This is a genomic window from Comamonas sp. (genome assembly GCF_009360615.1).
In the GTDB taxonomy this organism is placed as follows: Bacteria; Pseudomonadota; Gammaproteobacteria; order Burkholderiales; family Burkholderiaceae_C; genus Comamonas.
Genome location: NZ_SPEY01000028.1, coordinates 113410 through 171080, shown reverse-complemented (window position 1 = coordinate 171080; position 57671 = coordinate 113410). Strand labels below are relative to the sequence as shown.

47 protein-coding genes (1 of these 47 running past the window's edge) are annotated in these 57671 nt (G+C 63.6%); 27 read left to right on the top strand and 20 right to left on the bottom strand.

Features of this window, described 5'->3' with window-relative positions; translation table 11 throughout:
- Together E2583_RS10710 and E2583_RS10705 are read right to left on the bottom strand one after the other, a co-directional pair.
- A protein-coding gene (locus E2583_RS10710; RefSeq protein WP_291595607.1) for a helix-turn-helix domain-containing protein crosses the window boundary here: on the bottom strand, positions 1-556 show its 5' portion. The gene continues 425 nt to the left of window position 1, outside the view; only the first 556 of its 981 coding nucleotides appear in the window; it begins with the start codon at positions 554-556; its stop codon lies beyond the left edge, outside the window.
- Between the two features lie 146 nt (positions 557-702).
- A complete protein-coding gene (locus E2583_RS10705; protein WP_291595605.1) occupies positions 703-1815 on the bottom strand; it encodes an MBL fold metallo-hydrolase in 1113 nt (370 codons plus the stop codon).
- A 150-nt stretch (positions 1816-1965) separates the two neighbouring features.
- On the opposite strand from E2583_RS10705, the gene E2583_RS10700 reads away from it, so the two are divergent.
- On the top strand, positions 1966-2295 hold the full coding sequence (locus E2583_RS10700; protein ID WP_291595603.1) for a hypothetical protein: 330 nt from the start codon (positions 1966-1968) through the stop codon (positions 2293-2295).
- A 68-nt stretch (positions 2296-2363) separates the two neighbouring features.
- On the opposite strand, the gene E2583_RS10695 is transcribed toward E2583_RS10700, so the two are convergent.
- The 5 genes from E2583_RS10695 to E2583_RS10675 all read right to left on the bottom strand — a co-directional run bounded on the left by E2583_RS10695 (position 2364) and on the right by E2583_RS10675 (position 8273).
- A complete protein-coding gene (locus E2583_RS10695) occupies positions 2364-3992 on the bottom strand; it encodes a DHA2 family efflux MFS transporter permease subunit (protein WP_291595601.1) in 1629 nt (542 codons plus the stop codon).
- A 15-nt stretch (positions 3993-4007) separates the two neighbouring features.
- Complete coding sequence (locus E2583_RS10690) at positions 4008-5312, bottom strand: HlyD family efflux transporter periplasmic adaptor subunit (RefSeq protein ID WP_291595600.1); 1305 nt, start codon at positions 5310-5312, stop codon at positions 4008-4010.
- 151 nt (positions 5313-5463) lie between these two features.
- A complete protein-coding gene (locus E2583_RS10685; protein ID WP_291595599.1) occupies positions 5464-6948 on the bottom strand; it encodes an efflux transporter outer membrane subunit in 1485 nt (494 codons plus the stop codon).
- Positions 6949-7008: 60 nt separating this feature from the next.
- Positions 7009-7584, bottom strand: a complete 576-nt coding sequence (locus tag E2583_RS10680) for a MarR family winged helix-turn-helix transcriptional regulator (RefSeq protein ID WP_291595597.1) — start codon at positions 7582-7584, stop codon at positions 7009-7011.
- A gap of 218 nt (positions 7585-7802) precedes the next feature.
- Entirely contained in the window at positions 7803-8273 is a 471-nt protein-coding gene (locus tag E2583_RS10675; RefSeq protein WP_291595595.1) for a CopD family protein, read from the bottom strand.
- Positions 8274-8437: 164 nt separating this feature from the next.
- Between E2583_RS10675 and E2583_RS10670 the strand changes: the two genes are divergently transcribed.
- Entirely contained in the window at positions 8438-8686 is a 249-nt protein-coding gene (locus E2583_RS10670) for a hypothetical protein (protein WP_291595594.1), read from the top strand.
- Between the two features lie 97 nt (positions 8687-8783).
- On the opposite strand, the gene katG is transcribed toward E2583_RS10670, so the two are convergent.
- On the bottom strand, positions 8784-10985 hold the full coding sequence (gene katG / locus E2583_RS10665; RefSeq protein WP_291595592.1) for a catalase/peroxidase HPI: 2202 nt from the start codon (positions 10983-10985) through the stop codon (positions 8784-8786).
- A 343-nt stretch (positions 10986-11328) separates the two neighbouring features.
- Positions 11329-11871, bottom strand: coding sequence for a PAS and helix-turn-helix domain-containing protein (locus E2583_RS10660; RefSeq protein WP_291595590.1), 543 nt, complete (start codon positions 11869-11871; stop codon positions 11329-11331).
- A 74-nt stretch (positions 11872-11945) separates the two neighbouring features.
- On the opposite strand from E2583_RS10660, the gene E2583_RS10655 reads away from it, so the two are divergent.
- The 6 genes from E2583_RS10655 (at position 11946) to dnaE (ending at position 20928) form a co-directional block, all read left to right on the top strand.
- Positions 11946-12647: a CoA transferase subunit A gene (locus E2583_RS10655; protein WP_291595588.1), complete on the top strand. Its 702-nt coding sequence runs from the start codon at positions 11946-11948 to the stop codon at positions 12645-12647.
- Between the two features lie 9 nt (positions 12648-12656).
- On the top strand, positions 12657-13295 hold the full coding sequence (locus E2583_RS10650) for a 3-oxoacid CoA-transferase subunit B (RefSeq protein WP_291595586.1): 639 nt from the start codon (positions 12657-12659) through the stop codon (positions 13293-13295).
- Between the two features lie 195 nt (positions 13296-13490).
- On the top strand, positions 13491-14843 hold the full coding sequence (locus E2583_RS10645) for an HD domain-containing phosphohydrolase (protein WP_291595584.1): 1353 nt from the start codon (positions 13491-13493) through the stop codon (positions 14841-14843).
- A 314-nt stretch (positions 14844-15157) separates the two neighbouring features.
- Entirely contained in the window at positions 15158-16030 is an 873-nt protein-coding gene (gene imuA / locus E2583_RS10640) for a translesion DNA synthesis-associated protein ImuA (protein ID WP_291595582.1), read from the top strand.
- Position 16031: 1 nt separating this feature from the next.
- Positions 16032-17525 (top strand): DNA polymerase Y family protein, encoded by a 1494-nt coding sequence (locus tag E2583_RS10635; protein ID WP_291595580.1) that lies wholly within the window; start codon positions 16032-16034, stop codon positions 17523-17525.
- A complete protein-coding gene (dnaE, locus tag E2583_RS10630) occupies positions 17518-20928 on the top strand; it encodes a DNA polymerase III subunit alpha (RefSeq protein ID WP_291595579.1) in 3411 nt (1136 codons plus the stop codon). Before E2583_RS10635 ends, dnaE begins: the two co-directional genes overlap by 8 nt.
- Positions 20929-20964: 36 nt before the next feature.
- On the opposite strand, the gene E2583_RS10625 is transcribed toward dnaE, so the two are convergent.
- A complete protein-coding gene (locus E2583_RS10625; protein ID WP_291595577.1) occupies positions 20965-21135 on the bottom strand; it encodes a hypothetical protein in 171 nt (56 codons plus the stop codon).
- Between the two features lie 231 nt (positions 21136-21366).
- Between E2583_RS10625 and E2583_RS10620 the strand changes: the two genes are divergently transcribed.
- Positions 21367-22917, top strand: coding sequence for a methyl-accepting chemotaxis protein (locus E2583_RS10620; protein ID WP_291595575.1), 1551 nt, complete (start codon positions 21367-21369; stop codon positions 22915-22917).
- 286 nt (positions 22918-23203) lie between these two features.
- Here the strand turns inward: E2583_RS10620 and E2583_RS10615 are convergent, their stop codons facing one another.
- On the bottom strand, positions 23204-25417 hold the full coding sequence (locus E2583_RS10615) for an AsmA family protein (RefSeq protein WP_291595573.1): 2214 nt from the start codon (positions 25415-25417) through the stop codon (positions 23204-23206).
- A gap of 272 nt (positions 25418-25689) precedes the next feature.
- Entirely contained in the window at positions 25690-26640 is a 951-nt protein-coding gene (locus E2583_RS10610; RefSeq protein WP_291595571.1) for a LysR family transcriptional regulator, read from the bottom strand.
- Positions 26641-26753: 113 nt separating this feature from the next.
- On the opposite strand from E2583_RS10610, the gene E2583_RS10605 reads away from it, so the two are divergent.
- The 7 genes from E2583_RS10605 to E2583_RS10575 all read left to right on the top strand — a co-directional run bounded on the left by E2583_RS10605 (position 26754) and on the right by E2583_RS10575 (position 35520).
- Positions 26754-27869 carry an aryl-sulfate sulfotransferase gene (locus E2583_RS10605; protein WP_291595569.1) on the top strand — a complete coding sequence of 372 codons (1116 nt, stop codon included), beginning with the start codon at positions 26754-26756 and terminating at the stop codon, positions 27867-27869.
- Positions 27870-27898: 29 nt separating this feature from the next.
- Positions 27899-28891 (top strand): tripartite tricarboxylate transporter substrate binding protein, encoded by a 993-nt coding sequence (locus E2583_RS10600; protein WP_291595566.1) that lies wholly within the window; start codon positions 27899-27901, stop codon positions 28889-28891.
- A 201-nt stretch (positions 28892-29092) separates the two neighbouring features.
- Complete coding sequence (locus E2583_RS10595) at positions 29093-30010, top strand: pseudouridine synthase (RefSeq protein WP_291595564.1); 918 nt, start codon at positions 29093-29095, stop codon at positions 30008-30010.
- A gap of 90 nt (positions 30011-30100) precedes the next feature.
- Positions 30101-30649, top strand: a complete 549-nt coding sequence (locus tag E2583_RS10590) for a TetR/AcrR family transcriptional regulator (RefSeq protein WP_291595563.1) — start codon at positions 30101-30103, stop codon at positions 30647-30649.
- A gap of 5 nt (positions 30650-30654) precedes the next feature.
- Positions 30655-32835, top strand: coding sequence for an MFS transporter (locus E2583_RS10585; RefSeq protein WP_291595561.1), 2181 nt, complete (start codon positions 30655-30657; stop codon positions 32833-32835).
- 16 nt (positions 32836-32851) lie between these two features.
- Complete coding sequence (locus tag E2583_RS10580; protein ID WP_291595559.1) at positions 32852-34075, top strand: HlyD family secretion protein; 1224 nt, start codon at positions 32852-32854, stop codon at positions 34073-34075.
- Positions 34072-35520 carry an efflux transporter outer membrane subunit gene (locus tag E2583_RS10575; RefSeq protein WP_291595557.1) on the top strand — a complete coding sequence of 483 codons (1449 nt, stop codon included), beginning with the start codon at positions 34072-34074 and terminating at the stop codon, positions 35518-35520. The genes E2583_RS10580 and E2583_RS10575 overlap by 4 nt, the downstream gene beginning before the upstream one ends.
- Positions 35521-35567: 47 nt before the next feature.
- Here E2583_RS10575 and E2583_RS10570 read toward each other — a convergent pair whose 3' ends face one another.
- Both E2583_RS10570 and E2583_RS10565 read right to left on the bottom strand, forming a co-directional pair.
- Positions 35568-36236 (bottom strand): ribosomal protein L7/L12, encoded by a 669-nt coding sequence (locus tag E2583_RS10570; protein WP_291595555.1) that lies wholly within the window; start codon positions 36234-36236, stop codon positions 35568-35570.
- A 452-nt stretch (positions 36237-36688) separates the two neighbouring features.
- Positions 36689-37471 (bottom strand): type 1 glutamine amidotransferase, encoded by a 783-nt coding sequence (locus E2583_RS10565; RefSeq protein ID WP_291595552.1) that lies wholly within the window; start codon positions 37469-37471, stop codon positions 36689-36691.
- 218 nt (positions 37472-37689) lie between these two features.
- Between E2583_RS10565 and E2583_RS10560 the strand changes: the two genes are divergently transcribed.
- A complete protein-coding gene (locus E2583_RS10560) occupies positions 37690-39603 on the top strand; it encodes a potassium transporter Kup (RefSeq protein ID WP_291595550.1) in 1914 nt (637 codons plus the stop codon).
- A 51-nt stretch (positions 39604-39654) separates the two neighbouring features.
- Here the strand turns inward: E2583_RS10560 and E2583_RS10555 are convergent, their stop codons facing one another.
- Positions 39655-39984 carry a carboxymuconolactone decarboxylase family protein gene (locus E2583_RS10555; protein ID WP_291595547.1) on the bottom strand — a complete coding sequence of 110 codons (330 nt, stop codon included), beginning with the start codon at positions 39982-39984 and terminating at the stop codon, positions 39655-39657.
- A gap of 213 nt (positions 39985-40197) precedes the next feature.
- Between E2583_RS10555 and E2583_RS10550 the strand changes: the two genes are divergently transcribed.
- The 5 genes from E2583_RS10550 (at position 40198) to E2583_RS10530 (ending at position 46795) form a co-directional block, all read left to right on the top strand.
- Positions 40198-41871, top strand: a complete 1674-nt coding sequence (locus E2583_RS10550; protein WP_291595625.1) for a VRR-NUC domain-containing protein — start codon at positions 40198-40200, stop codon at positions 41869-41871.
- On the top strand, positions 41868-44291 hold the full coding sequence (locus tag E2583_RS10545; protein WP_291595545.1) for a helicase C-terminal domain-containing protein: 2424 nt from the start codon (positions 41868-41870) through the stop codon (positions 44289-44291). The genes E2583_RS10550 and E2583_RS10545 overlap by 4 nt, the downstream gene beginning before the upstream one ends.
- A 91-nt stretch (positions 44292-44382) precedes the next feature.
- Positions 44383-45510 carry a suppressor of fused domain protein gene (locus E2583_RS10540; RefSeq protein WP_291595543.1) on the top strand — a complete coding sequence of 376 codons (1128 nt, stop codon included), beginning with the start codon at positions 44383-44385 and terminating at the stop codon, positions 45508-45510.
- A gap of 290 nt (positions 45511-45800) precedes the next feature.
- Complete coding sequence (locus E2583_RS10535; RefSeq protein ID WP_291595541.1) at positions 45801-46334, top strand: GNAT family N-acetyltransferase; 534 nt, start codon at positions 45801-45803, stop codon at positions 46332-46334.
- A 179-nt stretch (positions 46335-46513) separates the two neighbouring features.
- Positions 46514-46795 carry a DUF1232 domain-containing protein gene (locus tag E2583_RS10530; RefSeq protein WP_291595540.1) on the top strand — a complete coding sequence of 94 codons (282 nt, stop codon included), beginning with the start codon at positions 46514-46516 and terminating at the stop codon, positions 46793-46795.
- Between the two features lie 62 nt (positions 46796-46857).
- Here the strand turns inward: E2583_RS10530 and E2583_RS10525 are convergent, their stop codons facing one another.
- Entirely contained in the window at positions 46858-47775 is a 918-nt protein-coding gene (locus E2583_RS10525; protein ID WP_291595538.1) for a crotonase/enoyl-CoA hydratase family protein, read from the bottom strand.
- A gap of 138 nt (positions 47776-47913) precedes the next feature.
- Here E2583_RS10525 and E2583_RS10520 point away from each other — a divergent pair, with 138 nt between their 5' ends.
- The gene (locus tag E2583_RS10520; protein WP_291595536.1) at positions 47914-48549 is read left to right on the top strand and encodes a TetR/AcrR family transcriptional regulator; all 636 of its coding nucleotides are present in this window, start codon (positions 47914-47916) and stop codon (positions 48547-48549) included.
- 34 nt (positions 48550-48583) lie between these two features.
- Complete coding sequence (locus E2583_RS10515; RefSeq protein ID WP_291595534.1) at positions 48584-50233, top strand: AMP-binding protein; 1650 nt, start codon at positions 48584-48586, stop codon at positions 50231-50233.
- A gap of 420 nt (positions 50234-50653) precedes the next feature.
- Here the strand turns inward: E2583_RS10515 and E2583_RS10510 are convergent, their stop codons facing one another.
- Positions 50654-51727 carry a linear amide C-N hydrolase gene (locus E2583_RS10510; RefSeq protein ID WP_291595531.1) on the bottom strand — a complete coding sequence of 358 codons (1074 nt, stop codon included), beginning with the start codon at positions 51725-51727 and terminating at the stop codon, positions 50654-50656.
- Positions 51728-51891: 164 nt separating this feature from the next.
- On the opposite strand from E2583_RS10510, the gene E2583_RS10505 reads away from it, so the two are divergent.
- Positions 51892-52302 carry a hypothetical protein gene (locus E2583_RS10505; RefSeq protein ID WP_291595530.1) on the top strand — a complete coding sequence of 137 codons (411 nt, stop codon included), beginning with the start codon at positions 51892-51894 and terminating at the stop codon, positions 52300-52302.
- A 79-nt stretch (positions 52303-52381) separates the two neighbouring features.
- Here the strand turns inward: E2583_RS10505 and E2583_RS10500 are convergent, their stop codons facing one another.
- Positions 52382-54013, bottom strand: coding sequence for an ATP-binding cassette domain-containing protein (locus E2583_RS10500; protein WP_291595529.1), 1632 nt, complete (start codon positions 54011-54013; stop codon positions 52382-52384).
- Positions 54014-54181: 168 nt separating this feature from the next.
- The gene (locus tag E2583_RS10495) at positions 54182-55084 is read right to left on the bottom strand and encodes a LysR family transcriptional regulator (RefSeq protein WP_291595528.1); all 903 of its coding nucleotides are present in this window, start codon (positions 55082-55084) and stop codon (positions 54182-54184) included.
- Positions 55085-55509: 425 nt separating this feature from the next.
- Here E2583_RS10495 and E2583_RS10490 point away from each other — a divergent pair, with 425 nt between their 5' ends.
- Positions 55510-55905, top strand: a complete 396-nt coding sequence (locus E2583_RS10490) for a VOC family protein (RefSeq protein WP_291595527.1) — start codon at positions 55510-55512, stop codon at positions 55903-55905.
- Between the two features lie 141 nt (positions 55906-56046).
- Positions 56047-56691: a DUF2625 domain-containing protein gene (locus E2583_RS10485; protein ID WP_291595525.1), complete on the top strand. Its 645-nt coding sequence runs from the start codon at positions 56047-56049 to the stop codon at positions 56689-56691.
- A 63-nt stretch (positions 56692-56754) separates the two neighbouring features.
- Here the strand turns inward: E2583_RS10485 and E2583_RS10480 are convergent, their stop codons facing one another.
- Positions 56755-57297, bottom strand: a complete 543-nt coding sequence (locus E2583_RS10480; protein WP_291595624.1) for a DUF1697 domain-containing protein — start codon at positions 57295-57297, stop codon at positions 56755-56757.
- Positions 57298-57671 lie beyond the last annotated feature (374 nt).

The window sequence follows — 57671 nt, the reverse complement described above, 5'->3', positions numbered from 1 at the left end:
GGTCCACCCCTCCGGGATGGGCCATGGCATTGCCTACCAGCTTCTGGAACGCGTGATTGAGCACGCGTCCGCTGCCAGCGCCTCCCGGAATGCAGACCGGGCCTTGCAGCTGCGTGCGGCTGCAGCTTCGGTAGAACCAGTCGGCCGGCATATCCACGAGGAATTGGTGCATCTGGTGGGTGAAGCCGAACAGATAGGCATGCCGGGTGTCATAGATCACCAGATCACCCGGGGCAAGGTGGATGCAGCGGTGCTCCTGATAGAAAAAAGCCCCGCTGCTGAGCACCAGTGAGACGAAAACCGACTCCTTGGGATGCTGGCGCACCAGCTGAGGCGTGCGCTCGATGACATGGGCATTGCCCTCGATATCGGCCAGAGCCAACTGGCCGAATGCCATATTGCTCTGTTGCGCATTCAGACCTTCGTCGGCGTAGGAGGAGCAGCGCAATCCGACCAGAAAAGAAGCGTTGTATGCCTCCCATTGGTCCAGGCGCTGGCTGGCGGGAAAGGCATCCGTAGCGATCCGGTTCACCGCACATGGCGCAAGCGAGGGCATGGGGGTCTCCTTGGCAGGTTCTTATAGTGTGTGCCGACCAAGTGGAGCCAGTAGATGTCGGCAATGCCGAGCAGACTCTAACATGCGCATGTTTGCGCCTCGCTCCGTGAAGTTACGGGGATGCGGGGGATGCCTGCCCGGGCGCATCAAGCTTGAGGGCGGGAGTCCAGTCGCGTGACTTCGCCGGCTGGAGATGGAGAGTGCGAGTCCGCTTTCATGTCGGCGCAGGCGCGCCACCAGGCCGAGCCCGCATGCGGAGCGCCCAGGTCCAGGCGCTCGCCCATCATGGGCGTGGCGATCGCGATGCCGTGCCGCCTGCCCAGGCTCAGGATCTGCTCGAAGGGGTCCCACCAGGCATGCATGGCCAGGTTGAAAGTGCCGTTGTGGATGGGCAGCAGCCATTGGCCGCCAAGATCCCGGTGGGCCTGCACGGTCTGAGCCGGATGCATGTGGACATAGGGCCAGTGGGCGTCGTAGGCGCCGGTTTCCATCAGCGTGACATCGAAGGGGCCGAAGCGCCTGCCGATTTCGGCAAAACCGTCGAAATAGCCGCCATCGCCGCTGAAGAAGACGCGCAGCGGCCTGTCGGCCTGGCGGTCTTCGATGGTCCAGGACGCCCAGAGCGTACGGTTGCCGTCGCGCAGGCTGCGCCCCGAGAAATGCTGGGCGGGCGTGGCCGTGAAACGCAGGCCGTCGACCTCGCTGTCCTGCCACCAGTCGTGCTGCACGATCTTGTCGGCCGGAACACCCCAGGCCGCCAGTCTGTCTCCCACTCCCAAAGGGCATAGAAAAATGCCCACCTTGGGCGCAAGCACGCGGATGGTGGCGCGGTCCAGGTGATCGTAGTGATCATGCGATAGCAGCACGCCGCGCAAGGCAGGCAACTCGTCCAGGGCGATCGGCGGGGCATGAAAGCGCTTGGGGCCGGCAAACGACAGTGGGGAGGCACGCTCGGAAAACACGGGGTCCGTCAGCCACCAGCCGCCTCGCAGCTTCATCAGCAAGGTCGAATGGCCCAGGCGATAGAGGCTGCGTTCAGGCGCAAGGTCCAGCTCGGTCGTGCTCAGCGGCAGAACGGGCAACGCCTTGCCAGGCTCGGAATCGGCCGGCTTGTTGAAGAAGAACTTCCATAGCGTCCCGGCATCGGGCTTGGGGCTGTTGGCCGGACGTGGATGCGTGTTGCGAAAGCGCCCGCCCGAGTATTGAGGCGAGTCCTCGTAGTCGGCGATGGGGGTGGTGAGGCTTGGTTTGCTAAACAAGATCGGGCGCCTGAGTGGGACATTGGCTGCAGTTTGGGACGGTTTGCAACGCTGCAAGAGCCGATGTGCAAGAGGCCGTATCGCGGGAGCGGCCATTGCCGTGATCGGATGGGGCGAATGCGACACTCGCTGTCCGAGGAGCAAATACATATGAATCCCATGGTTCGCAATCTGGAGAGCATGCTGGCAGCCGGCAAGGACGGTGCGCTGCTGCGCTATACCCTGGGCAAGGCCTATGCCGACGAGGAGCAGCTGGCCGTGGCGCGCGAGCATCTGCGCAAGGCCACGGCGCTGGATGCCGAATACTCCGTCGCCTGGAAGCAGCTGGGCAGGGTGGAGCTGGCGCTGGGCGATGCACAGGCAGCGCGCGCCGCCTGGCAGCAAGGGCTGAGCTGTGCCCAGACCAAGGGCGATGCCCAGGTCGTCAAGGAGCTGCAGGTTTTTTTGCGGCGCCTGGACAAGCAGTCTGCCGGCACCTAGAAGCGATCAAGAAAATAGCTGAAAACGCCCGAGGGTAGAGCGTTCTCGGCCCATTTTTCGGATGTCAATCAGTGTGCGCCGGCGGCCGCGTCGGAGGCTCCCGCAGCAGAGGCCGGGCGCTTGGTGAACCAGATCAGCACGATCAGGCTCAGGAACAGAAAGGACGATGCCAGAAAGATATCGTCGGCGGCCCGTGTGAAGGCCTGCTGATCGATCAGCCGGTTGATCTGGGCATAGGCCTGCTCGGCACTCATGCCTGCGGCCTGCAGGTTTCTGATCGTGCTGGCAAACGTGCCCTGGCCCTGCACCAGCAGCTCGGTCAGATGCGCATGGTGCATGGATGCCCGGCTTTCCCAGAGCGTGGTGGCAATCGAGGTTCCCATGGCGCCGGCCGTGATCCGCACGAAGTTGGACAGGCCTGCGGCGGCAGGAATGCGGTCCGGCGTCAGTCCGCTCAGCGTGATGGTGGTCAGCGGAATGAAGAAGAAGGCCATGGCGCCGCCCTGGATCAGCGTGGGAATCAGGATGTGGGCGAAGTCGGTCTCCACGGTGAACTTCGAGCGCATCCACAGCACCATGGCAAACACGATGAAGGCGATCGTGGCCATCTTGCGCGGATCCCAGACACCGACCTTGCGGCCCACCATGGGCGTGAGCAGGATGGCCAGCAGGCCCACCGGCGCCAGGGCCAGGCCGGCCGAGGTGGAGGTGTAGCCCATCCATTGCTGCAGCCACAGCGGCAGCAGCACCACATTGCCGAAGAACAGACCATAGGCGATGGACAGCGCGATCGAGCCAGCCGCGAAGTTGCGCCGCTTGAACAGGCGCAGATCGACGACGGGATGGGCGTCGGTCAGCTCCCAGACCACGAAGACGGCAAAGGCCACGACAGCGATCACCGCAAAGGCGATGATTTCATTGGAGGCAAACCAGTCCAGCTCCTTGCCCTTGTCCAGCATCAGCTGCAGCGCCGCCACCCAGAGCACGAGCAGGGACAGGCCCACGGTGTCGATGGGCAGCTTGCGCGTGGGCGTTTCGCGGTCGCGGTAGATGCTCCAGGTCATGAGGGCCGAGAGCAGGCCCACGGGCACGTTGATGTAGAAGATCCAGGGCCAGGAAATATTGTCCGTGATCCAGCCGCCCAGCAGCGGCCCCACCACGGGCGCAACCAGCGTGGTCACGCCCCACAGCGAGAGCGCGACGCCGGCCTTGGCGGGCGGGTAGCTGGACAGCAGCAGAGTCTGCGACAGCGGAATCATGGGGCCGGCCACGGCGCCCTGCAGCACGCGAAAGAGCACGAGCATCTCCAGCGACGAGGCAAATCCGCAGAGCCAGGAGGTCAGCACGAACAGCAGCACGCTCATGGTGAACAGTCGCACGGCGCCGAAGCGCTGGGTGAGCCAGCCCGTCAGCGGCACGGAGATGGCATTGGCCACCCCGAAGCTGGTGATGACCCAGGTGCCCTGGCTGGGGCTGACGCCCACATCGCCCGAGATGGCCGGAATGGCCACGTTGGCGATGGAGGAGTCCAGCACGTTCATGAAGGTGGCCAGCGAGAGCGCCAGCGTGCCCAGGGCGAGCTGGGCGCCCTTGAGTGGGGCGATGGCAGGCGGCATGGGGCGGGCCGCCGGGGGTGGTGGCGAATCGCCTGCCGCAGGTCCGCCCGGCGCAGGGTTGGCAGAGGTCGTGGAAGTCATGGCTGATTCCGCGTCTTATTGCGCAGGCTGGGCTGTGGGCTGGGCGGGTGCGGCCGGGGCGGGCAGATCGGCCAGCTGGGTCAGCGCCGGCAGCTTGTCGCCCGCGATGATGTGCTGGATGCGCTGCTCGGCCTGGGCCAGGCTGCCGTCATAGACGGTGGTCTGGGCCACGGGCTCGGTGCGCGGCGTGCTGGCCAGGGCCTGGCCGTCCTTGTCGCGGATGTCGACCTTCACGTCCATGGACAGACCCACACGCAGCGGGTGCTGCCTGAGCGCTTCGGGCTCCAGGCTGATGCGCACGGGAACGCGCTGCACCACCTTGATCCAGTTGCCGGTGGCGTTCTGCGCGGGCAGCAGCGCAAACGCCGCACCCGTGCCCGCGCCCAGGCCCACGACCTTGCCTTCATAGCGGGTCTTGTCGCCGTAGACATCGGCAGTCAGCTCCACCTTCTGGCCCATGCGAAGATCGGCCAGCTGGCTTTCCTTGAAGTTGGCGTCCACCCAGAGCTTGTGCAGATCGACCACGGTCAGCAGCGGCGAGCCGGCCGCCACGCGCTGGCCCAGTTGAACACCGCGCTTGGCCACGAAACCGTCCACAGGCGCGATCAGTCGCGTGCGCTGCAGGGCCAGATAGGCCTCGCGCACCTTGGCGGCAGCGGCCATGACGGCCGGGAAGTCCTCGGCCGTCGTGCCCTTGGTCTGGGCTTCGGCAGCCGTCAGCTGGGCCTTGGCAGCGCGCACGGCGGCTTCGGCGGCCGTCACGGCATTGCTGGCAGCCGTGGCCAGGGCCTTGGCATGGTCATACTCTTCCTTGCCCACGGCACCGGTGGCCGTGAGCGGGCTGCGGCGCGCCACATCGTCGTTGGCCTTGGCGGCATCGGCCTTGAGGCGCAGCAGATCGGCTTCGCGCTGGGCCACCTGGGCGGCCAGCGGGGCGTTGTTGGCATACAGGGTGCGGGTCTGGCGCGCGGTCTGTGCCAGTTGCGACTCGGCCTGGGCCAGTTGCACCAGATAGTCGGCAGGGTCCAGTTGCACCAGCAGCTGGCCTGCCCGGACATAGTCGGTATCGTCGGCGCCGATGCTGATCACGGTGCCGCCGACCTGGGGCGTGATCTGCACCACATTGCCGGCCACATAGGCGTTGTCCGTGGTCTGGTAGTTGCGGGCCACCATCCAGTGCCAGCCGCCCCAGGCGATGGCGGCCACGGCGACAGCGGCCGCCACGATGGTCAGTCCCTTGCGGCGGCCTGCCGGGTTGGCGCTGGGCGTCGCTGCCGCAGGAGCTTGAGGAGCGTTCTGAGTAGGCTTGGTGTCGGTCATGATGTTGGCGCTTTGTTATCGGTGAAGCGGTTTTGCGCTATTGAAAAAGAGGAGCTACTAGCGCCTGTCAATAAAAGAATTGAGAGTGTTTTTGCCTTGAATTTGATGGCAGTAAAGCGGTAGCAGCTATTGATTTTGTTGAACCCGATGTTTATTGCAGGGCAACAGCCGGGGTGTCGTCGCTCCAGCCGCCGCCCAGGGCTGCGGCCAGGGCCACGCGGGTGTCGAGCTCGCGGGCCCGCAGGTCCACGGCCAGGCGGCGCTGGTTGATGAGCTGGGTTTCGGTGTTGAGCACGGTGATCTGACTGCCCAGGCCGGCCTGGTAGCGCTGCACGGCAAAGTCATAGGCACGCTCGGCCTTGGAGAGCGACTCGGCCTGCAACTGCTGCTGGCGCTGCAGCGATTGCACGGAGGCAATGGCGTCGCCTGCCTGCTTGACGGCATCGAGCACGGCGCCGTTGTACTGGGCGATGGCGGTGTCGAGGTCGGCCTGCTTGCCGCGCAGTTGAGCCCGCAGGCGCTTGCCGTCGAAGATGGGCAGGCGCAGCGCGGGCGTGATCCCCATCTGGCGCGAGCTGCCCTGCAGCAGATTGTCCAGGCCCAGCGCGTTCAGGCCCACAAAGGCGGTCAGGTTCACATCGGGGTAGAAGTCGGCCCTGGCCGATGCAATGCCTTGCGTGGCCGCTTCCACGCGCCAGCGCGCGGCCACCACGTCAGGGCGGCGGCCCAGCAGATCCGCGCCCAGCGCCTGGGGCACGGGCTGGATGCGCAGTACCGACAGCCTGGGCGAGAGCGCATCTTGCGCATCGGGTGCCTGGGCGCAGAGCACGGCAATCGTGCGGCGTGCCAGCGTGATCTGCTCGCCGAGCATCTCGATCTGGGTTTGGGCGTCGGGCATGCCGGCCTGGGCCTGGGTCAGCTCCACCTGGCTGTCGAGGCCCGCCCGGGTGCGCTGCTCACTCAGGCTCAGCAATGCCTGGCGCTGGCCCAGCGTGCGCTGTGCCACTTCTTTCTGGGCAATCAGCCGGGCCAGGGCGATATAGCTGCGCGCCACCTGTGCGGCCAGCTGGCTGGCGGCGGCGGCGCTGTCGGCCTTGGCGGCGCGCGCCTGGCCCAGTGCGGCCTGCAGTTCTGCGGCATGCTTGCCGAAGAAGTCGGGCGACCAGGACAGTCCGGCCTGCAGATTGCCGCTGTTGTAAATGTTGCCCGCAATCGGGGCGGGAATCATGCCGTTGGCCGTGTAGCGCTGGCGTGTGACGTCGGCGCTCAGCGTCCCGCGCACATCGCTGGCCGTGCTGCTGGCCGTGGCCAGGGCTGCGGCTTTTTCAAAGCGGGCGTTGCTGGCGGCCAGGCTGGGGCTGCCGGCCAGGGCCTGATCGATGAGCTGATTGAGCTGGGCATCGCCCAGACCGGTCCACCATTGGGGGGAGGCGAATGCCGAGGCATCCGCAGCGCTGAGGCTGGCCGCGTCGTTCAGGCCGACATCGGCCGAGCCCAGTCGCGCCAGCGGCTGGTGTGCCGGCCCTTGCGAGGCACAGCCTGCCAGTGTCAGCGCAGCGGCCAGTGCTGCGGTTGCCAGCAGCGGGCGGCCAGGGGCGCTATCAACGACAAGTTTGCGTGAAGGTCTAGAGGTCATGGAAAGTGCCAGTGGTTTTTATTGAAATAGGGCGTTGGGAAAAGCACGCAGCAGGCCAGCCTAGTCTTTCCGGGAGCTGCCGGCCTCGTTCGTTTGGGTGGGCAGCTTGGCGGGCTCCTGGGTCAGGGCTTCGCGCAGGGCATCGCCGTTGACCAGCATGCGCTGCAGCATGGACAGCATCAGCGTGCATTCGCTGTGGCTGAACCCGCGCAAATGGCCGTTGAGCACCTTGGTCAGCACCTTGGGCACCTGGGCGGCGACGCTGCGTCCCTCTTCGGTGAGCACCAGATGCACCACGCGCCGGTCGGTGGTGGAGCGTTCGCGGCGCAGCAGTCCCTTGGCCTCGATGCGGTCCAGCGCACGCGTCACCGAGGCCGGGTCCATGCCCAGGTCCTTGGCCAGCGTGCTGCTATTGGTGTCGGAGCAGATCAACAGCTTGTAAAGCGGCAGCCACTGCACATAGGTCAGTCCTTGCTCGGCCAACTGGGCGTCGGCCAGCTGAAGGATGGAGCTGAGCACGCGCCGCATGAGAAAACCGATGCTTTTGTCCGGTGCGTAGACCCCTGCCTGGTAGAAGAAGCTGGATGCGTCCTGCGGGTCGATGATGGGATCGGTCTGGTTTTGCAATGGCTCCACCAATATTTGCTTGATCAATGATTGAGTTGGCAATTATTGTGCAATCGCGAAAAAATGTCAGCAAGCTCAGAGAGGCGCGATATCAGGCTTTGAAGCGCTTGTGCTGCCTGCTATGAAAATAAAAGCAGTTTGCGCTTTGTTGTTATGGGCGCGGACCTGGCCTCGCTTCCAAAAAAAAGCCCGGTCATGGAGACCGGGCGCACGCGGGGAGAGGTGGTTCAGAGCGGTACGCGCAGAACGACCACAATCACCAGGCCCAAGGCCAGGTTGAGGGAAACCCACTTGCGGATGCTCTCCAGCGCCTTGCCACCTGCGGGCCAGTCCTTGGCTTGCACGGCCGCATTCAGGCGCTTGAACAATGCGAACCGGATATGGCCGAACACCGCCATCATCGCCAGGCCCAGAATGCTCATCACCATCCAGTTGACCGGCATGTTGAACTGGCTGCCTGCCTGGGCGGCCATGGCGTGAATGCTGCCTATCATCCCGATGCCGGTGGCCAGCACGACGACCACCAGCACCACGACCCAGGCGAAGAAGCGCTGCAGCACCCCATGCATCAACGTCACGCGCTCGGGCGACTGCAGTCCCTGGACGGCAGGGCGAAGAAAGAAATGTGCGAAAAACATGCCGCCCACCCAGATGATGACGGCAAGAAGGTGAAGAAGCTTGAACAGAATGAAAAGCATGGCTTGTGGGGCTTGATGGGGAGATATCGCAAGCCTACCGGAGATCGTCCTACGGGTGGAACACACAGGCCGAAATAGCAGGGCTTTCGTCGCGCCCAAGCCTGATTAGACTGGGCAGAAACCCGCAACAGCCAACAATCGCCAACAACCGCGAAGGAAGCCTTATGTCAGAACAAGCCACGGTCATCGCCTTCAAGCAGTCTTCCGGACGGGTCGCCTTGCGTACCGTCAACGGCCGCTATGTGCTGGCCGAGCAGACCGATTCCAGCGTGCTGCGCAAAGGACTGAGCCTGAACGGCAACATGAGCGAGTTCGGCCCCGAGGTCTGGCGCGATGACAGCGGGCAGAAGCAATACGAAGTCTTTGTGCTCGGCTGGGACCTGTCGCGGGAAGCGGTCGAGCTGGAGATGTGAGTGCTGCTGTAAAAAAGCTGCCTGCGCTTCATGGAGAGGCGCTGACAGCTCTTTGATGGGGGGCATGGGGCCGGGGGGCCGACCCCGGCGCGCCCCATTACGGCTTCAGGTCGAAGCGGTCCAGCTCCATGACCTTGACCCAGGCTGCGACAAAGTCCTGGTAGAACTTCTGCTCGTTGCCCTTCTCGGCATAGACCTCGGCCACCGCGCGCAGAACGGCGTTGGAGCCGAAGACCAGATCCACGCGGGTCCCGGTCCATTTCCTGGCGCCGCTCTTGCGGTCCACTCCTTCGTAGTTGCCATCCTCCAGAGGCTGCCACTGTGTGCCCATGTCCAGCAGGTTGACGAAGAAGTCGTTCGTCAGCTTGCCTGGAGTCTGGGTCAGCACGCCGTGGTTGCCTTCGGTGTTGATGTTGATGGCACGCAGGCCACCGATCAGCACGGTCATCTCGGGGGCCGTGAGCGTCAGCAACTGGGCCTTGTCGATCAGCAGGGCTTCGGCGGGGGCCGGGAAACGTCCTTGCAGGTGGTTGCGGAAGCCGTCGGCCTTGGGCTCCAGCGGCGCGAAGGATTCGGCATCGGTCTGCTCGTCGCTGGCGTCGCCGCGGCCAGGGGTGAAGGGCACGCTGATCTTCACGCCAGCATCTGCGGCCGCTTTTTCCACACCTGCGCTGCCGGCCAGCACGATCAGGTCGGCCAGCGAGATACGCTTGTCGCCCTCGGCCGCCTTGTTGAACTCGCGCTGGATTTCCTCGAGCTTGCCCAGTACCTTGGCCAGTTGCGCAGGGTTGTTGGCAGCCCAGTCCTTTTGCGGAGCCAGGCGGATGCGGGCTCCGTTGGCGCCGCCGCGCTTGTCGGAGCCCCGGAAGGTGGAGGCCGAGGCCCAGGCCGTGGCCACCAGTTCCTGCACCGACAGGCCCGATGCCAGCAGCCTGGCCTTGAGGGCGGCCACATCGGCCTCGTTGACCAGTGCATGCTTGACGGCGGGGATGGGGTCTTGCCAGATCAGCTCTTCCTTGGGTACTTCGGGGCCCAGGTAGCGTGCACGAGGGCCCATGTCGCGGTGGGTCAGCTTGAACCAGGCGCGGGCAAAGGCTTCGGCGAAAGCCTGCGGGTTTTCGAGGAAGCGGCGTGAGATCTTCTCGTAGGCCGGGTCCATGCGCAGCGACAGGTCGGTGGTCAGCATGGTGGGTTTTTTGTGGGGGCCTCCATGCGCGTCGGGAATGACATCCCCGGCATCCTTGGCGACCCACTGAATCGCGCCGGCAGGGCTTTTTTCCTGCACCCACTCGTACTTGAACAGGTTCTCGAAGAAGAAGTTGCTCCACTGTGCCGGTGTCTGGGTCCAGGTCACTTCCAGGCCCGAGGTGATGGCATCGCCGGCTTTGCCGGACTTGAAGCTGGAGGCCCAGCCCAGGCCCTGGGCTTCCAGGCCGGCGGCTTCGGGCTCGGCTCCCACATGGCTGGCGGGGCCGGCACCATGGGTCTTGCCGAAGGTGTGGCCGCCGGCGATCAGTGCCACGGTTTCCTCGTCATCCATCGCCATGCGGGCGAAGGTGTCGCGGATGTCACGCGCGGCCGAGAGCGGGTCGCCATTGCCGTCCGGACCTTCAGGGTTGACATAGATGAGGCCCATCTGCACGGCGGCCAGCGGGTTTTCGAGGTCGCGCTCGCCGCTGTAGCGGCTGTGGGGATTGTCGGTGGGGGCCAGCCATTCCTTTTCTGCTCCCCAGTACACGTCCTGATCGGGTTCCCAGGTGTCGACACGGCCGCCGCCGAAGCCGAAGGTACGGAATCCCATGGTTTCCAGTGCGACGTTGCCGCACAGAATCATCAGGTCGCCCCAGGAGATCTGGCTGCCGTACTTTTGCTTGATCGGCCACAGCAGGCGACGCGACTTGTCGATGTTGACGTTGTCGGGCCAGCTGTTGAGAGGCGCAAAGCGCTGCTGGGCGCGGCCCGCGCCGCCGCGACCATCCTGGATGCGATAGGTGCCGGCCGCGTGCCAGGCCATGCGGATGAACTGGGGGCCATAGTGGCCGAAGTCGGCAGGCCACCAGTCCTGCGAGTCGGTCATCAGGGCGCGCAGGTCGCGCTTGAGGGCTTCATAGTCCAGTTTCTGGAAGGCCTGGGCGTAGTTGAAGTCTTCGCCCAGAGGGTTGCTTTTGGCGGAGTGCTGGCTCAGCAAGTCCACGCGCAACTGATTGGGCCACCAGTCCTTGTTGCTGGTGGCATTGCCTGCCGCAGCGGTTTCGCTGTTCTGTCCTTGGTGGAAGGGGCACTTGGATTCAGTAGTCATGGGGCTCTCCGTTTCAACGATCCGACAGGTCGGTGGGTTCAGGAAACAGATATCAATCAATGATCAATATCAATTAATTAAACTCAATAGCTATTGGCGATTGGTTGAAGTGAATTATCAGTGCGCGGCCTGCCTGTAGCGCATGTTGTGCTATTGAATTTACTAAGCGGCGTCATAGGAAGAAATGAGTGTCGAGTCCTGGGACGACGGGAAGTCGGGTTCGAAGACTTCGCCCAACGACCGGAACTGCGACTTTTTGAGCGTATGCGAGCCTGCCGGTTTGTACAAGCCGGGGCCTGCAAATCAGGTTCTCGGCCTACCTGATCGCGTCTGGGCCGGCGGCTCAGCCGGCTACCAGCTTGTGCACCAGATCGGCAGCGGTGGAGGCACCGTATTTGCGCATCAGCCGTGCGCGGTAGATCTCCACCGTGCGATGGCTGATGGCGAGTGCCTTGCCGATTTCCTTGCTGGTCATGCCTTCGAGGAGACGCGCAGCGACTTCTCGTTCACGGCCCGTGAGTTCGGCCTTGACGGGCCGGTGGGCCGAGAGGTCCTCAAAGCTCCAGATGCCCGATGCATGGGGATCGCTGCGGTCCAGGGTGCGACCGCTGACATGGCACCAGAACACCTCGCCATTGGCGCGCTTCATGATGCGGTTGTCCGAATAGATGCCCTTGGTGTTCAGGATGGGGGCGATGCGTGCACCCAGGCGCTCGTATTCGTCGACGCTGGGGTACAGCACCTGAAACGTCTGTCCGATGAGCACTTCGCGCGAGGCATGGAACATTTCACACAATTGCCGATTACAGTCGATCATGATGCGGTGGCGCGAGATGACGAGACCTACGGGGGCGGCGTCGAACGCCAGCCGGTAATCCACAACCATGGTGCTGCTCTTTACGAAAAACTACTTACTCAAGTACGTAGTATCGTAGCGCATCCCATTTCAAGGAGACATGTGTGAAAAAGCTCTATCCATCCGCAGAAGCGGCGCTGCAGGGCGTGGTGGCCGACGGGCAATTGCTGGCTGTGGGCGGCTTCGGCCTGTGCGGCATCCCCGAAGCCCTGATCGATGCGCTTTGCGCCAGCGGGGTCAAGAACCTCACGGTGGCGTCCAACAACGCCGGCGTGGACGGCTTCGGTCTGGGCAAGCTGCTGGACACGCGCCAGGTCAAGAAGATGATCTCCAGCTATGTGGGCGAGAACAAGGAGTTCGAGCGCCAGTACCTGGCCGGCGAGCTGGAGCTGGAATTCACGCCGCAGGGCACGCTGGCCGAGAAGATGCGCGCCGGCGGCGCGGGCATTCCTGCCTTCTTCACCAAGACCGGCGTGGGCACGCTGGTGGCCGAGGGCAAGGAGCTGCGGGAGTTCGATGGAGAGACCTATGTGATGGAGCGTGCCATCGTGGCCGATGTGTCCCTGGTCAAGGCCTGGCGCGCCGACAAGAGCGGCAATCTGCAGTTCCGTCTGACGGCGCGCAATTTCAACCCCGCAGCAGCCACCTGCGGCAAGGTCTGTGTGGTGGAGGTCGAGGAACTGGTGGAAGTGGGCGAGATCGCTCCCGACGACATCCATCTGCCCGGCATCTATGTGCACCGCATCGTGCACAACGCCCACCCCGAAAAGCGCATCGAAAAGCGCACCATCACCGAGAAGAAATAAGGAGCTGTCATGCCTTGGACCCAAGACCAGATGGCCGCACGCGCGGCCCAAGAACTCGAAGACGGTTTCTATGTCAACCTCGGCATCGGCATTCCTACGCTGGTGGCCAACCACACGGGCGACAAGGAAGTGTGGCTGCAGTCCGAGAACGGCATGCTGGGCATCGGCCCTTTCCCGACCGAAGACCAGGTCGACGCCGACCTGATCAATGCCGGCAAGCAGACCGTGACCACGCTTCCCGGCTCGGCCATCTTCGGCTCCGACCAGTCGTTTGCCATGATTCGCGGGGGCAAGATCAATCTGTCCATTCTGGGCGCCATGCAGGTGTCCGAAAAAGGCGATCTGGCCAACTGGATGATTCCGGGCAAGATGGTCAAGGGCATGGGCGGAGCCATGGACCTCGTGGCGGGCGTCAAGCGCGTCATCGTGCTCATGGAACATGTGGCCAGGAAAAAGGACGGCACGACCGACCTGAAGATTCTGCCCCGCTGCACGCTGCCGCTGACGGGGCTCGGCGTGGTGGACCGCATCATCACCGACCTGGGCGTGATGGATGTGACGCCCGAAGGTCTGAAACTGGTGGAGCTGGCCGAGGGCGTGAGCTTTGACGAGATCCAGTCCAAGACGGGTGTGACGCTGCTGAAATAAGCGGCGCTGAGCCCCCGGCAAGAACCGCTGCGGCGGTTCTTTTTTTATGCCTTTTCTGCGGAATCAGCAGAATTAATAGCTGCCGTGGCTGATGGGACAAGCTATGTAAGCTGTTTTCGCTTTAATTGTGGCCCACAAATTATTTCAATCTGCAACAATCGAGTCTGATTGAGCAGACAGAAAAAGAGCGCTTTGATGAGTGAGAACGCTGGTGCGCAAGGGCACGAGACCGATGTACATTTTTTGCGCGCAGTCACCGATATGGCCGAGCATACGGAGGTCATGACAGGCGATGCAATCTATACCGACAAGGGCATGAAACTGGTGGACAAAGGCACACGTGTTGACAGTCGTCTCTATGATCGCCTGGTCATGCACAAGCTGCGTGACCCGATCGATGCCAACCTGGTCACGGGCGATCTGGTTGACGTGGCATCCTTGGTGGCACTGGCGCGCCAGCAATGCGAACAGGTCGACCTGCTGCATCGCATGGTGGCGTCCATCGGGGATATCGAGCGCCTGCTGGCCCCGCTCAGGAGCTTGCTGCTGCCTCAGGCCATTGCCTTCAAGCTCACCGTCATGCGCGAGCAGCGCTCCGACCTCTATCAGCACAGCCTGCAGATGACGCTGGTGTCGATCTTTCTGGCGCTCAAGAACGGCTGGACCGAGCGCGAATGCGTGCCGTTGGCCACGGCCGCGCTGTTGCACGATGTGGGCATGCTCTATATGGATCCGGTATGGACCGATCCGGACCACCGCCTGAGCGGCGAGGAGCGCAAGCACCTGGTCGCGCATTCCGTCACGGCCATGCTGGTGGTGCGCAGCACAGAACTGTATTCGCGCGCCGTGGAAATCGCCGTGCTCGAGCACCACGAGCGCATGGATGGTTCCGGCTATCCGCGCGGCATCAAGGGCAACGCCATTTCGCCCATGGGCCAGGTGCTGCTGCTGGCCGAGGTGGTCTCGGCCTTCTTCGAGAAATTCACCGACATGCCGGGACAGCGCCTGTCGCTCATGCTGCGCATGAACCACAAGAGCTATCCAGCCGATCTGGTGCACCAGATTCTGCCGCTGCTCTACGACGAAATCAGTCCCGGCAAGCCGCTGGCACCGCTGCAGGCCGAGTTCTCGCACAGCATCGCCGCCCTGGAGGCAGCCTTGCGCAAATGGAATGAGCTCAGGCAGGATTTTCCCGAGCAATGGCAGCAGATGCCCGATGCGCAGGCGGCAGTGGCCGTGGAGGCGAATCTTGCACAACTGCAGAAGCAACTGGCCGAAGCAGGCTCCCATCCCAGCCAGCAACTGGATGTGTTGAGATTCTTCAAGGATGACGCTCTGGGCATGAGCGAACTGGCGCTGGTCAACCGCGAGGCCCTTTGGCAGTTGCAGGCCACGATGAACGACTGCCTGCGTCGCTGGCCCACGCTGGGGCAGGGAGGCTCAAGGCTGGAAGTTGCCGTGGCCGAATGGTGTGAGGCCTGCGCCCAATTGATGCCGCAGGCAGGCCGCAATTCGACCTTGAATGGCGACAGCGCACCGCTGAATTGAGGGCATTGGCCAGGGGGCATTCGGGCTTGCCGTACCTGGGCTTGATGCCGGGTGCGCTTGATTCCGAAGCGCTGCCGGGAAATTTCTGGAAGGTCGCAGGTGCGTGCCTTCCTGTGCCTGGTTGCCGCACTTTGAGCAGAACGTTTGAGGGCGTGCAGCACGCGATCTGCACAGGCTGACCACATCTGCTGCTGGGCTTAGGGCTTTGTTTTGCGTGGAAATTCTGGTGGCTGTATATTTGTACAGTACTTAAGAATATTCCTATGCACTCCCCGTCCTCGACATCCTTGGCCCGCCCTGGCTCACCGCCAGGCATGAACGAGTCTGCCCGGCAGCAGGCTGGTGCAGCGAAGAGCATGCAGGCGGGTCTGCCTGCAGGGGGCAGTCCGGGCTTGTCCGAGATCCGGATTCCCGGTGTCTGGCGCGGCACGGACTGGCGGCTGGAGGCCTCCCCGAAGGTCTGGCCCAGTGGCCATGCAGCGCTGGACTGTGAGCTGCCCGGTGGCGGCTGGCCCGGCAACGCCTTGATTCAGCTGCAGCAACCTGCGCACTGTCATGCGGAGTGGGCCTTGCTGTTGCCCGCGCTGGCCGCCCGTGTCCGGCAGCACGCGGCTTCACTCGGGGATTCGCGGATGGGGCAACTGGTGCTGGTGGCTCCACCCTATCTGCCTTTTGCCCCGGCCTTGCAGGCCGCCGGTATCGACGCGAAGCGGCTGTGCGCGGTGCAGCCGGGGCGCAGTGCCCAGGATCTGGCCTGGGCCTGCGAACAGGCTCTGCATTGCCGTGATGTGCTGGCGGTGCTGGCCTGGTTGCCCGAACTTCCCGCGTCCACGCTGCGCCGCTTGCAGCTGGCAGCCGCTTCGCAGGGCCGGCCTCTGTGGCTGTGGCAGGCGTTGCAGGGCGAGTCGCACAGTTCCCCTGCAGCATTGCGGCTGAGACTGGAGAGAGTCGCGGCAGACTCTGCTGCCCAGCAGGCGCCGGGTTTGCGGATACAGATACTGAAGCGCCGTGGACCTGTGCTGGAGCGCCCCATACAGCTCGCGCTTTCGCAGTGGGCCTGGCAGCCCGTGCTGCAGGCGCAGGCCCAAAGACATGCGCGCCAGAGCGAGGAGGCTGCCATGCTCATGCAGGGGCGCATGACAGCCGCCGCGTCTGCAACGGCCTCGCCTCGGATGACGGAGGCATGAGATGGGCAGTCCAGAGCACTGGATGGCCTGGCCTCTGGCCTGCCTGAGCGAGTCCAGCCCGGTGCCCGAGAGTGCCTGCTGGTGGGCGCTGGAGTTTTCGCCGCGCGTGGCCTTGCTCGAAGACGCCTTGCTCATGGAGACCAGCATGGTGCATCGCCTTTGGGGCGGGCCCGAGGTCTTGCAGGCGCGGCTGGCCAGGGCTTTTGCCCAGGCCTGTCAGGTCGCTGTGTCGGGACGGACGGAGTCCGGTGCCGACGATGCGTCATTGCCGCCGCTGCACGGGCAGGGCAGCACGGCCTGGAAGGCGCTGGCACGATTGCGGCTGCATCAGGGCCGGCACTGCAGATTCGTTGCAGCTCCCTTGTCCATGGCCGCGCCATCGCTGCCTGCGGATGCGCTGCCGCTATGGACGCTGAGTGCGCTGGAACAGCACAGCGCCGTACTGTTGCGCCTGGGCTGCCGCTGCTGGGGCGATGTGCGCGCGCTGCCGCGCGCGGGGCTGGCGCGCCGTGTCGGGGCCGAGGCCCTGCGTGCGCTCGACGAAGCCTATGGTCTGCTGCCCCAGGCGCTTGACTGGCTGCAACTGCCGCAGCAATTCGTGCAGCGCCATGACCTGGGCTACCCGGCCCATCATGCCGATGCCGTGCTCCAGGCAGCGCAGCCGCTGTTGCGTGCGCTGCAGTCCTGGCTTCAGGCACGTCACCATGCCGTGCTGGCACTGCAATTGCGCTGCCACCATGATCTGCGACGTATCGACGGCCAGGAGCTGCCGGTCTGGGAGTCGCTGGTCATCCGCACGGCCCAGCCCACGCAGGGCATGGCGCATTTGCAGCGCCTGTTGCGCGAGCACCTGGGTCAGCGGCGCTGGCGTGCCCCGGTGGACATGCTGGAGTTGCAGGCGCTGGAGACGGTTCCCTGGGCGGCCGAGCCGCTGAGCTGCCTGCCTGCCGTCCAGGGCCAGAACCCGTCGGACAGTCTGGCCTGGCACGAATGGGTGGAGCGTCTGAGCGCCCGCTGGGGCGAAGCGGCCGTGCAGATGGTGCAGCCGCTGGCCGATCACCGCCCCGAGCTGATGCAGTGCTGGCAAGCTGCGGCGAAGCTGCTGCAGAGCCAGAAGCCAGGCGGCACCAGGGCCGAGGCGGGAGCCGGCTTCAGGCCGCGCCGTCAGCCCGGCTGTGCAGACCCCTGGCAAGCCCTGTGGCCACCCTGGCTGCTGTCCAAGCCCCAGGCCTTGCCCGTGCAGGACAATCGTCCCCAATGGCATGGGCCGCTACAGCTCAAGGCCGGTCCCTACAGGCTGGAATCCGGCTGGTGGGATGCGGCTGGCGATGCCCAGGCCGGCGCACCGGCCGGTCTGGCCGTGCGTGATTATTTCGTGGCCTATAACGCCGTGGTCGGACATGTCTGGATTTACCGTGAGCGCGCCCGCAGCGAACCCCAGGTGCGCATGACAACCAGCCCGGCCATCTGGTTTGCGCAAGGCGTGTATGGCTGAGCCACTCATGGCCGAGCTGCCCGCTCCCGCTCCGCAACTGGCCGGGCCGCCGCCTGCCGCCATACCGACCACTCCCGTGGCCCAGGGCATGGGCAGGGGGCCGCTGGCCTATGCCGAGCTGCACTGTCTATCGCATTTCAGTTTCTTGCGTGGTGCCTCATCGCCTGCCGAACTGGTGCACCGCGCCAAAAGCCTGGGCTATGCGGCGTTGGCGCTGACCGACGAATGCTCGGTAGCCGGTGCCGTGCGCGCCTTTGAAGCGGCTCGCGAATGCAGGCTGCACCTGATCCATGGTAGCGAATTCACCTGGGGATCACTCAAGCTTGTGGTATTGGTGCGTGACCTGCAGGGGTGGGGCAATCTTTGTGAATTCATCACCGCCGCACGCAGCCGTGCGGCAAAGGGCGGCTATCTGGTCGATGGCTCCAGCCCTTGGCAGCTGCTGAATCAAGGCTGCGAATGTCTGCTGGTGCCGCAGCGGGGAAGGCTGGATGCATCGGATTTGATCGCTGTAATGGCCTGCCTGAAAAGCGTTTCAGGATATCTTGATGCCGAAAACCTCTGGCTGGGGGTGGAGCTGCACCTGGCGCCCGACGACAGCCTGTGGCTGCAGACCCTGCAGCAGGCGGGGGCGGCGCTGGGTCTGCGCCTGCTGGCTTGCGGCGATGTCCACCTGCATGCGCGCTCGCGCAAGCCGCTGCAGGATGTGGTCACGGCGATCCGCATGGGGCGCACCGTGGCCGAATGCGGCTTTGCGCTGCAGCCCAATGCCGAGCGGCATCTGCGCTCGCGTCTGCGGCTGGCTTCGCTCTATCCCAGGGCCATGCTGGAGGCGACGCTGGAGCTGGCCGGGCGTTGCAGCTTCAGCCTGGACGAGATTCGCTACCACTATCCGAAGGAGAGCGTGCTGCCCGGCATGACGGCCACGCAGACCCTGGCCTGGCTGACCTGGGAGGGCGCGGCGGGGCGCTATCCCCAGGGCATTCCCGAGAAAGTGCGCGATCAGCTGCACAAAGAGCTGGCGCTGATCGAGGACAAGAAGTACGAGATGTACTTTCTCACCGTGCATGACATCGTGCGCTATGCCCGCAGCGTCGGCATTCTCTGCCAGGGGCGCGGCTCGGCGGCCAATTCTGCGGTCTGCTACTGCCTGGGCATCACCGCGGTAAACCCGCATGGTGGCAATCTGCTGTTCGAGCGCTTTATCAGCAAGGAGCGCAGCGAGCCGCCCGATATCGATGTGGACTTCGAGCACGCGCGGCGCGAACAGGTTATTCAGTACATCTACGGCAAGTACGGGCGCGAGCGCGCGGCGCTCACGGCCGTGGTCAGCTGCTGGCGCAGCCGCAGCGCGCTGCGCGATGTGGGCAAGGCGCTGGGCCTGCCCGCCGATCTGATCGATGCCCTGGCCAAGGGGCAGTACTGGTTCAGCGAGCATGCCCAGGCACAAGCACGGACGCATGCCGAAACGGCGGACTCGGCAGAGGAGGACCAGGCGCCCGAAGCTTTGCCCGAAGACTGGGTGCAGCGCAAGCTCCAGGAAGCCGAGGTGCTGGCACGCGAGATGAATTGCGCAGTGGGCGCGCATCGGCTGCGCCTGTGGATAGAGCTGGCCTGGCAGCTCAAGGACAGCCCGCGCCATCTCAGTCAGCATGTGGGCGGCTTCGTGCTGACCGAGGGCAAGCTCACGCGCCTGGTGCCCGTCGAGCCTGCCACGATGGCCAAGCGCTCCGTCATTCAGTGGGACAAGGACGATCTCGACATCGTGGGCCTGCTCAAGGTCGATGTGCTGGCCCTGGGCATGCTCACCATGTTGCGCAATGCCTTGAACGAGCGTACTCGCTGGCGGGGCGAAGCATGGGAGCTGCACCAGATTCCGCAGGAGGATGCCGCGACCTACGAGATGATCTGCCAGGCCGATACCGTGGGTACTTTCCAGATCGAAAGCCGTGCCCAGATGAGCATGCTGCCGCGCCTGCAGCCGCGCACCTTCTATGATCTGGTGGTCGAGGTTGCCATCGTGCGCCCTGGTCCGATCCAGGGCGGCATGGTCCACCCCTATCTGCTGGCACGCGAGCGAGCGCGCCGCAAGCTGCCACTCACGCTGGAAAACCCGGATCTCGAGAGATCGCTCAGGCGTACCTTGGGCGTTCCCATTTTCCAGGAACAGGTGATGCAGATCGCCATCGATGCTGCGGGGTTTTCGCCGGGCAGGGCGGACGAGCTGCGCCGCTCCATGGCCGCCTGGAAGCGCAAGGGCGGGGTGCATCGTTTCCGAGACGAGCTTGTCGGCGGCATGCTGGCCAAGGGCTACCGCCTCGCATTCGCCAATGCCATCTTTGCCCAGATGCTGGGCTTTGGCGAATATGGCTTCCCCGAAAGCCATGCCTACAGCTTTGCGTTGCTGGCCTATGCGAGCGCGTGGCTCAAGCGCCATGAGCCGGCCATTTTTCTGCAGGCATTGCTCAATGCCCAGCCCATGGGTTTTTATTCGCCGTCCCAGCTGGTGCAGGATGCGCGCCGCCATGGCGTGCGCGTGCTGCCCGTCGATGTCTGCCATAGCCACTGGCATTGCACACTCGAAGCCCCTCTGCAGGCCATTCGCGGCGTGGCCCAGCCCCAGCCGGCCGTGCGCCTGGGGCTGAACCGGGTTGCCAGGCTGGGCAAGGCCGCAGCGCTGCGGATCGAAGGTGAAGCTGCGCAGGCTCCTTGGAAGGACGTGAGCGATCTGGCCATCCGGGCCCGGCTGGACAAGGCGGATATGGAAGCCCTGGCCGCAGCAGATGCGCTGCGCAGCCTGGCCGGTCACCGCCGTCAGCAGATGTGGGATGCGGCTGCACAGGTCAGCCTGCCGCCCATTTTTGCGCAGGCCGCCATTCATGAGCCGAAGCTTGAGCTGCCCCAGGCCGCCGAGGGCGAGGAAATCATGTTCGACTATGCCGCCACCGGCCTGAGCCTGCGCCGCCACCCGCTGGCCTTGCTGCGTCCCAGGCTGGCGCGCCATGGGCTGAAGACCGCAGCCGAACTGCGCCAGATGCTGCCAGGCCAGAAGGTGCGCGCCTGCGGCATCGTGACCGTACGCCAGCGACCGCCTACCGCCAACGGCACGCTGTTCATCACGCTGGAAGACGAAACCGGCGTCATCAACCTGGTGGTCTGGAGCCAGACCTTTGCGCGCTGGCGCTCTGCGTTGCTGGCCTCGCGTCTGCTGGCCGTGGAGGGGATCTGGCAGCGCAGCACGGCTGCGCAACTGGAGGCGTCGGAATCCGCAGGGGATATGCCACTGGCCCAGACCGGGCAGGAACCTGCGGTTCGCCACCTGGTCGTGATGAAGGCCAGGAATGTGACCCGCTGGCTGGGGCGGTTTGCCGAGGTCGGACTGAACAGCAGGGATTTTCATTGAGCCCGCAGAGGCCGGTACGCGCGGGCCGCTGCGAATTCAGTGCGCGGCCCGCAGCCTGGCATGTTGCAGCGCATGTTCAATGAGCTTTTCCACGGCCCGGCTGCCGCGCATGACCGAATGCACCAGCGCAATGCCCACATGAAATCCGGGCGGGTTGTCCAGCTGGGAAAGGCATTTCACGCCGCGTGGCTGAACAAGAATGGCCAAGGGCGCATTTCGCGCCCTTGAGTCATTTTGGCGCGATGTGAAGGCAATGCCTGCGGCATTGAAGCGTCCGGTCGCCCTGGCCGCAACCCATACCCTTGATAATACTCATTACATTGTGTTGCGATTTGCGCTAGCAAAGTAAGCCACAAGCGGCTTTGCGGGTTGGCCCCATTTCATGTTCGGAGTGGCCGCTCTGCCGTCCAACTGTTTTTTATGAAATGGATGAACGTGATGAGATTGACCAAGCTGAACATTGGTGCCCGATTGGGCCTGGGGTTCGCAGTGGTGTTGGCATTTGCCGTGGTGATCACGGTGATCGGCATCTGGCAGCTGCACTCGGTGGGCAAGGCCACGCAGCAAATGATGCAGGAGCCGCTGACCAAGGAGCGCCTGATCAGCGACTGGAACAGCAACGTCAGCGTGGCTGTGGCCCGCACCACCGCCATCGCCAAGAGCAGCGACGCAAGTCTGGTGCAGTTTCTGGCCGCGGACGCGGCTGCCACGACCCAGAGCACGGCCAATGTGCTCAAGCAGATCGAGCCCCTGATCTCCGATCCTGCGGAGCGCGAGATCCTGGACAGGATCATGCAGGTGCGCAAGACCTATCTCGCCAGCCGCGACAAGGTCAGCCAGCTCAAGGCCCAGGGCATGGCCGAAGAGGCGGAGTCCACGCTGATCAGCAGCTATGTACCAGCCGCCCAGGGCTATCTGAAGCTTCTCGGAGAGCTGCTGAGCCTGCAGCGGGCCAACCTCGACGCCAAGGCGGCTGAGGTCGTGCAGATCGAGAGCAACAGCAAGACCTACTTCCTGGTTCTGGCCTTGCTGGCCCTGGCCATCGGCACTGTCAGCGCCTGGCGCCTGACGCGAGGCATCACCGCTCCGCTCAAGCATGCGGTGGGAGTGGCACGCCGTGTGGCCGATGGCGATCTGACAGCGCAGATCCAGGTGAGCAGCAACGATGAAACCGGGCAACTCATGCAGGCCTTGCACGATATGAACGCCAGCCTGGATAGGCTGGTGGGGCAGGTGCGTCAGGGCACGGACAGCATTGCCACGGCATCCGGCCAGATTGCGGCGGGCAACCACGATCTGTCTGCGCGCACGGAGGAGCAGGCCAGTTCCCTGCAGCAGACGGCTGCATCCATGGAGCAGCTGACTTCCACCGTCAAGCAAAATGCCGATAACGCGAGCCAGGCGAATCAGCTGGCACTATCAGCCTCCGATGTGGCTGTCAAGGGAGGCATGGTGGTGTCTCAGGTGGTGGAGACCATGGGCGCCATCAGCCACGCATCGCGCAAGATTTCCGACATCATCGGCGTGATCGACAGCATTGCCTTCCAGACCAATATTCTTGCGCTGAACGCCGCCGTGGAAGCGGCCCGTGCCGGCGAACAAGGCCGTGGTTTTGCGGTGGTGGCATCTGAAGTGCGCTCTCTGGCCGGGCGCAGCGCGGAAGCCGCCAAGGAAATCAAGCAGCTGATCCAGGCGTCGGTCACCAAGGTGGAAGAGGGCAGCGTGCAGGTCAGCCAGGCGGGCCAGACCATGGATGAAATCGTCAGCAGCGTGCAGCGCGTGACGGACATCATGGGCGAGATCACAGCGGCAAGCCAGGAACAGACCAGCGGCATCGAGCAGATCAACCGTGCCGTGGCCGAGATGGATCTGGTGACCCAGCAGAATGCAGCCCTGGTGGAAGAGTCCACGGCAGCCGCCCAATCCATGCAGCAGCAGACCAGCGATCTGTCTCGGATGGTCAGCGTCTTCCGACTCAGGAGCGCCTGATTCCGCAAACCGGGAAGGTCCTGCGGCGACGCGGCCTGCGGCTGGAATGCCGTGCAGCGGTGGTTCTGCCGTGAGGGTCTTCGCGGCGTGGAATGGGGGCGAAGCCATCGCGCCATATTGCATCACCGTGACTGCCGGTGCCCCTTCATGCAGGCAGTTCACCAGGCTCTCGGGGGGAGAGCTCGCGTGGCCGGGCCTCCACAAGCGAGACTGAGGACTCTACGGTGAGTGGCCTGGTGGCAGGGACATGGCGCACCGGTGGCCATGCACTGGCTGCCTGCCCGCCTCAGCGGTTGCGAACCTGGGTCAGCAATTGCTTGCAATTCACATCGTCGTCTGCCGCAGGCACGGTCAGGGGCACCAGTGCCAGTGCTGCCGGCGCAAGAACTGCAGCCGCTACCGCAGCCCCTGCGCGGGCGGCCAATGGGCCGGGCTCCAGCCCTACATCGGGCCTGGCAAAGCTGCCTCGCACATAGAGCGGCGTGCGCAGAGAGAAGAACTTCCATTTCAGCGATTCGGGGACAATGCGCAGATCGAGCTGCTCCTGTGCCAGATTGATCTGGCCGGTGGCCTCCACGACGGCCTCGGTGGTGGCCAGCTTCGCGGCGCGTGGCCGGGCGATGCCTTGCTGAAGATGGAGGTCGGCCACGGCGCAGCGCAGTTGCACTTCCCTGTCGCTGCCAAACAGCTTGGCGATGACGATGGAGCCAACGTTCAGCCCGGCCAGGTCCAGGAGTTGCGAGCTGAAAGTGCCATCGCGCACGTACAGACGCAGCGAGCCGTTGCCCGTGCCCAGCCACTGGGCCGGCGACTCGCCCTGTCCGGTGATGGCGACTGCCCCGTCGAGCCGACCCAGGCTCTTCTTCATCTTTTCGATCTTGGGGAACAGTGCGGACAGCTTGAGCGACTGTACCTGTCCGTTGAGCTTGGCGGCCACCGGTCGGGCACGACTGTCCACGTGGGCGTCGAGATTCAGCGTACCTTCGGCGAAGCCGAATCTCAGCGGCGAGAGGCTGAGCCTGCCGTTGTCCAGCAGCGCATGCACGCTGAGGTTTTGCACGGGCAGGGCTTCGGGCCGCAGGATATGGCTGCTTTCATAGTGCAGATCGAGATCCATCTTGTCCCAGTTTCCGGTCTGAAACCGGACCTGCGGAAGTACCTTGCCGTTGATGGGCTGGGGCTTGTCGGAGCTGCCAGACGGCGCAGCGCCGATGACAGGCCCCAGATCCACCAGCCTCAGCTGCCTGGAGCGCAGCTGTGCAGTCAGCTTGGGGCGGGGCTGGGCGGAGCGGTACTGCAGGTCGCCGCTCAGATCGCTCTGGCCCAGCTTGCCCCGGAATTGTTCGTATTGCCAGACGGCATTGCCGGGCCGAAGGCTGCCTGTGAGGTGGCCGCTGGTCTCGAACGGTGGCGTGGCGGGCAGCAGCAGTCCGCTGAGTTCAAACAGGTCGGCCATGCTCTTGCCGCGAACCTGCACTTGAAAGTCCAGTCCGTCCAGAGTCTTGGGGTTGTCGAGTCTCCCTTCTGCAAAGGCCTGCAGGCTGCCCGCCCTGGCGTGGATGCGCAACGGAAAACGCAGCCTGTCCTGGCGCAGGTCCAGTACCGGTCCTGCGAGACCCTGGGCTTGAATCTGCGCCCGGGTTCTGCCTTGATAAAGATAGCCCGTGAGGCCGAAGCGCATGCCGTAGGGCTGCCCGGCGCTGACCGGTCTGCGCAGCGTGTCGATACGCGCACGCACGGCCATGTTCCTGATCGCGTCGGACCAGCCCAGCACACCGTCGCTGATGCGCAACTGGCCGATGTCAAAGCTCCACGCAGAGCCGCTGCCTGCCGACGTGTCGAAGGTCCAGTTGTTCTCGCCCTTGTCATTGCGGGCCAGCACCACGTCGGGAGCCTGCAGCAGCAAGGAGTCGAGCTGAACATGGCGACTCAGTAGCGGCCAGAGGCGCAGGCTGGCCGTGGCATTCGCCGCGGTGATCATGGTACGGGCATCGCGTTCGGGCGGTTGACGGTCGGCATCCGCTATGGCGTCGTCGTCATCTGCGGCCGTCTTTTTCTCGCCCGCTGCCTGGCCCTGTCCAGGCAGGCGACCGGCGTTGAGTTCCTTGGGCGCTGCGGGCAATACCGGCTGCTTGTCATCGGCGTTTCCGGGCACTTGTTGAACCAGCCAGCCGAGAGGCTGGGAAAGCGTCAGGTCGCTGGCCCTTACCACCACGCCGGGCAGCCAGCGACGCCAGCCCGTATCGAGGGGCTGTGGCCAGATCCACTGCACCTGCAGATCGCCCCTGATGGCAAATTCTCGGCCTGTGGTGGTGCTGATTCTTTCATTGATCCAGGGCCTGAGCCTGTTCCAGTCCGTGAAGGCGACCAGCATTGCCGCCGCCAGCATCAAGGCCGGCAGCAGCGCCATTGCAACGGCTGCCCAGCGCAGCCACGGATGTGTCCGGCGCGAAGGTGCAGCGGTAGATTCAGGGGCGGAAGTACCGGTTGTGTCGACCATGGCTGTTGCATCCTTTTTGCCACATGCTATTGCGTGTGCGTGTCCTGCATCGTCATCCAATTGCCTGAGGCATGCATGGCAGGCGTGCGATGAGCCCAGGTGCCGCGAACGTTCCGGGAAGCGCTCGTCCGTCTGAAGGTCCCAGGTGCCACGCCTGTGCGCATGGGCCGAAATGTCTTCGGCGTCTTCCAAAAAGGCGACATCACGGCGCAAAGACCTGGTGTCTTCGCTCTGGCACCTGTGCTTCCACCATGCAAGTCGAGCCAGTGCAGTCAGACGGCAAGGTTGCCGATGGACCAGGAGACACCGGTATCGAAGTTGGCCTTGAGCTCGTCCGCAGCATGATCGAGCTCGGCCAGAAACATCTCCATGGCTGCCGCCATGGCGTAGCCGGAGCGCTGGTACGCGCAGCTGTGCAGCAGCGCTCCGGCATCGTGCAGCGCGCGCCAGCTCAGACGCTCGGCAGCCACATCCTCGGCCACATTGTCCGGCAGCATGAAGGCCAGCGCCTGGCTGCTTGCCACCAGGCGTCGGGCCATCGGGATGCTGCTGGTCTCCACCAGCGGCTGGAGGCGGCTCGGCGCGCCATCGTCCAGGCGCTCCAGCATGCTGCGCAACTCCATGTCGGGCGTCATCATGATCAGCGGGTAGGCCAGGCAGTCCCGCAGGCGCAGCAGTCGTGGCCGCATTCTCAGAGGGTGATCCGGAGCCATGGCAACCCCCAGGGGCTGGGCCCAGGAACGCATCTCCTCGACACCGGCTGGTGGTGTTCGGCGCAGGCAATAGGCCACATCGATCTCTCCCTGCGCCACATGGCGCAACAGCTCCTCACCAATGCCGGCACGCACGCTGAAGGTGATATCGGGATAGCGGCGGTGCATTGCCGCTATCACCTGGGGCACGATGTATTCGGCCGTCGCGTGGGGCACCCCCACGCTGACATGCCCACGTCGCAAGGCATTCAGGTCTTCGACCTGGGCCAGTGCGTTGTCAAAGTCGCGCTGGCTGCGCCGGACTGCCGCCAGCACGAGCTCGCCCGCCACCGTGAGCTGCATGCCTCTGGGCAGCCGGTCGAACAGAGGCTGACCCACCTGCGCTTCAAGATTGAGGATTTGCTGGTTGACCGCTGCAGCGGTCAGGTGCAGCGTTGCCGAGGCCTTGCGCACCGAACCTCGGCGCGCCACCTCGTCAAAGCATCGAAAAGCCTGGGAAATTGCTGGCATGACCTGAGTGTAAATTTTTTTCTGACACCTCTTAAAAAACAAACAGCTATTCCTGACGCTATTGAACTTCTAGAGTGGCAGCCATCAATCCCTCAAGTCACAGAAAGAACCCCATGGCTACCACCGTTGACCAGGTCACCCAGCGCCGACGCGGCACAGGTCTTATCGCCCATGACAGCGCTCTGAGCGCTGGCGGCTACACCTTGATCGCCCCCCAGACGGCCGATGGGCATGTCTATCTCATCGATATCCACGGTCAGGTGGTCCATGAGTGGAAGATGCCCGTTCGTGCCGGTCGCCATGCCGTCATCCTGCCGAACGGCAATCTGGGCTACAACGGCAACCACCGTGAATCGCCGGATCTCTACGCGCCATGGTCCATGTGGCATGGAGGCGATTTCTACGAGGTCGCACCCGACGGAGAGGTGGTCTGGCGCTATGAAGACCCGGCACACCACCATGATGCGCAGTGGCTGCCCAATGGCCATCTGCTCTATGCCGCCTGCGCCCCTGTGCCCCGGGGCTTTGCAGAACGCGTGCCCGGTGGCAGCTCCCAAGGGCCGGATGAGGTGATGTACGGAGATGTGATCCGCGAGGTGGACCGCTCGGGCCGGCTGGTCTGGGAATGGAAGGCCTGGGAGCATCTGGAGCCTGAGGACTTTCCCATCCACCCGGGCTTTGGCCGCTATCACTGGCCCCTGGTCAACGGCCTCGGGCTGGCCGCCGACGGCACGGTGCTGATGAGCCTGCGTACCACCTCGGGAATCATTGGCGTGGACAAGACCGATGGCAGCGTGAAGCTGCATATTCCGCCATCGGTGGTCTCGCACCAGCATGCCCCGGTTCCGCTGGCGAACGGCCATGTCCTGACCTTTGACAACGGCAACTTCCGCCAGGGAGCCCATGTGGCGTTCTCGCGTGTCCTGGAGATCGATCCTGTCTCCACCGAAATCGTGTGGAGCTACCAGGACGAGATGGTCAATGCCTTCTACACGGCCTTCATGGGCAGTGCGCAACGGTTGTGGAATGGCAACACGCACATCACGGAGTCCGCCACGGGACGATTGTTTGAAGTGACGCCGCAAGGCGAGGTGGTCTGGGAGTTCATCCTGCCCTGGTTCGGCGAGTATCCCGATGCCGCTGCACGGCGCACGGGTCCGGGGCGCCTGAACACGGTATTCCAGACATGGCGCTACCAGGCAGAGCAACTGCCTTGGCTGTCCCGCTGAGTCATTCCAGTTCCTGCCGAAAGATCATCATGCAACTACGACGCAGACATTTTGCAGCCTGGGCGCTGGGCGCTCCGCTGCTTCCGCATTCAACGGCAAGCCGGGCGGCTGCCCAGCCCTGGCCTGCGCAGGCATTGACGGTGTTGGTTCCCTTTGCGCCCGGAGGCAGTGTGGACGTGGCCGCCAGACTGGTGATGCCGCGCCTGGCAGAGCGCCTGGGCCAGCCCGTGATCATCGAGAACATGGTTGGAGCATCGGGGACGATTGCAACGCAGCGTGTCATCAAGGCCAGGCCCGATGGCTATACCTTGCTGTTCGGTGTTGCCAGCTCGGTACTGGTCGCGCCCCTGATCTCGCCGACCAGGTTCCGCTACGACGGTCTGCAGGAACTGAAGCCCGTGGCGCCTGTAGCCTCTTCGGTCTTTGTGCTGCTCGCCCGCCCGGGACTTGCGGCGGGCAGTGCGGACGACCTCATTGAACTTGCGCGCCAGAAACCGGGGCGACTGACCCTGGGCACCGATGGCATCGGAACCAGCCTGCACCTGACGGGGGAGCTGATTCAGCAGATGTCCGGTATCGATCTGGTACATGTTCCCTACAGGTCTGGCCCGCAGGTGCTGACCGAGCTGGCAGGAGGTCAGATCGACCTGGCCGTGCTGCCTGTTGCGCTGGCTCAGCCGTTTGTTCTGGAGGGCAAGGTCAAGGCACTGGGTGTGACATCTCGCCAGCGTCTGATCACGCTGCCCCAGGCGCCAAGTCTTTCGGAGACGATGGCTCTTCGCAACCTGGAGGTCGAGGCCTGGCAAGGCCTGCTGGCTCCCGCGCATACGGATGATCGCATCGTCAGGCGTCTGGCCGATGAAATCGCGATTCTGCAAGCGGACCCCGAGATGGCCAGAAAGCTCACGGAGGCCGGCTTCAAGCCCATGCGCATGGGGCATACCCAGTTTCTGGCCTATCTGGAGCAGGAGAAAAAAGTTCTGGAGAGCACCATTCGCAAAGCCAACATCCGAACGGACTAGCTGGCCGAAGCGGCATCGCTGTCAGCCCCGTGTACAGGCACCGCCGATCGCGCTTGGCGGGCCGGCGAGTCCGCCGTGCCCTGACCCGGGGTGCAACGGTGGCTCCTGTGGACAAGTAGCATTGCAGACCGGACGCATCGACGGCGTGACCCGTGCCTCCATGAACGCCGGCCCGCGCGCCAGCCACTAAAATGCCGCGCCATGCATAACTCCCATGATCCCAAGGTATTGCCTGTGCGCGATGGTGTCAGCCCCAGCTGTGTGGTGCTGCCCAGCCAGGGGGGGGGCTTGCTGATCGATTTTCTGTGCGAACGGCTTCCGGCGGTCAGCCGCAAAGACTGGCTGCGCCGCATGGCAGCCGGCCAGGTGGTCAGTGAAACAGGAGACAGGGCTGATCCGGCTTCTGGCTTCATACCGGGGCTGCGTTACTACTATTACCGAGAGCTCGATGCCGAGCCCGAGATCCCGTTTGCGGCCCAAGTCATACACAGGGATGGTCATCTGCTCGTTGCGGACAAGCCGCACTTTCTGCCGGTGGTCCCCGCCGGGCAGTATCTTCAGAACACGCTGCTGGTGCGGCTCAAGCGCGAGTTCGATCTGCCCGAGCTGTCGCCGATTCATCGCATCGACCGAGACACGGCAGGGCTGGTGGTGTTTTCGGTGCAGCGTGCCACACGCGGCATCTATCAGGGTTTGTTCAGGGACAGGGCCATTCACAAGGTCTACGAGGCCGTGGCGCCTTTCCGCGCTGATCTGAGCTTTCCGCGAGAGCATGCGAGCCGACTGGAGGAAAGCGGACATTTCTTTCGCATGCATGAGGTGGCAGGCGAGCCCAATAGCCGCACGCTGATGGAGATCATCGAGCACAACCAGGCCTGGGCGCGCTACCGGCTCAGTCCGGTGTCGGGCAAGCGCCATCAGCTGCGTGTGCACATGGCGGCCCTGAGTCTGCCGCTGAGGGGGGATACCTTCTATCCCGTGGTCAACGACCCGGAGCACGGCGACTATTCCAATCCCTTGCAGCTGCTGGCACGCAGCCTGTCCTTCGAGGACCCGCTGACCGGTCAAGTCCGCGAGTTCACCAGCCGGCGCAGCCTGCAGGCGCTGCCGCAAGACTGAGTCTGGAAGCGCATTGCCCGACCCTGACCAGGGAAGGGGAAACGTTCGGTGTCGCCAATTATCGGACAAAACTGTCCGATAATTGGCGCCATGTCCACTCCACGTCCCCCCTCCGCCGAACGCCGCGCCCAGTTGCTGGATGCGGCGGATGCCGTGTTTGCCGAGCATGGCGTGACTGCGCCTCTGGATCTCATCGTCGAGCGTGCCCAGGTAGGTCGCGCCACGCTGTATCGCCAGTTCCCGGACCGGCGCGCCATCATGCTGGCGCTGCTGGATCGCTCGGTCGAGAAGACCCGGGCTGCCGCCATCGCCTTGCGCGACGACGATCAGGCCTTTTTCAAGCTGCTGGCCCTGGTGGGCGAGCGCATCGCCGTCTCCGCCACGCTGGTTGATTACTGGCGCACGGTGGACCAAAGCGATGCGCAAGTCATTCATGCGCGACAGCAGATGTGGCTGGTGTTTGAAGAACCCATGAGGCGTGCAGTGGCCAAGGGCCTTTGCAGGCAGGCTTTGGATGCCAAGGATCTGTCCCTGGTGTTCGGCATGCTGGGCGGGGCCCTGCGCGGGGAGACGCCGGCGCAACGCAAACAGCTGGCGCGTCGCGCCTTGCAGATCATTCTGGACGGCATCAAGGCCTGAGGGTTATGAGTCAAGCTGCAGCACGCGCCACCGGGGCCCAAGCCGCGCAAGAAGGCCTGAAACCTCCCGGCAGCCAGGCTTCAGCGCCTCCCGCCATCCCGCAGGGGCCCGTCATCCTGCTGCGTCGTCCACCGGATTGGGCTGAGCATGAGAAGCCTGCGCTGCCCGGCTCGCCGGCCATGCCCCACCACAAGCCCTGGATCCGCGTCTGCTACGGGCTGATTGCAGTCCTGGTCGGGCTGACGGGGGGGCTGGGCAATGCCTTGTTTTCCGCAAACCTGCCTACGATTCAGGGTCAGCTGGGGCTGACCTCGGTAGAGGCTGCCTGGCTGACGGGTGCCTACGTCATGTTCAATATGACGGCCAATCTGCTGGTCTACAAATTCCGCCAGCAGTTCGGCATGCGCCTGTTCACCGAGATCGGCCTGGGCTGCTATGCGGCGCTCAGCGTGCTGCATCTGCTGCTGGGCAGCTACGACAGCCTGCTTCTGCTGCGTGCGGCCAGCGGTCTGGCCGCGGCGGCCTGCTCCTCGCTGAGCACGCTCTACATGCTGCAGGCCGCACCGCGCACCTATGTGCTCAAGATGCTGGTGGCCGGCGTGGGCGTGGTCCAGCTGGCCACGCCGCTGGCCTGGGTTTTGTCGCCGGGTCTGCTCTACAACAGCGAGTGGCACAACCTCTATCTGTTTGAAGCGGGTCTCGCGCTGATGTCCTTTGCCGCCGTGGTCCTGCTCAAACTGCCTTCGGGCCTGTACATCAGGACCTTCGAGAAGCTGGACTTCGTGACCTTCTGCCTGATGGTGCCGGGCCTGGGGCTGCTGATTGCCGTGCTGGTCCAGGGCTACTCGCGCTGGTGGTTCGATACGCCGGCGCTAGCCTGGATGCTGGTGGCGGCGATTGCGCTGCTCAGCGTCGCGCTCTATATCGAGCACCATCGTCACAACCCCATGTTCCACACGCGCTGGTTCGCGCAGATGCCGACAATTCGTTTCGTGATCGGTGCCATCTTGCTGCGCTTTCTCACCGCCGAGCAAAGCTACGGAGTGGTGGGGCTGATGCGCACACTGGGCATGACGTCCGACCAGATGCAACCGCTGTTCGCCGTCATCCTGCTCGGTACGCTGATCGGTGTCGTGCTCTCCGCCATCACCTTCGGCGTTCCGAATATGGGCAAGCAGATTGTGGTGGCGATTGCGCTGTTTGCCGTGGCAGCGTTTCTCGATCACCACCGCAGCAGCGTGGACCGTCCTTCGGACTTTTTCTTCAGCCAGTTTCTGCTGGCCGTGGGTTCGGGCGTCTTCATGGGCCCGCTGATGCTGACCGGCATCATCCAGGGACTGAAGTTCGGCGCCAACCACATGCTCACGGCCGTGGTCACCATCTCCATGACCCAGGCCATGGGCGGCTTGCTGGGTTCGGCCTTGCTGAGCACTTACCAGACCTACCGCGAGCAGATCTACTCCGTGGCCCTGGTGGCGCAGATAGACCCGACCGACCCCGTGGTGGCCGAGCGGCTCAAGATACAGAACCAGATCTACGGCAGGGTGACGCCCGATCCCGCCATGCGCGCCAACCAGGGAACGCTGCAGCTGTCGCAGATCGTGCGGCGTGAAGCCAATGTCAGGGCCTATAACGATGTGTTTGCGCTGACGGCTGCAATCGCTTTGCTGTATCTGCTCTGGAGCCTGGGAGCCTCGGCGCGCGTGCGCCAGGCTGCCGCCATGGTACGCGCCATGACACGGCAAAGCGGCAACCAGGTGGCGGCAGCCGCCGGGACCGACGGTACGCCTCAGCGCGCACCTTCGGTGGCTCCGGTTGCAGAGCCTGAGGCAGCGAACGCCCATGAGCCCGACGCATCGCAGCGCGTCACGGTGGTGGTGCAGCCCACGGCCACCGATGCCTATGGCGATGTGGAAGAGGGCGCTCGGACCGAGTCCGCCAGTCCGGCGCGGACCGTGGTGATCGAAGGCGCGGAGGCCAGACGCCTGGCTGCCGCGGCGCAGGCGGCCGAGACTCGCGAGCAGGTGGTGCTGGCCAGCCGCGACCCTCTGCAGGACAACGATCAGGCGCTGCAGCTGGAGGCCGAGCTGGAGCAGGAAATCGAGAGGGACGGCCGCGCCAGCCCTGCGGCCGGCGATGGCGGCCGGGATGGCTCGGGCCCCCAGGCAAGGAACTCAAACCGATAACAGCAAGAGATTGAGCATGAGCGACAGTCAACAACCCCATTCCCCCGCCGCCTCTGCGGCGACAGCTGCCCCTTCACCCGCTGCAGCATTGCCTCCCACGCCGAAGAAGATCAAGCCTTCTTTGCGCAGCGTGCTCATCATGCTGGTCGTGGCCCTGGCAGGCATGCTGCTCGTGTTGCGGGCCTGGAATCTGTGGCCTTTCAACAGCTCTGTGGTGACCACGGACAATGCCTATGTGCGTGGTGCCGTCACCGTGCTGGCTCCGCAGGTCAATGGCTATGTGACCGAGGTGCTGGTCAAGGATTACGAGCAGGTCAAGTCCGGCCAGGCGCTGGTGCGCATCGATAGCCGCAGCTATGAAGCGGCCGTAGCTCAGGCCCAGGCGCAACTGGCCAATGCCCAGGCGCAGCTGAGCAATTCCGAACAGACACAGGCCCAGAACCGTGCCACGCTGAGTGCCAGCCGCGCCGGTCTGGCTGCCGTGGAGGCAGAGGCCCAGCGCTCGCAGGCGGAGCTCAAGCGTGTGCAGGAGCTGGCCGAGCGAGGCTCTGTGTCTCTGAACGAACGCGACAAGGTGCGAGCCACCTCGCGCCTGGCCGCGACCAACGTGGCCAAGGCCCAGGCCGACATCGCGATCAACCAGGAAAAGATCAAGGCCACGACCGTGGGCCGTGACTCTCTCAAGGCCCAGGTGCAGATGGCTGAAGCGCTGCTGCGCCAGGCTCAGATCAATCTGGACAACACCGTGGTCCATGCGCCCAGCGATGGTCAGGTCAGCGAGGTATCGGTGCGCAAGGGCCAGTATGTGGCCGCCGGCACGCAGCTCATGTATGTGGTGCCGCCCATCTACTGGGTGGTGGCCAATTACAAGGAGACCCAGACCGCCGGGGTGCAGATCGGCCAGGCCGTGAGCTTCAGCGTGGATGCGCTGGGCGGCCTGCGCCTGATGGGGCATGTGCTGGAGATTGCGCCCGCCACGGGCTCGGAGTTCAGCGTGCTCAAGGCGGACAACGCCACGGGCAATTTCACCAAGGTCGTCCAGCGTCTGCCCATCAAGATCGCCATTGACGAGGGCCAGGCCGATGCCGCGCGCCTGCGCCCCGGCATGTCGGTCATCGTGCGCCTCGACACTGCCCAGAAAGTAGAGCATCCAGCCCAATCTGTTCGCACTGATGGGGCGGAACTGTTTCAAAAATCCCAACCCCCTGGAGCTTCCGCCTCCGAACAGGCCAAGCCATGAAGAACGCCCTTCATACCGTGCGTGCCTTGCCCCTGGCGCTTGCATTCCTGATGGCTGGCTGCAGCGTGCCCAGTCTGACCCGGGCCCCAGACAGCGCTCAGCCTGCGGTGCCGGCCAGCTGGAGCGCGGAACGTGCCGCAGATGGTGCCAGCGCAGTCCAGACCGGTTGGTGGCAGGCCTTTGGAGATGCACAGCTGAGTCGCTGGGTGGAGCTGGCGCTTGCGCGCAACAACGATGTACTCACCGCCCTGGCCCGGGTGGAAGAGGCGCGCGCGAATCTAGATGTGACGGGTTCTGCCGCCGCACCGCAGCTGTCGCTCAGCGCACCAGGCTCGGCCAACCGCAGCCTGAGCGCGCGAACCGGCCAGATGGTGCATGTGCGTTCGGCCCAGCCCGTGCTGCAAGCGAGTTGGGAGCTGGATCTCTGGGACCGCCTGGGCAGTCTGAGCCGGGCTGCCGATAAACGCCTGCAGGCCAGCCAGGCGGATCGCGACGCGGTACGTCTGACGGTGGCCGCGACCGTGGCGCAGGCCTATATCGCACTGCGCTCGCTGCAGGCCCAGCTGGCCGTGGCCGAGGACACGGTGAAGTCGCGCGAGGATGCGGTGCGTCTGCTCACCGACCAGGTACGTGTGGGCTATATCTCGCAGCTGCAGCAGAGCCAGGCGCTGGCCGAGCTGGAAAGCGTACGGCAATCGGTGCAGCAGCTGTCTCTGGCACTGCAGCGCCAGCGCATAGCGCTGATGCAGCTGGTGGGCGGAAGCGGTGATGAGCAGGCACAGGCCCTGGCCCTCTCCAGCTTGAGCGTCCATGCCGGACTCGAGTCCATGAGCCTGCCTGCGATGCCTGCACCTGGCTTGCCGTCGGGCTTGCTGGAGCGCCGCCCCGACATTGCACGGGCCCAGCTATTGCTGGCGGCCAGCGACAGCAATCTTGCGGCACAGCGTTCGGCCTTTTTGCCGCAGGTGAGCCTGAGCGCGAACTTCGGCAGCCTGTTCATCAACGCGCTGGATTACAACCCGGCCCGGATCTGGTCGCTGGGCGGCAGCATTCTGGCCCCGCTGTTCAACGGCGGTCGCCTGCAGGGTCAGTTCGATGCGGCATCTGCACAGCGCGATCAGGCCGCCTATGCCTATCGCGGTGTGGTCATCAAGGCCTTTGGCGATGTGGAAACAGCCCTGGTCAGCTCCCAGCAACTGCAAGCCCAGTGGGAGCATGCCAAGGAACGCGAAAAAGTGCTGGGTCGTACCCTGGGCTTTGCCAAGGATCGGTATGAGGCCGGCTATGCCAGCTACCTGGAGGAGCTGGATGCCCAGCGCAATCTGTTTGCCGTTCAGCAGGAAGTGCTGCGCCTGCGTCAAAGCCAGTTGGAAAACGCCGTGGCGTTGTACCAGGCGCTGGGTGGCGGCTGGCAACTGGCCGATACAGCTGCCCCGCAACCTTGAATTCGGGTCATAGACTCCTGAAAAAATGAGCGTTTTCCGCTTGTCTTCTATAGGCTCCAGGGCATATTGAAGTAATACCAAAGGCCGACGGCAGCCAGGGCCAGCACCAGCAGCCACAGATACCGGCCTTGCCCTCTGGGGACTTCTCCCGGCGATGGCGCTCCGGGCTGAAAGTGGTTGGGGGCGCTGGCCCGCACCGATTGCCGTTGCAGGATCTGCCAGTCCAGCGCAATGCCATCCATGGCCGCATCGATATGGTCCTTCGCCTGGGCAAGACCCAGGCCCGTGGCGTCGCGCAGCAGCTTGATGGCCTCGATCTTGTTGCCGCGTGCCATGGCGTCTTCCACCTCGGCCCTGATCTCTGCGGGCACTGCGTTCGCGCCGGACATCAACGCCTCTATGGCCTCTGCATGATCGCCGCTCACGGTGACGCGGGTGGTGGTCTTGCCATTGACGGTCGTGGTGGTGGTCTTGATGGAGGAGAGGGCGCTGAGAGGGACGGTGCCAGCCGGATCCCGTGGATCGCGCACCGGCCGACTCACTTGCGTCTGCCTTGCGGCGCCCTGATGGACAAAGTCCGGCCCATCGCTGGCTTCCAGCAGATCTCTGGCCTCTTTGAGACCCAGCCCGCTTTGTTCGCGAAGCTGTTTGATGGCGTCGATCTTGCGACCGCTTCGCCAGTGCTTGAGGATTTTTTGCGGAATCTGTGCGGGCATGTGCGGCTCCTTGGGGCGGTGGGGTAAATCTGGCTTCAACTCCATCCAGCGGATGGTGGCGGAAGTCCCGGGCGCAGGTCTGGGACTCTCGTGGTAGGCCATACGCCGATCTGCCTGGACCTTCGGAGGTTCCCGTGCAGCTGCACGGGCACTGGTGGGGGCCTGTGCGAACGGCCCGCATGCTCCACGGCGTCGGGCGTGAGCTCGCAGTCCGGGCTCGCCGGAAGGGCAGGCCTTGCAGAGATCGTCACGAGGCAGGCCATCAGCCCGGCCATGCCCTTGGCATGGCCCTGGCGCATGGCAACGGCGGTCCGGGCCAGCAGCAGGACGCATGGTCTGTGGTTGCTCAGCAGCGTCGAGGCACCCAGGTCTTCTCTGGCATTATGAAGTCCATGACGCTCTTGGTACCCGGTGTCCTCTCCATCCATGCCGGGTGCCAGAAGTCTGCATGCTCATAGCTGCATGTGCAGGTATTGATCGGACTTGAGACGAAAGCGCTTCAGGGTGGCCGAGGTGCTGCTGCACGAAATCGAAATCGGCTTGTCGAGCTGATCGGTCCATGCCTTGTAGGTACGCAGTGCCATGGCGTGCAACTGGTCTATGTGCCGCGGCAGCCGCTCCAGGATCTGGGCCTCGCTCTGCACGGCCGGGCCTCGGGCCTGCAGCAGCTCGTCATGGCCGTCGCCGCACCATCGGCGAACGCTGTCTGCGGTCACTTCCAGATGGCCTTGAAACGCCCATTGCCGGCCATGGACGAAGCCCTTGTTCAGGCAATGCTTGCCGATCATGGTGCGCCTGGCTGATGCGGGAATGTCGAAGCTGTCGTAGTGCCAGTTGAAGATGGTGGCCTGCGCAGGAAGGTCCATCAGCTTCTGGGCACAGGGCGTTATGCGGACTTCGCTCCAGCCGATATTCGGCCATGGGTTGCGCCATACGGCTGCGCCCAGGGCGCGCGCCAGCATTTGCGCGCCAAAACAGTGTCCCAGCACGGGGATGTCGTGCCGGACCGCGCTTTGAAGCAAGCAGCGTTCCTCATCGATCCAGTGCAGCTGCTCGTTCGCGCAATGATTGCTGCCCAGCACGATGATGCCGCGATAGTCGCGCGCATTGGCCGGGGCCGCGCCTTCGGCACAAGGGTCTATCAGCACATGGTCAATGGCTTGCTGGCGCAGATGGTCCAGCAGTATGCCGGGACCTTGCGAGGCTTCATGCTGGAGGATGACGACAGGCTTCATGAAAGGCGGGCTTGAGTGTCAAGCCGGTGGTTGCGAAGTCCTGAATTTAGGTGTGTCGGCCTCAAGCCCCGGTATGGATTGCAGTGGCCGCTATCAAGATGGTGTAAAGAGCAAGGACGGGAGTTGATGCCGTCAGGCTTTCCAATTTCCCGGGGCGTGCCATACTGGGCTGCCGTCCATCAGCGGGCGGCGACCTCTTTCACTGCAAATGCATGGCTATGTCACAGAGCAAACCTGGGCTTCAGGGAGATGGAAAATCGGGGCAGGGCAGCAGCCAGTCGGCACTGACGCTGGCGGCCCTGGGCGTGGTGTTCGGCGATATCGGCACCAGTCCGCTCTATGCGTTCAAGGAGGCCTTCACCGGCACCCATGGGCTGGCGGTCGGGCCCGAGAATGTGCTGGCTGCGCTTTCTGCGCTGCTGTGGGCAGTGATCGTCATCGTCGCCATCAAGTATGTATGGGTGGTGCTCAGCCACGATAACGACGGCGAGGGCGGCGTGCTGGCACTGACGGCGCTGGCCCACCGCGTGATGGGCGATCAGTCGCGCCGCTCGCGCTTTGTGGTCGCTGCCGGAGTGTTTGCGGCCGCACTGTTCTATGGGGACGCCATCATCACGCCGGCGATTTCCGTGCTCTCCGCCGTGGAGGGCATGAGCATTGCCACGCCGGAGTTCGAGCATTTCATCGTCCCCATCACCATCGGCATTCTGATCGGGCTGTTCTCCATCCAGATGAAGGGCACCAGTGTGGTGGGGAAGCTGTTCGGCCCGGTCACCATTGTCTGGTTCCTCTGCATTGCCTGGGCAGGCGTGGCCAGCATTGTGCAGACGCCCATGGTGCTGCAGGCCGTGAACCCGCTGCATGCGCTGCGTTTCGCCGTGCAGCACACGGACAAGGCCTTCTTTCTGCTATCGGCCGTGTTTTTGGCCATGACAGGTGCCGAGGCCCTCTATGCCGACATGGGACATTTCGGCAGCCGGGCCGTGCGCCTGGGCTGGTACGGGCTGGTGTTTCCGGCTCTGATGCTCAATTACTTCGGCCAGGGCGCCTTGCTGTTGCGTGATGCGTCGGCGGCCAGCAATCCCTTTTTTCTGCTGGCTGCGCCGTCCTGGCTGCTGGTGTTTGTGGTCCTGGCCACGGCCGCCACGGTGATCGCTTCTCAGGCGACCATCTCGGGGGCCTATTCCATGACCCTGCAGGCCAGCCGGCTGGGATATCTGCCGCGTGTGCGCGTGCTGCATACCTCCGATCAGGAGCAGGGACAGATCTACATCCCCAGCGTGAACTGGCTGATGCTGCTGGCTGTGATCGCGCTGGTGCTGGCCTTCAAGTCCTCCGGGGCGCTGGCGGCTGCCTACGGCATTGCGGTGTCCGGAACCATGCTGATCACCACCATGCTGGTGGGCTTTGTCGTCTATCTGGGGCGCAGTCGTGCAAGAGGGCTGACGCTGTCGGCACTGGCCTGTTTTGCGCTGCTGGAGATAGGCTTTTTTGCCTCCAATCTGACCAAGCTGGAGCAGGGCGGCTGGTTGCCGCTGACTCTGGGCGCCATCATCTTCATCGCGCTGATGACCTGGCGTGACGGTACCCAGCTGGTGGCCGAGCACAGGCGCCGCCTCGATATCCCCATGAGCGATCTGATGAGCTCGCCCATGAGCGGCGTGCCTGTGGTGTCCGGCACGGCCGTCTATCTGACTTCCGACCCCAAGCTGGTGCCGAATGCGCTGTTCCACAATCTCAAGCATTTCAAGGTCATGCATGAGCAGACGGTGTTTCTCCATGTGATCAACGAAAACACTCCCTATGTGCATGAGGGCGAGCGCCTGAGGCTCAAGCCCATGTGCAATGGGGTCTGGGCGCTGGACATGCATTTCGGCTTTCGCGAGCAGCCTGATATTCCGGCTGCACTCAAGCGCTTGACTCCGGATGCCGATGGCGAGATACCGAACCTCGATCCCATGACGACCAGCTTTTTCGTGGCCAGGGTACAGGTGGTTGACGGGCCCGGTGGTCTTTCCGCTTGGCGCTGCGCGCTGTTTGGCTGGATGTCACGCCAGTCGGCCAGTGCGGCCACGTACTACAAGCTGCCCGCGAACCAGGTGGTGGAACTGGGCACGCAGGTCGTGCTTTGAATGTTTGAGATGGCAAGCCAGCAAGGCGCTGGCTGCTAACGTTCCGGAATATTACTCGCCCAGGGCATCGAGAGCACGGGCCGAGTAGACCATGGCGGCTCCCGCATTCAGGGCCACGGCCACCCCCAGGGCTTCGGCAATTTCTTCCCGGCTGGCGCCGGCCGCCTTGGCTGCCTTGGTGTGCACGGCAATGCAGCCGTCGCAGCGTGTGGTCACCCCCACGGCAATCGCAATCAGCTCGCGTGTCTTGGCATCGAGATGGCCGGTCTTGCGGCCCGCGCCGGACAGGGCCTTGTAACCCTCCATGGTGCCAGGGCTCAGTTCGGCAAACTCTCCCAGCCTGCCTGCCAGTTCCTTGCGGTATTCGTTCCAGTCCAGCATTGCCTGCTCCTTGTTGAATGAAGCGTTGATTGTGTGCCACTGCCACAGGGTGTTCAAGCCACACGCGTTTCGTCCGCCGATCTGTAATCCCTGGTTCGGAGGAGTTTGAAGGGATTTTCGAGCTGTATGAAAATACAGTTCTCATGGTCGGCATCCACCCGTCTTTTCGCCGAGCATTTTGTGAGCGTCACCGTGACCGCATCCCAAGCCGCCATTCTTCCGCCGCACCGCTTCTACTATCTGCACAACTTCCAGCAAGCGCTGGACTGGCTGGCGCAGCGCTATGGCGATCTGTTCAGCGAGCAGGAGGCTGATTTCATCGCCGGCTTTGCGCGGCTGCCGCAGAGCTCCAGGGCGCTGCTGGTACGCATGCTGATGCGGCGCGGGCCCTGGTTTCGCGCCAGCAAGCTCGCCTACGAGGAGATTCCGGAGACGGTCGATGCTGCCGCGCCCTTGCTGGAATGTGGCTGGCTCAGTACCACCGAGCCCATGGATGCGGTCGAGCTGTTCGGCCTGCACACCAAACCCGAGCTGCTGCAGATCCTGACTGGCTTTGAGCTGTGCTCCTCGATGCGCAAGACCGAGATGCTGCAGTGGCTGGCCGAGAGGCAACCCGAGCCCCGGCCTTATCCCATCTGGCACCCAGAGGCCCAGGAGCCTGTCTGGCGCGTCATGGTGGGCGAGCTGGGAGAGCGTCTGCGGCTGATGTTCTTTGGCAATCTCTACCAGGATTGGTCGGAGTTCGTGCTGGCCGACCTCGGTATTTTTCGCTATGAGCCGGTGGCGCTGGATGCGTGCTCGCGTGCTTTTCAGCGCCGCGAAGATCTGGACTTCTATCTGGAGATATCGGCCCGCCGTCGGGATCTCGACGAAGGCGTGGCGCCGGCTCAATTGCTGCCTGCGCTGATTGAAAGCCATAGCGAGAACCCATGGCTGGACATGCGCCGGACCAAGGTGTTGCTGAAGCTTGGCCAGGTGTGCGAGAGGCTGCAGGACTGGCCCCTGGCGTCACAGGCCTATGCGGCCAGCCGCTATGCGGGCGCACGCCATCGTCACATTCGCGTGCTGGAGCGCATGCAATGCTTCGATCAGGCGTTCGCCCTTGCCAGCCAGGCGCAAGCGGATCCGGAAAATGAGGAAGAGCGTCAGCGCGTGGAGCGCATGCTGCCGCGACTTAGCCGCAGCCTGGGACTGCCGCCCAAGGGACGCAAGCCAGCCCTGGCACCGGCCGTGGCGGCCCTGCGCTGCGATGTGCTGCTGGAGCGACCCGCCGGGCCCCTGGCGGTGGAATATGCGCTGCAAGCCCACTGGCATTGCGACGATGCGCCGGTGTTCTATGTGGAGAACGCGTTGATCAATTCTCTATTCGGTCTGTTGTGCTGGCCTGCCATCTTTGCGCCGCTGCCGGGTGCGTTCTTTCATCCCTTCCAGAGCGGGCCGGCCGATCTGGGGGCTCCGGATTTCGTGCAGCGTCGCCAGCCGCTGTTTGATGCCTGCATGGCCGAGCTGGAAGATGGTCGCTACAGGGCCACGCTGCGCCAGCGCTTTGCCGACAAGCAAGGGGTTCAGTCGCCGTTCGTATTCTGGGGCACGTTGACGCAAGAGCTGCTGGAGTTGGCGCTCGATTGCATGCCTGCCGCCCATCTGCGGATTCTGTTCGCTCGGCTGCTGTTGGACCTGAAGGCCAACCGCACCGGCTTTCCCGATCTGGTGCGCTTCTGGCCTCTGCGGTCCGATGCCGGTTCACGCTACGAGCTGGTGGAAGTCAAGGCGCCGGGCGACAAGTTGCAGGACAACCAGATTCGCTGGCTGGCCTATTGCTCGGAGCAGGGCATTCCCGTGCGCGTTTGCCATGTGCAGTGGCGTGACGAAGGTAGCACGCCATGAAGCCAGCGCTTAGCGTGGCAGTACGCGCACTGTGCGAGTTCACGGCGCGCAGCGGCGATCTGGATCTGCGCTTCACGCCCGCGCCCAGTGCGCTGGAGGGCATGGAAGGCCATGCCGTGGTGCAGAAACGGCGTGAGAAAGCGGGCGGCTACGAGGTGGAGCTGGCGCTCAGCGGTCGGTTCCAAGAGCTGCAGGTTCGCGGCCGAGCCGATGGCTTTGATGGCGTGCGGCAGCAACTTGAAGAGATCAAGACCTACCGGGGCCGGCTTGATGGCGTGCGTCCCCATCATCGGGCCTTGCATTGGGCCCAGGCCAGGGTCTATGGTCATTTGCTGTGCCAGGAGCGCGGCCTTGAGCGGATCAAGCTGGCGCTGGTTTATTTCCAGATCGGCAGCGCAGAGGAGACCGTGCTGGTGGAGGAATGTTCTGCCACCGAACTGCAGGCCTTTTTCGAATCGCTATGTGCCCGCTATCTCGACTGGGCACGCAGCGAGGCCGCCCACCGTCGGGCCCGCGGGGTGGCCATGGCACAGCTGAAGTTTCCCATGCCGGCCTTCCGGGCCGGTCAGCGGGAACTGGCCGTGGCCGTCTACCGCACGGCCCATGCCGGCGAAGGCGGTCGTTGCCTGATGGCCCAGGCACCGACCGGCATCGGCAAGACCCTGGCCACGATTTTTCCCATGCTCAAGAGCATGGCAACCACCATGGGCAAGGACTCTTCGGAAGGTGATGGAGTCGGCCTGGACAAGCTGTTCTTTCTCACCGCCAAGGGCACGGGCCATGGACTGGCACTGCATGCGCTGGGCCAGCTGCAGCAAGCCTTGTGGCAGCGGGTCCCGGCGTCTGTGGCGGCAACCGCCGTGCCCTTGCGTGTCCTGGATATGCAGGCGCGCGACAAGACCTGCGAGCACCCCGACAAGGCCTGTCATGGGGAGTCGTGCCCGCTGGCGCGCGGTTTCTTTGACCGGCTGCCCGAGGCCAGGCAGCAGGCGCTGCAGCAACCCTTCTGGGATGCACCGGCGGTAAGGACTCTGGCATTGCAGCATGGCCTCTGCCCCTATTACCTGTCGCAGGAGCTAGCGCGATGGGCCGATGTGGTGGTGGCCGACTACCACTATTACTACGACAGCGCGGCCATGTTGTATGCACTGGCCTCGCAGCAGGAATGGCGCGTGGGCGTGCTGGTGGACGAGGCGCACAATCTGCTGGACCGCGCGCGCAGCATGTACACGGCAGCGCTGTCCCAGTTTGATCTGGCCGCAGCGCGGCAGCAGGCGAGCGGTACTGTCAAAAAGGCGCTGGATGCGCTGCAGCGCCAGTGGCAGTCGCTGAACAAGGCCCTGGACCAGGCCGGCTATCAAAGTCAGGAGCGCGTTCCGGCCGCGCTGCTGCGCGTGGTGCAGCGCGCCGTGTGCGCAATCGCGGATCAGCTGGCGGATCAGGACATCGCCAGCCATGCGGCCATCACAGGGCAGAACAGACCTGCCGCCGATGCCCTGCTGGGCTTTTACTGGGCCTTGCTGCATTTTCAGGCTCTGGCCGATCAGTTCGGACGGCATGCACTGTTTGACATCCAGCGGACTGCACCCTCGCATCGCGCGGGCAGGCTCGGTGCTGCGGCCTCTACGTTGTGCATTCGCAATGTCGTGCCCGCACCGCATCTGGCGGCCCGTCACTCGGCGGCGCATGCCACGGTGCTGTTTTCAGGTACCCTGAGCCCGCCCGGGTTCTACCGTGATCTGCTGGGATTGCCTGCCAAAACCGCCTGGCTGGATGTGCCTGCACCGTTTTCGCCCCAGCAGCTGCAGGTGCATATCGCTCGTCATATTTCGACACGCTGGCGCGACCGCGAGGCGTCCCTGGAACCCATGGCGGATCTGATCGCGCAGCACTATGCGCGTCAGCCTGGCAACTATCTGTGTTTTGTCAGCAGTTTTGAGTATCTGCAGCAAGTCGCAGCAACCATGGCGCGGCGGCACCCGCAGCTGCCATGCTGGCAGCAGCAGCGTGGCATGGACGAGGCCGGGCGGGCCGAATTTCTGGCCCGCTTTGTCGAAGAGGGTCAAGGCCTCGGCCTGGCCGTGCTGGGCGGCGCTTTCTCCGAAGGGGTGGACCTGCCCGGCAGCCGCCTGATTGGCGCTTTTGTCGCAACGCTGGGCCTGCCCCAGCTCAACCCCGTCAATGAAGCCATGCAGCGTGCCACGGATCAGGCCGTGGGGAAAGGGACGGGCTATGACTACACCTATCTCTACCCCGGCCTGCGCAAGGTGGTCCAGGCAGCTGGCCGGGTCATACGCAGCGAGCACGATCGTGGCGTTCTGGTGTTGATGGACGACCGTTTCGCGCGCGCCGAGGTGCGCGCTCTGCTACCTGCCTGGTGGCAGATCGAAGGGGGCAGCCGAGCGCCTGGGAGGGCGTAGCGTCCGGAAACGCTCGCTCACATCTCCGTTTGTAATCCGTGCCAAACGGCTTTCGTGCGCCTTGATACTTGGGGCAAAGGAGAAACAGGCCATGAATTCCCGCGACACCCACGACTCTCGGTCCCACGCCAAAGGGGAAGAGGGCAGCCAGGGATGGGATGCAATCGATGAGGCGCTGCAGACGGTTTATGGCGATCAGCAGCCCGCCCATTTCGCAACGTTGATCAAGTTCCGTCTCGGGGGTGACGAGCCGCTGGACGGTGTCAGCGTCTATCGCAGCGAACAGGGCGTGCCGCACTGGCACTACGTGAGCTACGGATTCAGCGACCTCTACGGAGATCTGGACGACAGTTATGACATCGCTCCGGGCAAGCCCAGCGGCTATGGTTTCGAGCTGAGCTTCAGACTGGTGCGCGGCGTCGCAGAACAGGAAGCACCTAGTTGGCCTGTTAACTTTTTGCAAAATATTGCTCGATATGTATTCCGCACCGGCAATGTGCTGGCGCCTGGTCACTGGATGACGGCCAATGGCCCGATCAAGGCCGATGCCGACACGCTGCTGACGGAAATGGGTTTTGTCCAGGATCCCGAGCTGCCGGCCATGCACACGCCCTATGGCGACCTGATGTTTCTGCAGCTGGTGGGACTGACCAGCGACGAGTTGCGCGAGGTCCGCCGCTGGAATGTGCAGGGGGCGCTGCAGTCGCTCCAAAACTATATGCCGCTGTGGATCACGGATCTTGCCAGGCCCAGCCTCCATGATCTGCCGGAAGTGCAGGCCGCCATTGATGCCGGCGCGGCGCGTGAGGGCTCGAAGACGGGCGTGCTTTACAACGATGTACTGGGTTTCAGCCATCGCAAGCGCCTGCTGCGCAGCCCCCAGACCGTGATACGCCTGGGCAGTCTGGGCGTGCGCGACCTCAAGGCCATGCTGCCGGCACGCCTGCCCCATGGTCGCCCGCTGATTCTGGCGGGCGACGGCTCGACCCTGGAGCTGGTGCCTGCCGGGGAGAGCGAGGGCGGAATGCTGGACTGGCATAGCGACCATGAACTCAAGCTCAGCCTTACTCCGGCACAGATGCAAGCCTGGAAAAAGGCCGTCAAGGGGCGCGACGGTGAATACACCGTGCCCGGACTCGATGGGCTGGTCTGGCAGGTCAAGAGCAGCGTGGTGACGGATAGTCAGGGTCGCGTGACAGGGCGGTACGAAGAGCGCTGAGGCGCAGAGCAGGCTCGGCGTTCGGGCGGACGGCGCTTCCGTGCCGAATTCCGGCGACCGGTACAGGCAGCTACCATGGGCTGATCCTCATCGGACAGGAACCCAGGGGGCAGGGGGCATTGGCCGTCGCACGCATGCGCTGCCCTGCACGAGGGTTGCCGGAAGGACTGCCGGAGCGCTGAAACCATTTCCAGAGCATCCATTCCCATGCCGTCATCCACTGCAAGCGCAAATACGGTGCCGACCTTGCCCATAATACCGGCTCTGATTTGGGTGCCCAAGGCCAAGAAATGAGTGATCTGAACATCGTGCAATGCACGCACGAACGCCACGCCGCCGCGATTCTGGACATTTTCAACGATGCCATCGTCAACTCCACGGCGCTTTACGACTACCAGCCGCGCACGGCGCAAAACATGGTTGGCTGGTTCGAGGCCAAACGTGTGGGCGGATATCCCGTCATCGGCATTGAGGATGCGCAAGGCCGGTTGCTGGGCTTTTGCAGTTGGGGAAGCTTTCGTGCCTACCCGGCCTACAAGTACACGTGCGAGCATTCGGTCTATGTCCACCCGGATCATCGGGGACGTGGCCTGGGCCGGAAACTGATGGACCTGCTGATTGCCGAGGCCAGACAGCGTGGTGACGTGCACGTGCTCGTCGGCGCAATCGATGCCGCCAACACCGGCAGCATTGCATTGCACAAGCGTCTGGGGTTTGAGTCGGTGGGCCTCATGCCTCAGGTGGGCTTCAAGTTCGGCCGCTGGCTGGATCTGGCTTTCTATCAACTCACTCTGCAGACGCCGCTGAATCCGGTGGATGGTTGAGTTGCTCCGAAAAAGATAGCCTTCAGCGACTGCCGACAAGGCGCTGTAGCGAGTCTGTCCTGAATGGACCGGGTTCCTGGATACATTTTGTGCCGCCAGAAAATGGCTGCTCTCTTGTTTTTCCTGAGACCAGTCGCAAGCTAAGTGCTGGTGTTTTGTCGCTTTGAAGGGTCACCGCCATGTGGAAACTGGGCCGTTTGCTGAGTCGCTTTCGCAAAGAGTTGCTGCTTGCCTGGGCTGTGCTGCGCGACCCGCGCTCGCCAAGAGCCGCCAAGCTCGCCACTGTGCTGGCGGCGATCTACCTCATCAGTCCCCTAGACTTCGTGCCCGACACCATTCCTGTTCTGGGCTGGCTTGACGACGGCCTGATCGGTTTTTTGCTGCTCCAACTGGCTTTCAGACTTTTGCCAGCTGAACTGCTGGGCTCACTGCGCGAACGCGTGGGCGCCAAAGCTCTTTGAGCAGACGTCTCTAAACCATGGCGACCAGCGCTGATACATCGGGCACTGGTCGTTTTTTGGGTTCATGGCTTGGATGCCAGACGGGTAACCTGGGTCTCCAGTCTTTCAATCTCGCGGCGTGCCTCGTCGCCTTCTGGGATGTTGCGGCCTGAGTCGCGCCACTGTACGGCAGCCTTGAAGCCTTCAACCTGTGCATAGCGGCGGAACCACATGCCTTCGGGGTTGTGGCGTGTGATGCCGTCAAACACCGTGGCCAGCATCTGGCCTTGTTCCAGACCCATGGTCAGCATGGTCTGGTTGACCACCAGCTTGTGCATGGCCAAGTGCCCGCGCGGCACGGCAGCAATGCGGTTGGCTATCGTCATGGTGCGGGCCTCCAACTCGGATGCGTCTACGGCTTCGGTGGCCAGCCCCCATTCAGCAGCTTGCGCACCGCTGATCACATCGCCTGTGAACATCATCTGCTTGGCGCGCATTGGTCCCAGACGCTGAGTCCACATTGCTGTGGTGGGGCATCCCCATACTCGTGTGGGCATGTAGCCGATGCGGGCGTCATTAGCCATGATGAGCAAATCGCAGCACAGTGCAATATCGCTGCCACCAGCCACAGCGGCACCGTGTACCTTGGCAATCGTGGGCTTGCTGCAACGCCACAAGCTCATGAAGTCTTCGGTATTGCGCTTCATGAAAGCATAGTCTTCCATGGGATCCCAAGGCGCTTTTTCCTGCTGACAGGGGTGCTCAATTTCCTGTTCGGCGGTTTCGGCCAAGTCATAACCTCCGCAAAAGCCTTTGCCCGCACCCTCCACGACGATGACGTGGATGTCCGGATTGTCTTGTGCCCACTCCACGGCGCTGCGGATCTCCCGCGGCGTCTGGTTGTTGATCGCGTTTAGGCGCTCGGGGCGATTGAGCAATAGCCGCGCAACGCGGGGGTTGCGGGCGTCCGTGGTGATCGACAACGTACTGTAGTCAGGCATGCAAAGCCTCCTGGTTGAAACGAACGATCTTTTAATGTGATAGGGATAAATTATTGATAAAAAAGAGTTTTTGGCAGTCAGTGTTGACTCTATGCGTATTTGTTTTTACAGTCAATCCAGACGGTTGAATCGGAGGTGATGGTGACCAGCAATCTCAAGGCGGCTGACAGCAGCTCCGTGCGTGAACAGCAGAAGCAGGCGACGCGCGCGCGCATTCTGAGCAGCGCAGTGACCTGCGTCATGGATCTGGGCGTTGCGCGCACCACCACCCTGGAAGTACAGCGCCGGGCTGCCGTCAGCCGTGGTGCATTGCTGCACCACTTTCCGACGCATGCCGATTTGCTTTGCGCCGTCGTCGATGCCATCGTGGTGCGCAATGAAGATGCTGTCCGCAAGCACCTGCGCCGCAAGGCGAAGCGCGGTGACCCGGTCGAGGATGCGATCCATACATTGGTCGACAGCATGAGAGAGCCTTCATTTCTGGCCGAGCTGGAGTTGTGGGTGGTGGCCCGTACGGATACCGAGCTGCGCGAAGCCCTGGTCGCTGCAGAGCGCAAGGCCTTGCGCGACAGGCAGCGTGTGCTTGACGAAATCTTTGCGCCGCTCAAGGCCTTTCCCGCTTGCGAACTGGCGATCAGCATCAGTGCTGAATTTGCGCGAGGTCTGGCGGTCTCCGGCATTTTGCGCAGCAACCCCCGGTCGCTGATGGCGCTGACCCAGCAATGGATATGGGCCGTGAGGCAGCTACTGCCACTGACGCCACCCGGCCCATGATTCTGTTCGCACCACACTGACGGAGGAGACCTGCATGGCCCAGCCATCAATCCCGCTGAAGGCATCCTACTGGCCCGCAGACACCTCGCGCGAGGTGCTGGACATCACCGAAGGGCAGGCGCTGCGTGAAGCGACCTTGCTAGCGCCTGAGCGATGGGCGCTGGTGGAGAAAATGCCCGGCACCTGGACTTCGCTGACCGGGGCCGGAGCGACCGATAGACGCTGGACCTATGCGCAGCTGCTGGACGACGCGACGGCCTGCGCACACTGGCTGCTGCAGCGCTACCACCCTGGGCAGCACATCTGCCTGTGGGCGCCAAATGTTCCCGAATGGGTGATTTTGCAATACGGTGCATCGCTGGCCGGGATGGTGTTGGTCACTGCCAACCCGGCGCTGCGCGCACCGGAGCTGCAATACGTGTTGAGCCAGTCTCGCTCCTGTGCCTTGTTCCACATCGACCAGTTTCGCGGCAGCGATATGGTGGACATGGCCCGGACAGCTGCCGACGGGGTGAAGGGCGAAGTCGATGTCATCAGCCTCAGTGGATGGCTTGCGCGGGTGCGAAAGAGCCCGCGCGAAGGCCGCCTGCCCGAGGTGGATCCTCGGGGCCCTGCACAGATCCAGTACACCTCGGGCACCACGGGAGCGCCCAAGGGGGCACTGCTGCACCACATGGGGTTGGTCACCAATGCATGTTTCGTGGCCGCACGATCTCTGCAGCATAAGGATGTGCATATCTGCCCGATGCCGCTGTTCCACACCGCAGGCTCGGTGATGAGTGTGCTTGGCTGTGTCACCACGTTGTCCACGCTGGTGCTGGTCGCGACCTTTGAACCCGACCTGGTTTTGCAGGCGACCGAGGACGAGCGTGGCACGCGCTTGAGTGGCGTGCCCACCATGCTGCTCGCACTGCTGGAGCAGCGCAGGGCCCGAACCTATGATCTCTCCAGTCTTCAGCTGGCCATGTCTGGCGGCGCTCCCGTGCCTGTGGCGCTGACCGAGCGCGTACGTGCCGAGCTGGGTTGTGATTTGGTCACTGTCTATGGCCAGACCGAACTCAGCCCCATTGTTTGCCAGACCGCCCCTGACGACAGTGCCCAGGACAAGGCCCAGACTGCCGGCCAGCCGCTATGGCATGTCGAGGTTCGCATCACAGGGCCGTTGGGAGACGTCCTGCCGGTGGGCGAAGAGGGCGAGATCCAGGCGCGTGGCTATCAGACCATGCTGGAGTATTTCGCGCAGCCAGAAGCCACGGCCCAGACCTTGCTCGGCGACGGCTGGGTGCGCACGGGCGACCTCGGTGTCATGGACGAGCGCGGCTATTGCCGCGTCACCGGCAGGCTCAAGGACATGATTATTCGCGGCGGAGAGAATATCTACCCTGCGCAGGTCGAAGGCGTGCTGATGAAGCACCCTGTGGTGGCCGATGCGGCGGTCTTCGGCATGGCCGATGCGCACTGGGGGGAGCGGGTGGCAGCGGCAGTCCGCTTCAAACCCGGTGCAGACGTCTGCACGGCCGAGGATCTGAGGCAGTTCTGCCGCCAGCACATCGCGCCCCATAAAACGCCAGAGCATTGGTTCATCTGCGAGGCTTTTCCGTTGACGGGTTCGGGCAAGGTGCAGAAATACCGTCTCAAGGAGCTAGCGCGCCAACAGCAGTTGCGCACCTTGTCCTGTCAATGACTCATGGGAGAACGAGGGCGGTCGCGCTGGCCTGCGCGATGGCTGGCCTTCCGGCAACAAGCCCGACGGCGGATGCGATGGTCCTTGTGCCGGCATGGGACGTCCAGGGACTTGATGCGCCGGTCTGCCGGGCCCTGTCGCAGGAGCCGGTGCACCATGCACGCACTGTCAACCAGCCTTCACCAGGACACTGGGCGGCCTGTTTTTCAGAAGCATGCGTTCTGATCCGTGCCCGGGGCTGCCATCGAGCGGTGAGTGCCAGGACGGCGCCGCGCCGGTGTTCCGGCGCAGGGGCAGGGCCCAGCGCGCAGGCACCCATTGCATGGGACTCAAAAAAGACCCTGTCGGCCCGATCGCGGAGCCCTGGAGAGCCACAAAGGGTCAGCCAATGCACGAGGCGGGACAAATCAAGGCACTGGCTCAGATGCCCAGAAACTGAAAAGGCTGGGCGGGCCGGAATTCGGCCGTGGCATTGCCCGAATACGTATGACTCTGGTCCGTGCCCAGATCCAGCTTCAGGACCTTGCCGGTTTTTCCATCGAAATCCAGAGCCTTGAGGTCGACCCAGAAGGTATTGGGGGTCAGCGCTGACTCGAAGAAGTACAGCTTGCGCTGGTGGTCAAACACCGTGCGCCAGCGGGTGGACGAGATATTGGGCTGATCGGGGGTGCTGATGCCGTACGGGACCGAGACATTGCGGATCACGCTGAACACGCTGGCCAGTGCCTTGTTGGGATTGGGGTCCTTGGGAATGGCGTTCACATAGAAGGAGGCGCGTGCAAAGCGGTCGGCTGCGCGATTGGTGCCCGGCAGCATGGTCGTGCCGCCGATCTGTTGCCAGTAGCTGTTGAGCGCCAATTGCTGATCGAAGGTGGGCGAGTTGGTCATCACCTGGTACTTGCGGTCATGGTGAATGACCTGCTTGCCCTGGATGTATTCAACGATGGCGCTGTCGCCGCTGGCGTCCGACATGGACAGATGCAAAGTAGTCAGGCGGTTCTCTCCGGGCACATTGTCCGAGACGATGGTGAAGGGCTCCTTCTCCAGCGCGACCACGGCCTCCTTCACGGTGGCAAAGTTGTCCAGCACATATTGCGCCCAGGCGGCAATGGTCAGCCCGGGTTTGCTCTTGGCATCAAAGACCGGGTACTGCGATTCCACCAGCCAGAGCAGATTGGCGTTGAGGCCGGCTTCGTTGACACCGTCCGTGGTCGAGATGTCATAGCCCGAAGTGATGACGCTGCCGTATCGGGACTTCCAGCGCAGCGTGTTCGGGCCCGTCTGTCCGTTGCGCTCCATGCCGCGCGGCAGTACCCAGAGATTGCTGACGATGTCGCTCTTCCAGTCCATGGAGCGTGCCGTCATGACCTGGCCGTCCACACCGTGGTAGACCAGCCGGGTGCAGGCCCAGGCGCTGGTGGTGGCGGCGGTTGCAGAAGTGGCCAGAAGCAGTGCGGCCAGTGAGGGGCGGATGCGCGGCATTCTGTTGTTCATGAGATCTTCTCCTTGCACTGTGAGCATGAAATCGACGGGAGTGACTGCTGCACGGGTTCCGGCTTGCCAGGGCCGCAGTCCCAGGCGCATAGCCTAACGCAGCTCGGCAAGCTCAGGCGGCGTTGTCTGAGGGGAACTTCCGAAGCAGCTGGCATACTGCTTCCATGATGCCAAGGTCTTTGAAGACTGTTTTGCTGCTGGCGCTGACAGCGCTGGCAGCTTGTGACTTCTCCGAGCAACCAGCACCGCTGAGCAGACAGGCCCAGGCCACGCGCGACGCGCCGCCGGAGCAGGTTTTCAAAGGTGTGCTGGCAGGCCAGCCGGTGTTCCTGCTGGTCCATGACTGCGAGGTCTTTCTCGTGGAGCCTCTGGAAAAAGACGAGGTCCGCTGGGAAAAGGTATTGGCCCCCGAGCCATATCCTTTCTTCACCTCCTGCCAGAGGCAGTCCATCCGGCATGAGGCCGGCGTGCTTTCGGTCACGCTGGGGCGCATGGCCTTTGGCGCAGGCGGCTGCTGTGCCACGGGAGGTGATTACCGTTCCACGGACGGCAGGAACTGGAAAAAGACCTCCTGAAGCTCTGAAGTCGAAACAAGGGGGCAGGTGCGAGCCCGCAGGCTGGATGCGCGGCGGTGGACCGAGCCGGCTCCAGCGGTCAGAGTGCTGTCAATGCCCATGTCCCGGCGGCAAAGTTCAGCTGGTGCGTCAACTCCAGAGCCTGAAGCAGCATCGCGTCGTGGGAGACGATGAGCAGCGTGCCCGCGTATTGGCACAACATGCTTTCCAACGCCTGCAGGGACGGCAGATCCAGGTGGTTGTCGGGCTCGTCCAGCAGCAGCAATTGAGCGGGTTGATCGCGGTAGAGCGCGCAGGCCATGGCAGCCTTGAGACGTTCACCACCGCTGAGCTGTCCGGTGGGCTGGTCGACATGGCGCGCGTCCAGCCCTAGCTGTGCCAGGCGCATGCGCTGCAGCGACTCGGGCGTGCTCGGGCTCGCGGCCAGCAACTGGCCCAGTACCGACGATGCGGGTTGCAGCAGGCTCTGATGCTGGTCGAGCACGGCATGCGTCACATTCAGCTTGCATTCGCCCGACACCGGCTGCAGCTGAGCGGCCAGCAGTTGCAGCAGCGTGGACTTGCCGCAGCCGTTGGGCCCGGTGATGGCCATGCGTTGACCGGCGCGCAGCACAAGGCTCAGGGGTGAGTGCCTTGCCACATGAGGCAGTTGCACTTCGCGCAGTTCTGCCACTATGCGATCTCCAAGGTTCGTCAGTCCCTGCGGCAGATGCCAGTGAATGCTCTCGGCCTGCCAGTCCACCTGGCGCTGAAGCGCCAGGGCGGCCTCGCGCACACTCTGGTTCAGGGCTTCACGCGCTGCGGTCTGCCGGGTCGCCAGCTTGCCGCCTGAAGCTTGGGCGCGCTCCTTGCCTGCGTCCAGCAGAATCTTGGCCTGGTTGCCGTTCTTGCCCAGTTTTTCACCGCGAGCCTGCCTGCGACTCTGACGTTCCTGTTGCGTGCGCAAGGCCTGCTCGGCGCGGCTGCGCTCCAGCTTGAGTCGTGCCAGTTCGTCTTTTGCATTCCGGCTTTGCTGTTGCCGGACTTCTCTATAGAAAGAATAGTTGCCGCCGTAGACGGTGATTGCGCTGGCGCTTAGTTCCGCCACAGAGTCCATGATTTCCAGCAAGACTCTGTCATGGCTGATCAGCAACAGGCCACCGCGCCATTGCTGCAGCTGCTGCGCCAGGGCAGAGCGGCTGGCAGCATCCAGGTGGTTGCTGGGCTCGTCGAGAATCAGAAAATCGGCCTGGGCCAGCTGTGCACCCAGCAGAGCGACCTGCATGGCCTGACCGCCGCTGAGTCGGCTGGCAGGGGTTTGCGGTGACAGCCGGGGCAGGCCGACCCGCTCGAGCTGCGTCTGAAACTGCTGATGTATATCCCAGCGCTCGGCCAGCAGTTCGAAATCGCTGGCTTCGCAACTGCCTTGTTCAATACGCTCCAGTGCCTGCAGTGTGCCGCCCAGGCCTGCGAGCGCAGCAAGACTCAGGTCTGGACGGGACGCCAGCGGGTTCTGCGGCAGATAGTGAATGCGGCCCGCACGCGTCACGCTGCCGCAGCCGGGAGACAACTCTCCGGCCAGGATGCGGGCCAGCACGGTCTTGCCCACGCCATTGCGGCCCACCAGCGCCGAGCGCAGAGAGCCGAAGTTGCAGCACAGATTGGAAAAGAGTGGCCGCCCATTGGGCAGCGTGTAGGAGACGCCATGCAGCGTCAGGTGAGCTTCTGTCATAGAACCATGCGATGAGTTGATGCCGAACATCCCCGGCTGCGTATAACGGTGGCAGCGAAAGGAAGGAGGGATGGTGGCCGTCAGTCAGACGGCGGCATCAATGGCGCATGGGTGAAGAGCCTCGTTGGAAAGTGAGAGTGATCGATTCTAGGCAGTGCGGCGCCGAGGTCAAGCAAGTCGTGGCTGATTGCCGAATTCCGCCAGCACTTTCAGCACGCTGGCGACCGCCGGGTTCAGGGCTGGCAACTGGCGATGGGCGATGGCCATGGGGCGCATCAAGGTGGGTGAGAGATGTCGTATCTGCACGCTGCTCAGTTGCTGCTGCTCTTCCATGGCCTCCAGCGGCAACAGGGCCGCAGCCTGACCGGCTGCCGCCAGGCTTTTGAGCGCTTCGGTATAGGTCAGGGCGATGAAGGGGCGAGGGCTGAGGCCGGCCTGGCCGAACCAGCCAGCGATCAGCCCATGCATTTGCGTGGCGGAGGCAAAGCAGGCCCAGGGGCGGCTTGCCAGCCATTCGGGGCTGATGCGGTCAGGGACCGTCCAGGCTGCGGGCAACAGAGCCACCATGGGATCGTTACGCCAGGGCATGAGCGTGATCTCTGCCGTCTCTGCCTGTGGGCTGGCGACCAGACCTATATCCAGCGTTCCTGCCTTGAGGCGCTGCATGGAGTCGGCCGAGCCCACGGCCTCCAGCCTGATGTCTATGCCGGGGCTGTGACGACTCAGGGACTCGAGCATCAGCGGAAACAGCCGGATGTTGACCCCGGCGGACACGCCTACCTTGACCAGGCCGGCGCGGCCGCTTGCATGGCGCTGCACCTCATCGATCAGGTCGTCGCCGGCCTCCAGCAGCTTGCGTCCTTTCTGCACCAGCACCTGGCCGGCCGACGTCAGTTCTGCCTGGCGCCTGCCGCGCAGCAACAGCGTGGCGTTCATGCGTGTCTCCAGCTCCTTGATGTGCAGGCTGACCGTGGGTGGCGCCAGATGCAGCGCCTGGGCTGCCGCGGCAAAGGTGCCGAGATCGGCGATGGCAATCAGCGTCTGCAACTGGTCGAGATTCAGGTTTCGCATGGGTATTGAATCAGATTTTCTGATCTGAATGGTCAGATCATTCAACTTTACAGATGCTTGGGGGACAAAGACCATTGGCCGACCATGAAAAATCATCGAATTGAACACCCTGAGACGGGCTATGACGCGTTGGATGACAGGACTGCAGCTGTGCCCAAGCACGGGCTCGAAGCTGCAGGATCTGGGCAGGCCAGCGCACAGCGCTGGCTGGCACGAGTCCGGGGTTGGCTGGAGCGCGCCGAGGCGCGAGTGATGGCTGGGTTCAGGGTGCCTCTGAATGGCGGCTGAAGAGGATTGCGAGACGGCTTTCAAAGGGCTGCCGCTTACGGCAGAAGCGCGGAGGTGATGACAGCAATCCTCTTGTCAGGCAGGACCCAGTCGGCGTTACATTGCGGGTTGCTGTGTCAGAGAGTCTTGGAGAGCTTATGTTGTTCAAGCAAATTCAAACCGTTGTGCTGTTTGTCCCTGATATCGACGCTGCAGCCATGTGGTATGCCGAACTGTTTCAGGTGCAGGTGCAGTATGAGAATCATCACTATGCGTTCATCAGCACGCCGGCATGTCTGATCGGATTCCACCCACTTGATAGCAAGTGCCCAGGCGGAGCCGGCGGGACAACCGTTTACTGGGAGGTGGATGATCTGCATTTGGCACGGCAGGAACTGGAGCGACGAGGAGCAGTCTTGTTCCGTGGCCCGATCGTTACCAGTCTTGGCGCTGTTGTGGCCATGTTGCTCGATCCGTTTGGCTGCACCATAGGTCTGAATCAGGCTGGCATTCAGCCGGTACAGCCAATCCAGAGCTTGCCGGAGGCCAGCTAGCGGCCCAGACCCAGGCTCAAGCGAATGCGCAATCAAGCCTGGGTCGAGTGCGGCATTGATCTGCCGTGTTCAGCCCGACTGAGGACGGGCAGGCTCAGTGTCAAAATGTCGACATTGTTTGCTTTTCTTCATGAGGAATCGATGCGTGCATTGGCGGAGCTTCTGGAGCGTGACGAACCGGCTCTGCCGCTGATTCAGGCCTGGGCGCAGGATGCGAGCATTCCTGTGGAGTGCCTTCCTCCTTCGGCGCAGAGCGACTCCGTGTTGCTGGCATTGCAGGTCACGACGCGCTCGCCGCTCGGGGCAGTCGCACATGGAACCGGAGGAATCCTGGTCGACGGAGGCTGGCTCAGAATGCTGGGCTGCGGGCATGCCAGGCTCACACGCGATCTCGCGAGCTGGAATCGCGGGCGTAGTAGGGGGTTCTTGTTGATAGCCGACGATGCGGTGGGCGGATTCTTTGCGATCAACGGCGGAGCGCTCGGTGAAGATCTGGGTGCTGTCCATTACCTGGCTCCGGATACCTGGGCCTGGGAATCGCTGGAAATCGGGCATGCGGCTTTTGTGCAATGGGCTTTCACCGAGGCGCTGCGCGACTTCTACCGTGATTTGCGCTGGGAAGGCTGGCAAGCCGAGGTGGCGCAGATGGGCAACGATGCCTGTCTGAGCTTTTATCCCTTTCTTTTCACGCGGCAGGGCAGTGTGCGTTCGAGCGCGCGAAAGCCCGTGCCGGCAGCCGAGCACTATGCGCTCATGAGCAGCCGCGGCCTGTCGGATCAATGCTGATGTGGTCAATGCATGCGGAGCGGGCCGGTCGGATTGCCGAGTGCGGCTCGGCTGGTGCCGGTCTCAGCGGTGGCGCGGACCGGTTGGAGCTTGCTGTCTTGCAGCGGCCATCTCGACCAGTTTGGCAATCGTGTTCATGTTTCTGGCCGTACCCTGGGTTGCAACAGGGATCTTTAGCCTGGAGCAGCCCATCCCAGAGCGATAAGCCACATAGATTTCGCGCCGTCCGAGCTGAAGCTGCTCGTCCTTGCAGCCGCTGACCCGGGACAGCGCATCTGCCGGCGGTGCCTGGACGAGAAAGATGGCCACGGTGCGATTGCCCGGGGCATTGGCAAAAGGGTTGGCCGGCAGCACCTCGGCCATCTCCCGGGCCGTGCGCACAAAGACGTCCATGGGCCTGCCTGCATGGTCGCTGAGGCGCCGCGTCAATGCCGACTTGAGCTGCGGCTCGCTGTTATCCGCCTCCAGCAACACATTGCCACTCGCGATATAGGTCTGTACCTGTGCGAAGCCTTCGGCTTCACAGAGGGACTTGAGCTGGGCCATGGGGAATTTGCCGCTTTTGCCGACATGGACGGCACGCAGCAGAGCGATATAGACGGGCAGGTGACAAACCTGGGCTGGATCTTGAACGGTGGGCCTGCCTCTATGCTCGGGCCTGCTGACGCAAGCCTCGGGAGGGGGCTGTCCTGTACCGAGGCCTCCGGCCTGTGCTGGCCGTGGCGCTCCCGTGCGGTCATGGACGGCCGGCGCACCGAACCCGTGATGTCCAGTGCCACGCGAGCGGCGGGGTCCATGCAGTCCATGGCCAGGGAAGCGGCCTTGATGCCTTGTTCCAGAATTTGCGGCTCATTTCCAGGCGTTTGTAATGCCCGTCCGTCCAGGTCGTTCCGAAGCCGACGCCAAAGCCGGGGCCGTTGGCACTGCGGCTGCTGCCGCCCCTGCAGGTGTCGTTGCTGGTCGTTATCTTCTGATCCTGG

Coding starts and splice junctions, on each gene's coding strand:
- E2583_RS10565 (WP_291595552.1), bottom strand. CDS start 37,471: ATGAAGCCTGTCGTCATCCTCCAGCATGAAGCCTCGCAAGGTCCCGGC.
- E2583_RS10685 (WP_291595599.1), bottom strand. CDS start 6,948: ATGACCTCTAGACCTTCACGCAAACTTGTCGTTGATAGCGCCCCTGGC.
- E2583_RS10510 (WP_291595531.1), bottom strand. CDS start 51,727: ATGAACAACAGAATGCCGCGCATCCGCCCCTCACTGGCCGCACTGCTT.
- E2583_RS10590 (WP_291595563.1), top strand. CDS start 30,101: ATGTCCACTCCACGTCCCCCCTCCGCCGAACGCCGCGCCCAGTTGCTG.
- E2583_RS10700 (WP_291595603.1), top strand. CDS start 1,966: ATGAATCCCATGGTTCGCAATCTGGAGAGCATGCTGGCAGCCGGCAAG.
- katG (WP_291595592.1), bottom strand. CDS start 10,985: ATGACTACTGAATCCAAGTGCCCCTTCCACCAAGGACAGAACAGCGAA.
- E2583_RS10485 (WP_291595525.1), top strand. CDS start 56,047: ATGCGTGCATTGGCGGAGCTTCTGGAGCGTGACGAACCGGCTCTGCCG.
- E2583_RS10650 (WP_291595586.1), top strand. CDS start 12,657: ATGCCTTGGACCCAAGACCAGATGGCCGCACGCGCGGCCCAAGAACTC.
- E2583_RS10605 (WP_291595569.1), top strand. CDS start 26,754: ATGGCTACCACCGTTGACCAGGTCACCCAGCGCCGACGCGGCACAGGT.
- E2583_RS10570 (WP_291595555.1), bottom strand. CDS start 36,236: ATGCCCGCACAGATTCCGCAAAAAATCCTCAAGCACTGGCGAAGCGGT.
- E2583_RS10540 (WP_291595543.1), top strand. CDS start 44,383: ATGAATTCCCGCGACACCCACGACTCTCGGTCCCACGCCAAAGGGGAA.
- E2583_RS10620 (WP_291595575.1), top strand. CDS start 21,367: ATGAGATTGACCAAGCTGAACATTGGTGCCCGATTGGGCCTGGGGTTC.
- E2583_RS10695 (WP_291595601.1), bottom strand. CDS start 3,992: ATGACTTCCACGACCTCTGCCAACCCTGCGCCGGGCGGACCTGCGGCA.
- E2583_RS10610 (WP_291595571.1), bottom strand. CDS start 26,640: ATGCCAGCAATTTCCCAGGCTTTTCGATGCTTTGACGAGGTGGCGCGC.
- E2583_RS10535 (WP_291595541.1), top strand. CDS start 45,801: ATGAGTGATCTGAACATCGTGCAATGCACGCACGAACGCCACGCCGCC.
- E2583_RS10675 (WP_291595595.1), bottom strand. CDS start 8,273: ATGCTTTTCATTCTGTTCAAGCTTCTTCACCTTCTTGCCGTCATCATC.
- E2583_RS10585 (WP_291595561.1), top strand. CDS start 30,655: ATGAGTCAAGCTGCAGCACGCGCCACCGGGGCCCAAGCCGCGCAAGAA.
- E2583_RS10660 (WP_291595590.1), bottom strand. CDS start 11,871: ATGGTTGTGGATTACCGGCTGGCGTTCGACGCCGCCCCCGTAGGTCTC.
- E2583_RS10580 (WP_291595559.1), top strand. CDS start 32,852: ATGAGCGACAGTCAACAACCCCATTCCCCCGCCGCCTCTGCGGCGACA.
- E2583_RS10670 (WP_291595594.1), top strand. CDS start 8,438: ATGTCAGAACAAGCCACGGTCATCGCCTTCAAGCAGTCTTCCGGACGG.
- dnaE (WP_291595579.1), top strand. CDS start 17,518: ATGGCTGAGCCACTCATGGCCGAGCTGCCCGCTCCCGCTCCGCAACTG.
- E2583_RS10645 (WP_291595584.1), top strand. CDS start 13,491: ATGAGTGAGAACGCTGGTGCGCAAGGGCACGAGACCGATGTACATTTT.
- E2583_RS10515 (WP_291595534.1), top strand. CDS start 48,584: ATGGCCCAGCCATCAATCCCGCTGAAGGCATCCTACTGGCCCGCAGAC.
- E2583_RS10555 (WP_291595547.1), bottom strand. CDS start 39,984: ATGCTGGACTGGAACGAATACCGCAAGGAACTGGCAGGCAGGCTGGGA.
- E2583_RS10505 (WP_291595530.1), top strand. CDS start 51,892: ATGATGCCAAGGTCTTTGAAGACTGTTTTGCTGCTGGCGCTGACAGCG.
- E2583_RS10500 (WP_291595529.1), bottom strand. CDS start 54,013: ATGACAGAAGCTCACCTGACGCTGCATGGCGTCTCCTACACGCTGCCC.
- E2583_RS10615 (WP_291595573.1), bottom strand. CDS start 25,417: ATGGTCGACACAACCGGTACTTCCGCCCCTGAATCTACCGCTGCACCT.
- E2583_RS10545 (WP_291595545.1), top strand. CDS start 41,868: ATGAAGCCAGCGCTTAGCGTGGCAGTACGCGCACTGTGCGAGTTCACG.
- E2583_RS10575 (WP_291595557.1), top strand. CDS start 34,072: ATGAAGAACGCCCTTCATACCGTGCGTGCCTTGCCCCTGGCGCTTGCA.
- E2583_RS10690 (WP_291595600.1), bottom strand. CDS start 5,312: ATGACCGACACCAAGCCTACTCAGAACGCTCCTCAAGCTCCTGCGGCA.
- E2583_RS10600 (WP_291595566.1), top strand. CDS start 27,899: ATGCAACTACGACGCAGACATTTTGCAGCCTGGGCGCTGGGCGCTCCG.
- E2583_RS10530 (WP_291595540.1), top strand. CDS start 46,514: ATGTGGAAACTGGGCCGTTTGCTGAGTCGCTTTCGCAAAGAGTTGCTG.
- E2583_RS10635 (WP_291595580.1), top strand. CDS start 16,032: ATGGGCAGTCCAGAGCACTGGATGGCCTGGCCTCTGGCCTGCCTGAGC.
- E2583_RS10525 (WP_291595538.1), bottom strand. CDS start 47,775: ATGCCTGACTACAGTACGTTGTCGATCACCACGGACGCCCGCAACCCC.
- E2583_RS10560 (WP_291595550.1), top strand. CDS start 37,690: ATGTCACAGAGCAAACCTGGGCTTCAGGGAGATGGAAAATCGGGGCAG.
- E2583_RS10595 (WP_291595564.1), top strand. CDS start 29,093: ATGCATAACTCCCATGATCCCAAGGTATTGCCTGTGCGCGATGGTGTC.
- E2583_RS10490 (WP_291595527.1), top strand. CDS start 55,510: ATGTTGTTCAAGCAAATTCAAACCGTTGTGCTGTTTGTCCCTGATATC.
- E2583_RS10520 (WP_291595536.1), top strand. CDS start 47,914: ATGGTGACCAGCAATCTCAAGGCGGCTGACAGCAGCTCCGTGCGTGAA.
- E2583_RS10495 (WP_291595528.1), bottom strand. CDS start 55,084: ATGCGAAACCTGAATCTCGACCAGTTGCAGACGCTGATTGCCATCGCC.
- imuA (WP_291595582.1), top strand. CDS start 15,158: ATGAACGAGTCTGCCCGGCAGCAGGCTGGTGCAGCGAAGAGCATGCAG.